Genomic DNA, 57,671 nt, shown 5'->3' with positions numbered 1-57,671 from the left:
TTTCGTTCCGCCAGGGAAGCTATCGCCCATCATGCTTTCTCCGTGCATATGTAAAGCTTCTTCGATCGTGTAACGAATGAAGTCAGCTGTACGAACAACTTCTTTCTTCGCATCTTTATAGCCTTTACCGACTTCTTTCATAATGATATCGGCAATTTCATCCTGCATATTTACGAGCTCATCAGCCCATTTATATAAGTATTTTGCGCGATCTTGTAGGGAAGCTTCAGCCCATGATTTTTGAGCTTCTTTTGCAGATGCAATTGCTTCATCTACTTCTCCGCGAGTAATTGCTTGTACTTGTCCAATTACTTCGTGTAAGTATGGAGATGGAATTTCGATTGTTTCTCCTGAAGAGCTTTCTCTCCATTCTCCGTTTAAATAAAATTTGTACGTATTGCTAGTTGTCATGATTAGTCCTCCTAAAATAGCAACTTGTAAGAGTGAGTATAAGGTGATTGTAGGGGGTTTGATAACATTTTTCAAACGAAATGTTTGTGAAAACGATTTCTTATTCTTTTTTTATTTTGTATGCCCTTTCTTACGGAATATTCTCTTATTTCAAAATGATGTAGCGTATATTTTTATTCAGTTTGTAAAAAAAATAATTGACAGAATACTCAATAAAGTTGTAAGATTATAAATGGAAAATAAATGAAAGGGGTGTGCGTAATGATTGTAATCGTAAATGTAATGGGCTTAGCTCTGTTAAATGGCAGAAAACATTCATATCATTACGCAACCCGTGCGGATATATAAGGCATTCTCTGTCTTATAAGAAGCGTACGTTGCGTATATCGTAACGTACGCTTTTTATGCATTTTTGTGCATATCGTCAAGCGGCGGTATGCTTTTTTTTGTTTATTTTTCCTTGTATGGTTACGATGAAAATTTTGGAAGGTGGAAAAATGTGATGAGATTGTATGGGTTACGAAATGTAAATGTGATGGGTCTGGATAGTGGATAAAGAAGTGAGAGTTAAACGAGAACGAGAAGGGAGAGGTTACATTGTTATCAGTATTACTAAAGCTAAAATGGTTTTTTAAAGAGCATTGGAAGAGATATAGTATCGCTATTGGAGCTCTTTTAATTGTAAATATAGTTGAAGTCATTCCCCCGAAAGTGTTAGGGGTTACGATAGATAATATAAAAACAGGAACGTTAACGAATGCGGAGATTATGCAATTTATTCTCATTTTAATAGGGGTTACGGTAATTGGATATGGTCTTACTTTCGTTTGGCAACACCAGCTGTTTGGGGGAGCATTCGTACTGGAGAAAACGATGCGCTCTAAATTTATGGGGCACTTACTTAAAATGACACCGACGTTTTATCATAAAAATCGTACGGGTGATTTAATGGCGAGAGCGACAAATGATTTAAAAGCAATTGCTATGACAGCTGGTTTCGGTATATTAACGCTCGTGGATTCGAGTTTATATATGCTTACGATTGTCTTTATGATGGGATTTACAATTAGTTGGGAGCTTACATTTGCGGCGCTTATACCGCTTCCGATTATGGCGTATGCGATGAACATATATGGAAAGAAATTGCATGAGAGATTTACAGTCGCGCAAGATGCGTTCGGAGATATGAATGATAAAGTACTTGAATCGATTGCTGGTGTGCGTGTTATTCGTGCATACGTACAAGAGAATGCAGACGAGGAAAGATTTCATCATTTAGGAGATGACGTCTACGAAAAAAATATGAAGGTAGCAAGAATTGATGCATTATTCCAACCAACTGTGAAAATGCTTGTCGGTCTTAGTTATTTAATCGGCTTAGTGTACGGTGCATACCTTGTGTTCCAGTCAAAGGTGACGCTTGGTGAACTCGTTTCTTTTAACGTGTATTTAGGGATGATGATTTGGCCGATGTTTGCAATTGGTGAATTAATCAATGTTATGCAAAGAGGAAATGCTTCGCTTGACCGTGTGAATGAAACGTTAGCGTATGAGCCAGATGTAAAGAATCCAAAACATCCAAAGCTTGTGCAAGATCCGGATTATATTCAGTTTGATGATGTGTCTTTCTCATACCCTTCATCAACTGAAGAAAATTTAAAGAAGGTTTCTTTCACATTAAAGCAAGGAGAAACGCTAGGGGTTGTCGGAAAAACAGGAAGCGGGAAAACGACGCTTGTACGTCAGCTTCTTCGTCAATATCCGCTTGGAGATGGAGATATTGCGGTCTCTGATGTGACATTAGATAAAATAACAAATGAAAATGTACTCGGATGGATTGGGTATGTACCTCAGGAACATATTTTGTTCTCAAAAACAGCGAGAGAAAATATTTTATTCGGAAATAGGGAAGCGACGGAAGAAGAACTTGAGAAAGCAATTGAAATTGCTGCGTTTAAAAAAGACTTAGAGTTTTTACCAGAAGGATTAGAAACGCTCGTTGGAGAGAAAGGTGTTTCTTTATCAGGAGGGCAAAAACAAAGGATCTCGATTGCGCGAGCTGTTATTCAAAATCCAGAAATTTTAATTTTGGACGATTCTTTATCAGCTGTAGATGCTCGTACGGAAGCAGCGATCATTGAAAATATAAGAACAGAAAGAAGCGGAAAGACGACGATTATTACGACGCACCGTTTATCTGCAGTGCAACATGCGGATTGGATTCTCGTTATGGATGAGGGGCAAGTAATGGAAGAAGGTACACATGCTCAGCTTATCCAGAGCGGAGGCTGGTATGCTGAGCAGTTTGAAAGACAACAAGGTGAAAGTGAAAGTGCGGATAGTGGGGTGAAAATATGAGCGTTTCAAAACGATTGTTTCAATATGCGATGAAAGTGAAGGGGACGATTTTTGCAGCGATGCTAATGTTATTTATTTTCGTCATTGCAGAGCTTGCTGGTCCTTTCGTCGCTAAAACGATGATTGATGATCATATCGTCGGGATAGAGAAACCTTGGTATGAAACAGAAAAGAGTGAAGAAGCTGTTTCATATAATGGCGCTTTTTATAAGCGAAGTGATCGCTTTGAACAAGGCGAGACAAAAGGTAAAGAAGTACGTGTGATGCAAGTCGGTTTTCAATATTATTTTGTACCGAATAAAGTGAATATTGAAGGGTCACGTACTGTAAAAGGTGATATGATTACCGTTCAAAATGGTAAGGCGGTGCAAGTGTATAAAGCGAAGGCATTAACGAAAGAAGAAGTGTTTGCATTTTATAAACCAGAAATAAACCGTCTATTATTACTTGGTGGTGGCTATTTCGCTTTATTAGTAGTCGTATCATTATTTGCATACGGAAAGCAGTTCTTCTTGCAGAAGGCAGCGAACAAAATTATTCAAATTATGAGGGAAGATGTGTTTTCTCATATTCAAACGTTGCCGATTCGTTATTTCGATCATTTACCGGCGGGGAAAATTGTTTCGCGTGTGACGAATGATACAGAGGCCATTCGTGATTTATATGTAACTGTACTTGCAACATTCGTTTCTAGTATTATTTATATTATTGGGATATTCGCTGCGCTATTTTTATTAGATGTGAAGCTCGCTTCATTATGTTTATTAATTATCCCAATTTTAATTGTTTGGGCGATTCTTTATAGAAAATATGCGTCTGTATATAATCATAAAATGCGTTCACGTTTATCCGATATTAACGGAACAGTGAATGAATCCATTCAAGGGATGCCAATTATTCAAGCGTTCCGTCAAGAGCGTGAAACGAAAAAAGAATTTGAAGAATTAAACGGCGATTATTTTAAGTATCAAAATAAAATTTTAAATTTAAATGCAGCAACTTCGCATAACTTAGTAGCTGTATTAAGAAATATCGCTTTCACAGGAGTGATTTGGTATTTCGGCGGTGCGTCATTAAGTGCTACAGGTATTATTTCACTTGGGGTACTGTATGCGTTCGTCGATTATTTAACACGATTATTCTCGCCAATTACGAATATGGTGAACCAGCTTGCAAACTTAGAGCAAGCGCGCGTTGCATCAGAACGTGTCTTTGAATTGTTAGAGGAAAAAGGAGAAGCGGTAGAAGAAGAACGTATGCCTCGTTTAAAAGGAAATGTAAAATTTGATAATGTATCATTTTCTTATAATGGAAAAGATGAAGTGTTAAAAAATATTTCTTTTGAAGCGAAACAAGGCGAGACAGTGGCACTTGTCGGTCATACTGGATCAGGAAAAAGTTCTATCATGAATGTACTCTTTCAATTTTATGAGTTTGAAAAAGGAAAGCTTACGATTGATGGTCATGATGTAAGAGAAATGCCGAAACAAGCAACTCGTGAGCATATGGGAATCGTATTGCAAGACCCGTTTTTATTTAGCGGGACGGTCGCTTACAACGTAAGCTTAGAAAACGAAAAAATTTCAAAAGAGCGCATTGTAAAGGCGCTACGTGATGTTGGTGCTGAAAGATTTGCAAACAATATAAATGAAGAAATTACAGAAAAGGGAAGTACGCTTTCCACTGGAGAACGTCAGCTTATTTCGTTTGCTAGGGCGCTTGCTTTTGATCCAGCTATCTTAATACTAGATGAAGCAACGTCTAGTATTGATACAGAAACAGAGGCGATGATTCAACAAGCACTAGAAGTTGTGAAAAAAGGAAGAACGACGTTTATTATCGCTCACCGCCTTTCAACAATTAAAAGCGCAGATCAAATTATTGTGCTCGATAGAGGGACGATTTTGGAAAAAGGGTCTCATGATGAACTCATGAAAAAGCGTGGGCGTTATTATGATATGTATAAAACGCAAATGGAAGGCAATCAGAGTGCTTAATAGGTATGGAGGAGAACTTGTGATTTTCACAAGTTCTTTTTTATTGATGAACATGTCGACTCTTTAGCGAATTACGACAGTTAAATAAGAAGTATTGTTTTACCTTTTTCTTTATAAATGCTATATTAAAAAATGTTACTTATTTTTTGTATGTGGCGTTATTTTTCCCCTTTGTTTGATTATGAAGAAAAAGGATAAACTAAATAAGAACATTTTCATTGAAAAATTGTTCAAGATTGCATACAATCAATATAGTTTTTAAATTCCTATCAGAATACTTGGAGGATTACAATCATGAAGAAATTATTTTCAGTGCTTGCAGTAACTACATTAGCGATCGGGATTGTAGCCGGCTGCGGTAAAGAAGAGAAAAAAGATACAGCTAGTCAAGACGCGTTACAAAAGATTAAACAAAGCGGTGAACTTGTAATTGGTACAGAAGGTACATACCCACCATTTACGTTCCACGATTCAAGCAATAAATTAACTGGATTTGATGTTGAATTAGCAGAAGAAGTTGCAAAACGTTTAGGTGTAAAACCTGTATTTAAAGAAACACAATGGGATAGCTTACTGGCTGGCCTAGATGCAAAACGTTTCGATATGGTTGCAAACGAAGTTGGTATTCGTGAAGATCGTCAAAAGAAATACGATTTCTCTAAGCCATACGTTTCATCTTCAGCGGCATTAGTTATTGCAAAAGATAAAGATAAGCCTGCTACATTTGCTGATGTAAAAGGACTAAAAGGAGCACAATCTTTAACGAGTAACTATGCAGATATCGCTAAGAAAAATGGTGCGGAAATTATTGGTGTAGAAGGATTTAGCCAAGCAGCAGAATTATTAGCTTCAGGACGCGTTGACTTCACAATCAATGATAAGTTATCAGTACTAAACTACTTAGAAACGAAAAAAGATGCGAAAATTAAAATTGTAGATACTGAAAAAGAAGCTTCAGAAAGTGGATTCTTATTCCGTAAAGGTAGCACTAAGCTTGTACAAGAAGTAGATAAAGCGTTAGAAGATATGAAAAAAGACGGTACGTATGACAAAATAACGAAAAAATGGTTCGGTGAAAATGTATCTAAGTAGTGCATTGGTTTCAGATCGATTGTCTACTTGGATAGATATTATGCAGTCTTCCTTCATGCCTATGCTGAAGGAAGCTGTTTTTACGACAATTCCATTAACGCTTATTACATTTATTATCGGGATTATACTGGCAACGTTAACAGCGCTCGCACGTATTTCTGGTAGCCGTATTTTACAATGGATTGCTCGTATCTATGTATCTATCATTCGCGGAACGCCACTTCTTGTACAGTTATTTATTATTTTCTATGGTCTTCCAACTCTTAATATTGAAGTTGAGCCATATACAGCAGCAGTTGTTGGATTTTCATTAAATGTCGGTGCATATGCATCTGAAATTATTCGTGCTTCTATCCTTTCCATTCCGAAAGGGCAGTGGGAAGCAGCTTACACAATTGGGATGACATATCCACAAGCATTAAAACGTGTTATTTTACCACAAGCAACGCGCGTATCAATTCCACCGCTTTCGAATACATTTATTAGCTTAGTGAAGGATACTTCATTAGCATCATTAATTTTAGTAACAGAAATGTTCCGAAAAGCGCAGGAGATTGCGGCGATGAACTACGAGTTTTTAATTGTTTATTTTGAAGCAGGTCTTATTTATTGGGTTATTTGTTTCTTATTATCAATCGTACAACAGATGTTAGAGAAGCGTTCAGAACGCTACACATTAAAATAATCCTTTTACAAAAGGAGTTTTTGTTTTTATGATTTCAATTCAGCACTTACAAAAAAGTTTCGGAGATAATACCGTACTAAAGCATATAGATTTAACAGTTGAGAAAGGCGAGGTTGTTGTTATTATTGGACCGTCTGGATCTGGTAAAACGACATTCTTACGTTGTCTTAACGTACTAGAAACACCAAACGCCGGTAGCATTCGCATCGGCAATAAAGAGCTTAATTTTGCTCAAAAAGTATCGAAGAAAGATATTGTAAATCTTCGTACGCAAACAGGTATGGTATTCCAGCACCATAACTTATTCCCTCATTTGACAGCACTTCAAAACGTAATGGAAGGACTCATTACAGTGAAAAAAGTAGGGAAAGAAGAAGCGAAGAAAAAAGCAAACTACTTCCTTGAAAAAGTTGGTTTAGCAGATAAAGTGGATTTATATCCATTTCAATTATCAGGCGGACAACAACAGCGTGTTGGAATTGCGCGCGCGCTTGCGATGGAGCCGGAAGTGTTACTATTTGATGAGCCGACGTCAGCACTTGATCCTGAACTTGTTCAAGAAGTTCTGAAAGTAATGAAAGAACTTGCTAAAGAAGGTATGACGATGGTCATTGTAACGCACGAAATGCGTTTTGCACATCAAATTGCGAACCGTGTTATTTTCATGGATGGCGGTGTCGTTGTTGAACAAGGTACACCAGAAGATGTATTTACAAATCCAAAAGAAGAACGTACGAAGAAGTTTTTACAAATGTTGCAATAAATTAAGGAAGGTCTCAAGGCATATGCCTTGAGACCTTTTTGCCATATATATTTATTTGTGGAATCCGCCAAGGCTTTGCTCAGCCATTGCAACTAGACGTTTTGTAATTTCTCCACCAACTGAACCGTTAGCACGAGCCGTAGAATCTGCTCCTAATTGTACACCAAATTCTTGAGCGATTTCGTACTTCATTTGATCGATTGCAGCTGTTGCACCTGGTACTACTAATTGATTTGAAGAATTTTGGTTTGCCATAGGAATATATCCTCCTTAGAGTTATAAAAGTTTTTTTGGTTGGACTAGCTGGAGTTGAACCAGATTATCGCCCCGGTTGGCGCTAATCCATCGGTAATTAAGTTTGTACTCATAGTATGGATGTTACCTAGAAAGATATACAAAATAATAATTTGTAAATTTTGTCAAAAAAACGTATTGATTTCGTAAATTATGAAATAAGAGTAATCGTTGTATTTTTAAGAAAACAGGCCAAACTAAGGAGGATATTAAATATAATTTTCTCATTGTAGCCTGCTACTTGTAGGCTAATCATTAGCTTCTTATTTATGATTTATTGAAATGAAATCGGTAGCAACTTCATAGTTCTATTTTTAAGTAGGGATGGAGTGACCGCTCCTATGCATGGGTAGGTGCTCTCTTCAATCTAAAAAAGAGAGGCTTTAAACGATAACGTATGGAGGAATCATGATGGGGATTTGCCCGCTTTGCAACGCATTAGAATCACAAACATATTCTTGTCAAAATTGCCAAAGTATACTCCAAGATTATGGGAAGTCTGTAGATTACATAGACGATTATAGTGCCTATATGGATCAAGAATTATTAAATGCAGTAGATGGTTTAACGCATAATAATTCAAATGAATATTGCAATCATATTTTTTATTGCGGAGTATGTAACGTGGAAACAGAGGTTGTAGTAAAACTTGTGTAAATAGAAAACTTCCACCTTATTATCTAGGTGGAAGTTTTTGTTTTTGTATTTGTGAGTGAATCATAGGGGAAGGGATATGTTCGGTATTTGATGAAGCCCCTGATTTTATTTGAGACATTTTTTCTTTTGTATCACGTAAAGAATGTTCAGTTAAGTAGACGGCATATTCGTAAAATAACTGGCGCGTCATTTCACTTTGCTCTTTTAATTTTTCATCTTGGAATACAGTTCGCCCAGGTTTAGAGTTGGCTTCAAAGAGCCACGGATTTTCCTTTGTGTCTAAACCGATATCAAAACCGATTTCTCCAATATTTCCGGTTACTTGTTCATCGAGCGCGTAACTTATTTGTAAGGCAGTATGTTTTAATTTGTTTTCAATTTGAACTTGTTTCGTTGAATCTGGAAAAAGCTCTTGTAGCAATTTTGTATCACCGCCGCTATTTACGTGCGTTGTTAAACTGCCTTTGCCGGCGATTTTGGCGACGATTGCACTAACTATCCAATTACCGAAATGATTTTTATTTGTATGAATGCGGAAATCAACAGGTTGCCCATCGAAGCGAAGTAACGAAATACCTTGCTGTACGATAAACTTTTTTAAATCATGTCCCTTTAATACGTGGTTTAGAAGAGTTTCTAATGATTGATACTTTCTCAGTTTATTTTCTTCATTTTCGCGATAACGACAGTAGTAGCAATTCTCTGTTTGAGAATAAAATATTTGATGAATATTTCTACCAAAGCTCCCGTGTATTGGTTTCATGTACACTGATTTATACGTGCCAAGAAACCGTTCTACTTGTTCAAAATGCTGAAATGCTTCTGTGTTTGGTAATAAGGGTCTAATTGATTCGTCTTTCATAAGAAGTTGATGAACTTCCCATTTATTGAAAAAACCTGGATTAAACCATGGAATGGAGTAGTCTTGTTCTAACTTTCTTTTTGCTCTGACGATTGGTTTGTAATTTTCTGCTTGTCGATTTGGTAATCGATCGTAAATGACATTTGGTAAAGGAACCTTTTTCTTTATCCATTGTTTCTCTTGAAAGAAATATCCTTCAATCGTTTCTTCTTCCCAGTTTATATGTTGAACGCCAAAGACGAATACGAACGGTCGTAATGAGAATGGTGGTGTTAACAACTCACTGAGGGCAATTGAACGATTTCCTAAAGGGATAGAAGAATCATCGTTAAAGCCAGTTGTGAAAATGCCGATTAATGGTCCGAAAATAATTGTTTGGTTTTGTGTGAATGCATGAATAGTGGTTGATTGAGGTAGTAAAAGTTTTTCAGCAATATGTTTTCCGATAATAATTTCGCGAGTAAAGGAATAATGAATTTTCACCTCTTCACTTGCAATGTGACGTATACCGAAGGAGAGGGATGTAATAGGTGGCGTAATAGAAAAAACGTAAGGTAAAGTAATACTATTTGGATGTTCATCTGAAATGTTTAATGTATATATATGTTCTTTCAAAATAGGTTTACCTCCTTTCATTATGGTGTAAAGCGACTGAATTTAAGTGGTCCGTGAAATATCTTTTCAGCTAATGAATCACTATGACGAATGTATTGTTCGTAAGGGGGAATCGTGTTGACATACATAAGCCAAATTGCGCCTTTTTGATCCATAATTGTGGAAAGTTCTAGTTCAAATAACGAAGAATAAGACTGATCTAGTGTTTGGAATACTTCATTTACAATGTCGTGTAAAGCATCTTGCAATAGTTGCACACCCGTACTAGATAGTACGTATTTAATTTTTGAAAATGAATGTAATGAATCATCGTCCGTTGTTGAGGGTAAAAGTTGATTAGGAAATGAGCTTTTTTGTATAAATTGACCGATAACATTCCAAGTTTGTTCTTTGTTTTTTTGCAAAATGGTTCGAATGTGGAGTGGATATGTTAATTGATTTGGTGGTTGTAGCATAGTGTGCGCTATGTAACGGGATGAACGTATGTTAGATTTACACCAAGATATAAATTCGTCTGTCCGTTTGATTGTAATAGAAGTATGGTATTTTTCATTTACTGTATCGATATGAAACGTTTTATTTTTGTAAGCAATTCGATATAAGTTATCCTTAGAATGTATATTAGTGGGGCGTATAATAATATCTTTAGTTTTTAACAACAGTTTGAAAATGTTTTGTATCGTTGCTATTTCAAATTTTGGTATATAAGGAGATAATTTTTTATTCGTGAGAAATAAATCATGTAGTTCGCTTAAGTCAATAAGTGTGTTATTTAAAAAGGTAGTGGTAGGACGATTGTGCAAAGAGTGAATAATTGATTTTGCTTTTTCAAAGTCTGTTTCCTCGTGAAAAGAATAACGATCATATATATAAGAAGGAATAGGGAATGTTTGCTCTTTCCATTTTCCTGTATCTGTATCGTAAATAAGACCAGAAACAAGGTCTGTTTTAGGATCAATACAAAATGGCGTAAACTGGGCAACGACATTATGATAAAGCCGAGCGCGTTTAGCGATTTCGGTGTAATATGTTTGCTCATAATGAAGTTTAGAAGCTAAAAGACCGAGAACCAACGAAATCACTCCTTTACTACTATTTGCATAATAGGCGAAGCTATATATTGCAAATACGTTTTTATACCATTATACTTTTGTCCGTATGATGATATGCTATAGTTTTGGAGAAGTGAAAGGTTGATTGTAATGAATATATGGTTAAATATGTTAACGACGACAGGACTCGGAGCAATTATTGGGGGATACACGAATCATTTAGCGATAAAAATGTTATTTCGTCCTCATCGCCCTATTTATATCGGAAAGTTTCAAGTTCCATTTACACCAGGATTAATTCCGAAACGTCGTGATGAACTTGCTGTTCAATTAGGGAAAATGGTCGTAGAACATTTGTTAACACCGGAAGGAATCGGAAAAAAGCTAACAAATGAAGAGTTTCAAAAAGGTTTAATCCACTGGGCGCAAGTGGAAGTGGATAAAGTAATTAAGAATGAACAATCACTGCGACATATGTTAGAAAAATGGAATGTAGCGCATGTAGAAGAAGAAGTGACTCAAAAAATTGAACATGTGATTACAGAAAAAATACAGGCATTTTTAGCTGAGTATTATACATATACATGGGAACAGGCTTTACCTCATTCTGTAAATGAAAAAGTAGAGAATGCGATTCCGAATGTCTCGGCGTTTATTTTAGAGCGAGGAATTAGCTTTTTTGAAAGTGAAGAAGGGAAAGGCCGTCTTTCAAAAATGATTGATGATTTCTTTGCTTCTCGCGGAACGCTACTTAACTTAGTCGGAATGTTTTTAGGAAATGTAAGTGTAGTGGATCGTGTGCAGCCAGAAGTTATTAAGTTTTTAGGGCAAGATGGTACAAAGCAGCTTTTAACTGACGTACTGCAAAAAGAGTGGGAAAAGTTAAAAGGAAGAGATGTAAAAGAATTAGAATCGTTTGTAGAGAAAGAAATGATTGTAAGCTCCGTGTTGTCAGCAGTTAAAGTAGAGGAAACAGTGAGTAAGTTTTTAAATCAATCTGTTCAGCAAGTATGTGAGCCAGTTCGAGAAACAATTATTGAAAAAGTGGTTCCAAGCACAGTAACGAAAGGCTTGAAGTGGGGAACAGAAAACGTAGAGAGTATACTAAACAATCTACATCTTGCGGAAATTGTCCAGCAAGAAGTGTCTACATTCTCAACAGAAAGATTAGAAGACTTAGTTCTGTCTATTACGAAAAATGAATTGAAAATGATTACGTATTTAGGAGCATTATTAGGTGGAATAATCGGACTCGTACAAGGATTGTTACTATTGTTTCTTAGATAATAAGGTGAGTACATAGAAATAAAAGTGAAATTTCTTCACATCTCTTGCATAGTTTGATATGGTAAGAAGAGGTGCGTATGTAAATGCACTGAAAAGGCAGTGCGTATGAAAAGCGCTAGCCTTCTAAGGAGGAAAAATAAAATGACAAAGAACATTCATGATGTTGCATATGAATTACAAAAAGCAATCGCTGAAAACGAAGACTTCAAAACTTTAAAAGAGAGCTACGCAGCAGTTCAAGCCGATGCGGCTTCAAAGAACTTATTTGATGAGTTCCGTACAATGCAACTTAGCCTACAACAAAAAATGATGCAAGGCCAAGAAATCACTGAAGAAGACAACCAACAAGCACAAGAAGTTGTAGCTCGCATTCAACAAGATGCTAAAATTACAAAATTAATGGAAACTGAGCAACGCCTAAACGTTGTAATCGGTGACGTTAACAAAATTATCATGAAGCCACTTGAAGAATTATATAGCGCGCAACAACAAGCGTAATAGTGGAAGACGCTCCTAGTTTAGGAGCGTCTTTTTTGTTTAGGGAATTTAATAGTTATACCACAAAAACTCCCTTTCAAAATAGCCATTTCTTATTGGTTATTTTGAAAGGGGTATGTAATACATCTAATTTTTTTTATTGCTGTTAATTGAAGTTTTAATGTTCTTTTCCTTCAAAAACTTTTCAATTTCTTTTTGCTTCCTACCATTAGCTTTCTCAAAGCGCTTTGTAAAAGAGAAATCAGTTTTGAATAAGTTACGATCTTGAGCGAGTTTGTCTAATTCTTGATCTAGTTCTACTGAAAGTGCTGTAGATGATGAAATAAATTCATATATTTCTTTTGAAGGCTTTTTGTAATCATCAGGGATTGTATTGTTACTAATAAAATTATGGAAGTTTGTATCATTTTGTTTCGCTAATTCTATTAGTTTTTGTAATTTTTCTCGGTCAGATTCAGTGATATTTTCATCGGATGTAGTGGATGAAAGTGGAACGATATTTTCGTCTAACTCTCCGCTATAATTTAAATAACTTTTTATATTTTGTTTCATTTCGTCTTCACTAATATTTTCATTTTTCTTTGAGGAACTAAATATATTTTCTGGAACTTTAATAGCAACATCTTTAATAGATTGGACATCGTTTTCTTCCTTAGGTTGTACACTGTTTGAACAAGCTGATAGAAATAACATTGTAAGTAACATGAGTGGATATAAAATATACTTTTTCATATTAATCTCCTTTTATATTCATTAGTATCTTTGTAAAATAGCTAAATTCCATTTTAAATACTTAACTAAAAGTGAGTATATATGTTTTATTAATTGATAAGATATGACGGATATTAGTAAGCCGATGCAAAAAGCTATAAATACATTATAAACATCGGAATAACTGATTTGATGAAACCCTTTAAAGAATCCTAATCCTATTAATAAGATAGGTGAAATAATTAATAATGGTGTAGCAATTATAAGTGCTAGAAGAAGCGGTAATAGAAAGAGTAATACGAAAAAGGCGATAATGATAAATATAAAGTTTAAAACACTTAAGCTCATAACAGAAAACAGTGCTGTCATAATATTTTTTAGGCTGCGTTTCTTGTCAGCTTTACTTATTACATATGAAATATTAAGTTCTTTAGCGATAGTTTTAGGGTTTCCTAGCTTTTTAGAAATTTCCTCTTCAGATATTCCATCTTGTTTACCACTAATAAAATGAGTTTCGTACTCCGAGATAATATCCTCCTTTTCTAAATTAGGCATATTCCGTAGGGAAGAACTAAGTTGCTCTAAAAATTCACTTTTGTTCATAACGATCACTTTCCTTTATAAAATGATGAATTATGGCTGAAAATCCTATCTTTTTTCTAAACAGCATACACAATCTATATCTACTTCTTGAAAGGAGATATACTAATTGCGAATAACATTCCAAATAATGGTTATTCCATTATTTACAAATATATCACTTACTATTGTTCTTTGCAAGGTACTATAAGATTGTTAATATTATAAATGGGTGAAAATATTTTTGCGTATTTTTAGAAGAGATATAAAAATGTTATTTTAAGATAAACAAAAGGTTGTAAGCGCATTCTTTAAAACTTGTCAAAATAATTTCAAATTCATATTGTTGGAAAAATAATGCATTTGTAATATAATGATAAAGATACTTCACCAGCTTAATTAACTAGGTGAAATTAAAATCTTTATTACACACATTATGAAATAAAGGGATGATTAGTTTGAGTACAGGTGTAAAAGCAAACGACGTGAAGACAAAAACAAAAGGAGCAGATCTTGTTGTTGATTGTTTAATTAAACAAGGTGTTACACATGTTTTCGGTATTCCAGGAGCAAAGATTGACTCTGTATTTGATGTATTGCAAGAAAGAGGACCAGAGTTAATCGTTTGTCGTCATGAACAAAATGCAGCATTTATGGCAGCTGCTATTGGTAGATTAACAGGGAAACCGGGCGTATGTCTTGTAACTTCAGGACCAGGGACATCAAATTTAGCGACAGGTCTTGTTACTGCGAATGCGGAGAGTGATCCCGTTGTTGCTTTAGCTGGTGCAGTACCGCGTACGGATCGATTAAAACGTACGCATCAATCTATGGATAATGCTGCACTATTCGAACCAATCACAAAATATAGCGTAGAAGTAGAGCATCCTGATAATGTGCCAGAAGCACTTAGTAATGCATTTCGAAGTGCGACTTCCACAAATCCGGGAGCTACTTTAGTAAGCCTTCCGCAAGACGTTATGACTGCGGAAACAACTGTAGAGTCTATCGGTGCGCTTTCTAAGCCACAGCTTGGAATCGCTCCCACACATGATATTACATATGTAGTAGAAAAAATAAAATCAGCGAAATTACCAGTTATTCTACTTGGTATGAGAGCGAGCACAAATGAAGTGACGAAAGCTGTTCGTAAATTAATTGCGGATACAGAACTTCCTGTTGTTGAAACATATCAAGCAGCTGGTGCGATTTCACGTGAGTTAGAAGATCATTTCTTCGGCCGCGTTGGCTTATTCCGTAACCAACCAGGTGATATTTTACTAGAAGAAGCAGACCTTGTGATTTCTATCGGTTATGATCCAATCGAGTATGATCCAAAATTCTGGAATAAACTTGGCGACAGAACGATTATTCATCTTGACGACCATCAAGCAGATATCGACCATGATTACCAACCAGAGCGTGAATTAATTGGAGATATTGCCTTAACGGTAAATAGCATCGCGGAGAAATTACCGAAACTTGTATTAAGTACGAAATCAGAAGCGGTATTAGAACGATTACGCGCGAAATTATCAGAACAAGCAGAAGTTCCGAACCGTGCTTCGGAGGGTGTTACGCATCCACTTCAAGTGATTCGTACACTTCGTTCTTTAATTAGTGACGATACAACTGTTACATGTGACATCGGTTCCCATTCTATTTGGATGGCGAGATGTTTCCGTTCTTATGAACCACGTAGATTATTATTTAGTAACGGTATGCAAACGTTAGGTGTTGCACTTCCTTGGGCAATCGCAGCTACTTTAGTAGAACCAGGTAAAAAAGTAGTTTCCGTATCAGGTGACGGTGGTTTCTTATTCTCAGCGATGGAGTTAGAAACGGCGGTACGTTTAAATTCTCCAATCGTCCATCTTGTTTGGAGAGACGGCACATATGATATGGTTGCATTCCAACAAATGATGAAATACGGTAGAACATCAGCTACAGAGTTTGGTGATGTTGATCTTGTGAAATATGCGGAAAGTTTCGGAGCGTTAGGTCTTCGTGTTAACACGCCTGATGAATTAGAAGAGGTATTAAAAGAAGCATTAGCAGCAGATGGTCCTGTCATTATTGATATTCCAATTGACTATCGTGACAATATTAAATTAAGCGAAAAATTATTACCAAACCAATTAAACTAATGGAGGCAGATTTGAGATGACTGTTGCGCAATTAATTGATATTGATGCAAAAAAAACGAAAACGAGTAATGAAGTATATCAAACATCTACAATGCTTGCGCTATTAGATGGTATATATGATGGTGTGATTAGCTTTGAAGATTTGAAAAAACATGGTGATTTTGGCATCGGCACATTTGATCAATTAGATGGTGAAATGATTGCATTTGATAATGAATTTTATCATTTACGTTCAGACGGTTCAGCAGAAAAAGTAGAACCAGAAGAAACAACACCATTTGCTACTGTAACGTTTTTTGAAAAAGAAATGAGTTATACGGTAGAGCATCCGATGAATCGTGAAGAAGTTGAAGCGTTATTACATGAATTAATGCCAAGTAAAAACTTATTTTACGGTATTCGAATGGACGGTACGTTCCGTGAAGTAAGAACGAGAACTGTTCCAAGACAAGAAAAACCGTATACACCGCTCGTTGAAGTGACGAAATCACAACCAATCTTTTCATTTGAAAATACAGAAGGTACGCTTGCTGGATTTTGGACACCAGATTATGCGCAAGGTATTGGTGTAGCTGGATTCCACTTACATTATATTGATGATGAAAGAAGCGGGGGTGGACATGTTTTCGACTATGTTATAGAAAACTGTACGATCCAAATTTGTCAAAAAGCTCATATGCATTTAGCACTTCCAGAAACAGCAGATTTTATGGCGGCTGAATTATCAAGAGAAAACTTAGAGGATAATATTGCAACTGCGGAAGGTGCAGAGTAAAAAGGGAAGCCAATTCGGCTTCTCTTTTATTTTGAGTTACTCCCGATATGCGGAATAATGCTCATCAGAAATAGAATAGTTCTCTTTACCAGTTAAGGCTGATACTTCTACTAATTGATGTCCAAGCCCATCCCATACTGTAACAGTATATAAGGATGACCATTTAATATTCCCACGAGCGAGTCGGAAAGAATAATAGTCGTTATCTGTTGTTACTAAAACTTTGTTATAAATAATATTTTTCGTTTTTTTATTTTGTAAAATAAGGACAAAGTCTAGTTTATCTTCTTGTTTCGGAATTTGTAGTATTCTTGCTATAAACATTCCATTTGGATTTTTCTTCGTTTTATATACTTTTTCTGATTCTATTTTTAGTTCAGGTTTGCCTCTCATAGTCTCTCCCTTTACATATGTTTATTTCTTTGAAACAAACGGATGCCCGTCATAATAAAAACGCCACGGATAATGTACAGCTTCTTCTGCATAGTCGATATTAATACGAGGTCCTGCTGCTATTTTATATTGTGATGATATATGTTCATCTTTTGGGACCAGTTCAATATGCAATGTGTCACTTTGTAATGATAAGCCTCGTTCTTTTAAAGTAATTCCGAGTGCACGGCATAGTTTGCCAGGACCGCTTGTTAAGTTTTTATATTGCGCTTTTGTAATGTCTGTTTTGTTGTAGCGCGCTAGTTTTATTTCTTCAATACCGTCTACTGGCTCAAGGGCTCGAATGAGAACACCTTGCGGGGTGCCCACTGGTGCTGTAATAACGTTAAAACAATGATACATACCGTAAATCAAATATACGTAAGCATGCCCTGGTGCGCCAAACATAACTTCTGTGCGATCTGTCCGTCTGCCGCCGTAACTATGTGCGGCCTTATCATCTGGGCCTTTATATGCTTCTACTTCTACAATGATTCCGCTTCGCTTTATTCCGTCTACAATATGAACAAGTTTTTGCCCGAGTAATTTTTTTGCGACTTCTAACGTATCGCCTTCATAAAAAGAAGGAGGTGCCTGCATTGTACTATCTCCTTTACTAAGTGTATATGTATATAGTAAACCAAATTTTCAGTAGTAATTCTAACTCGTTCTATTTGTTACATTTATTTCATAAATTATGGATAGAGTACAACAGCGAAGAGGGGGAGTGCGACATGATTTATCGCTTACTAGCTCTTAATATAGATGGGACACTACTATACAACAATGGAAAAATTGCAAAAGGATTAAGAGAAACAATTGAATTTGTGAAAAGAAAAGATGTATACGTTACGTTATTTACGAGCCGTAATTTTCAATCCGCTCATAAAGTAGCAAAGGCGTTAAAATTAGATTCTATATTAGTGACACATGGTGGTGCTTTCGTTTCAGCAACGTTAGATAAGCCGTACGTTCAAAGAAGATTATCTGAAGAGAAGACTTTTAACATTGTGCAAGTGTTAGAGCACTTTGATTGTAACGTACGTATTTCTCATGAACGGTTTTCGATAGGAAATCGTGAGAGAAATACACCAAACTTAATTGCGCGCACTGTATTATCAAGCGCAGATCCGTTATTTTATCCAGTTCAATTTGTAGATTCGTTAGGTGACGCGCTTCGTGACCATCCGGTAGCGGCGCCAAAAATTGATGTTCTTTTCCAAAGTAAAGGTGAAAAAGAACGCGGGCTAAATACATTAAGAAAAGCATTCCAAGATGTAGAGTATGTTGAATGTGATTCAAAACGAATAGAAATCTTACCGCAAAATGTATCAAAGTTACGCGGATTACAATTGCTTGGAGAGCATTTAAATATTTCGCTAAATGAAATGGTTGCGATTGGAGATAGTATGGAAGATTTAGAGGTTATTGAAAACGTGGGACTTGGTGTAGCGATGGGGAACGCACCTGTAGAGTTAAAGCAAGCAGCAGATTGGATTACACGTTCAAATAGTGAGAACGGTGTAGAATACATGATTAAAGAGCATTTCCGTAAGCAATTCCCGCTTCCGTTTTTGAAGAATCATAAAAATACACCGAAACGATGAAAGAAAAACGTAGCTTTTTGGCTACGTTTTTTTTTGTTGAGCTTATTAAAATGAATGAAAACGTTTTAAATTGTGAATTGTGTATGGGATTCATACAATTCACTTGAATCCTTTAGAAAACTAATGTAAAGTGGATGATGTTGCCAAAACAGTTACACCACATGAAATATTCTTCAGATTAATTTTATTGAGCTCCCGTACGTAAAAACATTTCCGCATGATAGTTTAGTTCACGTATTATTTCAAAAATGAATTGTAGTAATTTTATTAAGTAGTTGTAGCGTTCCTTTGTTTTATTTAAATGGATTATTTTAAGTTAATGTGAGTAAGACCTGGTACATATGAAATGTGCTTCTTTTTGTGATTTTAGGAAGTTTAAAAGGGGGAATGAATTTCTTGAGGAAATCATTTAATCAAAAAATTAAAAAGTTAAGTAGTAGTTTAATAGTTGTATTACTAATATGTATGAATTTTTTAATCCATTTACCATTTAAAGCGGAGGCAGCTACAACAGAGTTAAAAGGTTTAGGTGATGTATCTTATTACAACGCCATCATTTTTGGAGATCATAGTGCAACGAGTGCGGATATTGAAGGTGCGATGGCTGTTCAGAAAAATATGAACGCATCAAGTTATACAGTCGTAGCGGCTGCAACTGGAGCAAATAACTTAGCTGGAGCAACTTGGGTAGATGAAGGATATCCATCATTATTACTAGGCGGTCAATTTACGAAAGCGGGAGCAGGACAGGTAATTATTCAAGATGGAACAGTGGCGATGACAAAAGACGGTGACCCAGATGGCGCAATGAAAACGTCATATGACCGTATCTCTTATAAAGAGCAAGCGGAGATTGATGCTAAGTTTAAAGAATTTAGAAAAGACGTTGATGGTGTAATTGGGGATGCAAGTAAACTATACACTGATAAGCCAAAACCTAATATGAGCTTTGGAATCGGTGAAGATGTAAACAACCCTAATATTTATGTCTCTTCAGGCCAGACGGGAAAGAAAGCATTTGATGTAAAAGACGTTTTTCTTCCGAATGTAGAGAATAAAGACTTTATTGTTATTTATTCAGATGCAGAAGAAGTGAGTTTTGGTGGCGGTGCAATTTTGTATGATACAAGAAATACTGGGATGGCGACGGATTTAATTAATACATCTCAAGCATACGATCCTAATTCATCTTTTACTGAGTTAGCTAGTAAGGTAATTTGGGTATTTCCTAATGCTACAAAGATAACAACTAAAGGTTATGGTGTAGTAGGTAGTGTGTTTGCACCTAATGCAGTTGTAGAAACAAAAGGTGGTTCTATTAATGGACAAGCCTATGTTGGAGGATTACACCAAAGAGATGGTTTTGAGGTTCATAACTTTAAATTTAACTGGCCAAAGTGGAATAAACCAGCAGTTGAAAAAGGACATTTACAAATTAAAAAAGTTGATGAAAACGATGAAAACATTGTTTTAAAAGACGCAAAATTTGATGTTATAGACAAAGATAATAACGTTGTGGCTACTGTTACAACAAACGAAAAGGGTATTGCGGAAGTTAAAGATTTACCACTTGGTGACTATTTTGTAAAAGAAATAAATGCACCAGAAGGATATATAAAAGTTGATACACCAGTCAAAGTAACAATTGATAATACAAACGTAATTGAACTTGTTATGAAGAATACGAGAAAAGTAGAGAATGGCCAATTTAAATTATTGAAAAAAGATAGTGAATCTGGTCAACTTCTACCAGGTGCAAAATTTGATGTTATCGATAAAGATGGGAAAGTTGTGGAAACAATTGTTACAGATGATAAAGGTGAAGCCTTATCGAAACAACTTCCAGTTGGAAGCTATACATTAAAAGAAGTAGAAGCACCGAAAGGATATGAATTATCATCTAGTTCAGTTTCTGTTGATGTAGAGGCTAATAAAGTAGTGACTGTAGATGTGGTGAATAAAAAGATCTCCGAAAAAGTAACGGGTCAATTTGAAATCGTGAAAGTAGATGCGAAAGATAAAACGAAAGTATTATCAGATGCAGAATTCGAAGTGTATAAAGATGGTAAAAAGGTAGCAGAACTAAAAACAGATGAGAGTGGAAAAGTGATGTCACCGAAATTACCGCTAGGTGAATACACAGTGAAAGAAACGAAAGCACCAGCGGGCTACAAGCTTTCAAATAAAGAATGGAAAGTAACAATTCAAAACGAGAAAGAAGTAGTAAAAGTAGAGGCAGAAAACGAAAAAATCTTAGGTTCTCTACAAATTATTAAAATGGATGATAAAGATCAAACGAAACGCTTAGCAGGCGCAAAATTTACATTGAAAGATGCGAAAGGAAATGTTGTAAAAGAAGGAATTACAACAGATAAGTCTGGAACGGTTAAAGTAGACGGACTTGTGCCAGGTGAATATACGTTAGAAGAAACAAAAGCACCAGAAGGTTATGAGTTAACAAAACAAATAATTCATGTAACAGTTGACGGTGAAAAAGTTGTTGATGTAAAAGTAACGAACAGTAAGAGCCTTGGTCAATTCGAAATTGTAAAAGTAGATGCGGAAGATAAAACGAAAGTATTATCAGATGCAGAATTCGAAGTGTATAAAGATGGTAAAAAAGTAGATACGTTACGAACAGATAAAACTGGTAAAGTAGTTTCACAGAAATTAGAGCCAGGAAAGTACACATTAAAAGAAACGAAAGCACCACAAGGATATAAGTTGTTAAAAGAAGAAATTGAAGTCGTTGTGGAAGCAAACAAAGTAGTAGAAGTACAAGTAGAAAACGTAAAAGAACTAGGAAGCTTACAAGTAATCAAAAAGGATTCGGAGAGTGGAAAAGTTCTAGCAGGTGCAGAATTTAAATTAAAGAACGAAGCTGGTCAAGTAGTTGGAGAAGCGAAAACAACGAATAAAGACGGCGTTGTGAAATTCAAAAGCTTAGTGCCAGGAAAGTATACGTTAGAAGAAACGAAAGCACCAGAAGGTTATAAGGCGTTAGAAGTAACAGTAGAAGTAAACGTTGTAGCAAATGAAGTAGTAAAACAAGAAGTTATGAATGAAAAAGTGAAAGAAGAAATTACAGGTCAATTAGAAATTACAAAGGTAGATGCCAATAATACAAATAAAACTTTAGCAGGCGCAGTGTTTGAAATTTGGAAAGACGGAACAAAAATCGACACATTAACAACAAACAAGAGCGGTAAAGCGACTTCTAAGAAGTTAGAACCAGGAGATTACACTTTAAAAGAAATCCAAGCGCCAGAAGGATATACTTTATCCGATAAGGAAATGAAATTTACGATTTCTAATGAAAAAATTGAAGTTGTAAAGCTTCAAATTACAAATAAAAAAGATACAGAAAAAGGTCCGGAAAAACCAGGTGAAGGAACAGAAAAACCAGGTGAAGGAACAGAAAAGCCGGGTGAAGGAACAGAGAAGCCAGGTGAAGGAACAGAGAAGCCAGGTGAAGGAACAGAGAAGCCAGGTGAAGGAACAGAAAAGCCGGGTGAAGGAACAGAGAAGCCGGGTGAAGGAACAGAAAAACCAGGTGAGGGAGTAGAAAAACCTAATTTACCAGAAAAAGGACAAGGTTCTTCTAATAATCAACAACTTCCAGCTACAGGACACAATACGAATTACGTTCCATTCATCGGTTTTATGCTTCTGTTACTAGGAATACGTTTAAGATTCATGGCTAAAAATAGTTAAAAGATGTATAAAAGGCATCAGAGATTATACAATCTCTGATGCCTTTTAAATTAATACAGATAAATATTTTAAGCTTCAATTACGCTAAGCATTCTGTTTATAAATGCAGCTGCGTGAGCGCGTTGTGATGGTCCTTTTGGTACGAATTGATTAAATTCATTACCTTTTACAATTCCAAATCCATACACTCTTTGTACTTCTTGTTTAGCGTAAATTAAGTTTTGGTCTACAAATGGTAGTTCAACTTGTTTTGCAAAAATACCAGCGTGTTTTAGAGAACGATCAATCATAATAACAGCTTCTTCACGTGTAATTGTGGTATTTGGATCAAATGTATTATCACCACGTCCGCGGATTATGCCTGCGCTTGCTGCACGATTAATACCGTCTCTTAAAGATGGGTGTACTTGTTCTAAGTCTGTGAACTTAGCATTTCCACTTGGTAATTGTAAAGCACGAGTAATTAGTGTAGCGAATTCAGCACGCGTTACAAGACGTTCTGGGAAGTACTTGCCGTTCCCTTCTCCTTGCATAATGCCTCTAGCTGCTAATTGACGAATGTCTTGTTCATACCATCCACCTGTAATGTCATCAGTTACTGGATCTTTTTGGTTTTCCTTATAGTATGTTTCAGTTCCTTTTAAGAAAGCATTCCATTGTCCGCGTTGAATCATAAACGCAGGGCAGTTTTTCCCTGACCAAAATTGATGTTTTTGGACCTTATCTAGAGAAATATTTAAGTCGTTCATTAAATAAGCTGCCAATTTACGGGCATTTTCTACCGCTTTTTCATAGTTTCCATCTTGATTAACGGCAATTTCAATTCCGATAGATTCATAGTTTCCAGTTTTATTTCCAGCATGCCATCCAACTTCATTTACTGGAAGATGTTGATAAATTTCTTTATCATCTACTGTGAAATGCCAAGATGCGGCGCGATCAGCTGTTCCGCGTGCTTGATTATCTAAGAATTTTGCATGATTTAGAGCATTAGCACCTTTCGCTGTATTAGCCGTTTCGTGAATCGTAATATATTTAGGTACCATCGGGTAGCCAGGGCGAATATCGTCATTTCCTTTAGGGACAATCATTTCTTTAAATGTAACGCCATAAATATTGTTTGTTTGTAGAGCATCTGGAGCTCTTAATAAACTATTTTTAGCAGAACGAACGTTTTTTAGTAATGAAGCTTTTGTACCTTCAAATGTAGCAGAAGGTGCATAAATCCATTTTGCTGTTTCATTTATTTGGACTTTAAACCAATTTCCAGCTTGTTCAGTAGGAGTAATGACTTGTGGCTGTAGTTTCCCTTCTTCGTTAAACGATTGGAACGGAAGTGCATGTATGGAAGCTTCTTCTTTTACGATTAATTTTTGGTTAGATAGTTTATGAATCTCTTGAACTTCTAAGCTATTATCATTGTTATCTATCCATCCAGCGCCAGTTGACGTCGTTATGTAGTAAGCATTTCCTTTTTTCTTTGTCGCCGTTACGACTTGTTCTGTAATCTCGATATTCGATTTGTTTTTTAAATCATTCGCGGTATATAATGAATGTTTTTTTGAAGTGTATAGTAGGAATTGACCAGTAACCTCGATATCTTCTTCATGAGTACTATGCTCATTAACATGCTCTTTAATACTTTTAAAAACTTGATCCTCCGTATATACTTCGGCGGATTTTTCAGCACTCTCTGCAAATGAATAAGTAGGTGCAAGAACAGTTTGTAATGCAAGAGAGAGAGTTAATACACTATAAAATTTCTTTTTCATATTTTTTTTAACACATTAGATTATGGAATCTAGTGTTAACATTCCTCCTTTATATATTGTATTTTCGCTATGTAACGATTTTTTGTACTAATAAATTTTAACAAGAGAAAATCATGATGTCTATATACATGAGCGATATTCATAAAAAGAATTATTTGAAAAAATGTAAGAGAAACAGGTAAAACCTTCTGTATTGACCTGTAAACGCCCTTCAAGTAAACTAAAGAGAGTTTGCAAATGAAAAGGTGATAATGTGTTAATTTCAATTAAAACGTTACAAGATGATCGTTTTTTACGTCCGCTACAAAATATTGGCGGCTTATTTTTTGAAGATAGTACGATTGGATTTGAACAAGAGGAAGCGAATCTGATCGTTGATATACACATTGAGGATAATGTGAAAGCATCCGCTCGATTAACGGATGTTAGCACAGGAAATGTGTATGAAGAAACATTCTCGAAAGATTTATCTGCTTTCACAGATGAAAAAGAGCGTATGAAGCAAGTGAAGCACGTTGTTTCTTATGTATATCTTTCTGTTCTTCAGCAGTTAACTGGACTTGAACAAAGCTGGGGTATTTTAACGGGAGTACGTCCGACGAAACTTCTTCATAAAATGCTTCAAAATGGTATGTCAAAGGAAGAAGCGCATCAAGAACTTCGTGAAAGTTATTTAATTCATGAAGAGAAGATTGAACTTCTTCAGCGCATTGTTGATTGCCAATTAGCAGTTGTTCCGGATTTATACCGTTTGAAAGAAGAAGTAAGTATTTATATCGGTATTCCGTTCTGCCCAACGAAATGTGCATACTGTACATTCCCGGCTTATGCGATTAATGGACGCCAAGGGTCTGTTGATTCGTTCTTAGGTGGTTTACATTATGAAGTTCGTGAAATTGGTAAGTTTTTAAAAGAAAAAGGTGTGAAAGTTACGACGATTTATTATGGCGGCGGTACACCTACAAGTATTACAGCAGAAGAGATGGATATGCTGTATGAAGAAATGTACGAAGCGTTCCCAGACGTGAAAAATGTACGTGAAGTTACAGTTGAGGCAGGTCGTCCAGATACGATCACGCCAGCAAAGCTAGAAGTGTTAAATAAATGGAACATTGACCGTATTAGTATTAATCCGCAGTCATACCATCAAGAGACACTAAAAGCAATTGGACGTCACCATACTGTAGAAGAAACAATTGAGAAATACCATTTAGCTCGTGAAATGGGAATGAACAATATTAATATGGACTTAATTATTGGTCTTCCTGGTGAAGGGTTAGATATCTTCAAGCATACGTTAGATGAAACAGAAAAGTTAATGCCAGAATCATTAACAGTTCATACGTTATCATTTAAACGTGCTTCTGAAATGACGCAAAACAAACGTAAATATAAAGTAGCAGGTCGCGAAGAGATTACAGCGATGATGCACGAAGCAGAAGAGTGGACGCAAAAGCATAATTACGTACCATATTACCTATATCGTCAAAAGAATATTTTAGGTAACTTAGAGAACGTTGGTTATGCAATGCCGGCGCAAGAGAGTATTTACAACATTGTCATTATGGAAGAAGTACAATCAATTATCGGACTTGGTTGCGGTGCATCAAGTAAATTTGTTCATCCGAAGACGGGGGCAATTACGCACTTCGCAAATCCGAAAGATCCAAAATCATATAACGATGGCTTTGTAAAATATACAGAAGATAAACTGAAAATTTTAGAAGAGCTATTTGTATAAGAGGGAGAGTGTTCCAAATCGGAACACTCTCTTTTTTATATTGTCAGCTTTTGTCAGTAAGGCGATATATTCGAAAAATCGCTGCTATAAATTGAATTGCGGTCGATATATTTGAAAAATCGCCAATATAATTTCATGTATCAAAGGTTTGCACGTGTTGTAAAACTATGTCGATAATAATCAGAAAAATTAGTCAAAACATTGAAGGACAATGTCTACTTATGGACGAAATGATAGATTTATGAAAGAGAAAAGGGGGAAATTGTTGGCATGTACATGACGATAGGGAGAATTTTTGATTTATCTGTTGGTAAGTATCCGAATAAAGAGGCGTTAGTGGAACCTGAAAAAAATATTCGCTGGACATATAAACAGTGGGATGAACAAATAAATAAAACGGCACACGCTTTATTAGAAGACGGAGTAAGAAAGGGAGATACAGTATCTGTTTACTTATATAACTGTCATGAATTTGTAAACGTTTACTTAGCTTGTGCGAAAATTGGTGCAATTTTTAATCCGATTAACTTTCGCTTAAAGGCGAAAGAAGTATCTTATATTCTTCAGGACGCATCCTCGAAAGTCATTGTCTTTGAAAAAGCAGTTGAGTCAACTGTTGCTATCATTGAACGAGATTTTCCAAATACATCTTTTTGGTCTATAGAAAACGATAAACCTTCCTATGCAAGTTCCTACCATGAAAAAGTGAATGCAGCATCTCCTGAGAAAGTAAATATCGAAATTGATGAAATGGACTTTTGTTCTATGCTTTATACGAGCGGTACGACAGGTCATCCGAAAGGTGTGTTACATCGTCATCGTGAAATGGCTGAGCATAGTATGATTTGTACGTATTTCCTAAAATATAATAGAGATAGTGTGGGGCTTGTTGTTGCGCCTTTATATCACTGTGGTGAATTAAATGCCGGAATCATACCACGCATTCAAGTTGGCGGGAAGAATGTTATTTTGCATCATTTTGATACAGAAACAGTATTACATACGATTCAAGAAGAAAAGATTACGACGTTCTTTGCAGCACCGACGATGTGGAATATGTTGTTGCAAAAAGATTTAACTCAGTATGATTTAACTTCAATGAAAATTGGTATATATGGCGGAGCGGCAATGGCGCCGGCGTTAGTGAAGGAATGTAAAGAACGTCTTTATATTGACCTTGTTCAAATATACGGAATGACAGAAATGGGACCAGTTGTTGCGTTTCTCGTAGAGGAGGATCAAATTACGAAAGCTGGTTCAGCAGGCACGCCATGCTTTAGCCACGAAGTTCGTATTGTGAAACCGAACGAGGAGGCACCGGCAGAACCAGATGATGTATTACCTCCTTATGAGGTGGGAGAAATTATTTTACGTGGCCCAACTATGATGGCTGGCTATCATAATCGCGAAGAGGCAAATAAAAAATCGATGTATAAAGGATGGTATCATTCTGGTGATTTAGGATACTTCGATAAAGATGGTTATTTATTCGTTGCAGATCGCGTTGATGATATGGTAATTAGCGGTGGTGTAAATATTTACCCTCGTGAAATTGAAGATTTCCTTCATAGTCATCACGGTATATTAGATGTGGCGGTACTTGGTGAGCCAGATGAATTATGGGGAGAGCGTGTGGTGGCAGTTATTGTGAAGAAAGATGAAACAATAACAGAAGCTGATTTAGAAACGTATTGCAAAGAAAGTGACGAATTAGCAGATTATAAGCGTCCGCGTCATTATTTATTTGTAGATGAACTTCCGCGTAATGCGAGCGGGAAGTTGCAGAAGTTTGTGCTGAGGGAGTCATTGAAAGGGACAAAAAAATAGAAAGTGGGGGATACCCACTTTCTATTTTTATTTGCGTGAAAAACCTTCTTCATCAAGGTATTCCGCAGCTTCTGGATAAGAGTTGAATGTACCGTCTAAGTTTACACCAGCGTACACGTTCCACATGTCATCCTCTGAAATAAGAGTAAGAATATGACCATCTTCGTTCTGCCATTCTTCTTCTTTCGCAGGTTCTACAGGTGCTACTACTTCTTCTTGTGATAGAAGGTCAATTGATTTCTCAATTACTGAACGTAACTCTTCTGCTGAAAACTCGCGGATGTTAACCATACCTTTATCATCCGTTTTGTAACCTTTAATACCGCTTGCATACACAAATCCATTTCCATTTGGGTGTAAATGAAATACAACGTTCTTTTTATCTAAACGACTTTCTTCAAAGTGGAAGTTTACACGTTTTAATGATACGTTCTTTCTTTCTAGTTCTGGGAAAGATTCAATAATCGATAATTTTTCTTCAAAAGTTAGCATAGTGCCTCCAAGTATATAGTAAAAGATTTAATTTGTTCATTATAGCATAGTTGCAATTGTTTCCAAAGATAAGGGGGAAACTTTTCATTAAATCCGTTTACGTCACGAGAATGTAAAAAGTGAGCTAACGAATGTATCTTTTTAGGTGTACAATGGAACATGGACTTTATACAAAGGTGGTTTTTTTATGTTTCAAAAAATAGCAAAGGAATGTTTAGCAGGATTTACTGTTGCGATTGTTGCGTTACCACTTGCGATTGCATTTGGTATTGCCGCGACAGGAACGTCTGAGGGAGCGCTTGTTGGATTATATGGTGCGATTTTTGCAGGTTTATTCGCAGCGTTATTTGGCGGAACACCTGGGCAAGTAACGGGGCCAACTGGACCAATTACCGTTATCGCAACTGGAGTTATTGCGACGCACGGGTTAGAGGCAAGTTTTATTGCCTTTATGATGGCAGGATTATTTCAAATTTTATTCGGTGTATGTAAGCTCGGTTCTTACGTTCGATATATTCCGTATCCTGTCGTTTCAGGATTTATGAATGGTATTGCATTAATCATTATTTTAGGTGAAATAAAGCATGTACAAAATAGTTTTCTACTTGTTGTGTTAACGATTATTGTAATGATTGTTTCTGGCAAATGGATTAAGGTGATTCCGTCTAGTTTAGTAGCACTAGTCGGTGTGACAGCTTTGCTTCCTTTATTTTCTTCTCTACTCGAAGGACTTGCAGTAAAGTTACCGATTATCGGAAATCTTTCACTAAATAAAGTAATTGAAAAGATTGGAACCATTCCAGAAGCGATGCCTACGCTTCATATTCCATCTTTAAGTGGAACAGGAATAGCAGCACTTATTTTACCAGCGCTTAGTATTGCTTTATTAGGATCGATTGACTCGTTGTTAACATCGGTCGTAATGGATAATGTGACAGGTACGCGTCATAAAAGTAATAAAGAGCTTGTTGGACAAGGTATCGGTAATATGATGAGCGGATTGTTTGGCGGATTAGCAGGTGCAGGTGCGACTGTAAGATCTATCGTGAATATAAGAAGTGGTGGTAAAACGGCACTTTCGGCATGTATGCATAGTGTTATCTTATTTATTTTTATTATGGGTCTTGGTTCGGTCGTACAATATATTCCACTTGCTGTATTATCAGGTATTTTAATTTTAACTGGTATTGGAATGTTCGATTGGGAAAGCATGAAAAAGATGCATGTCGCTCCTAAAGGTGATGTCGTTGTTATGCTCGTAACGATGATTGTAACGGTGAAGTTCGATTTAATGATTGCCGTTGCATTCGGTATTATTCTTTCGTTCATCATATATATGGTGAAATGTAAAGAACGTAAAACTTCTATCGTAAAAGAAAGAGAAGAAACGTATACAATTCAAGGACCGCTCTCTTTCCTATCAGTAGATCGTATTTTCTCTACTTTACAAGATGTGAAGTCACCAGTTGTATTACGTATGAAAGATGTGCGTTATATGGATGTATCAGGAGCTATGGCATTATTAAATTTTGTTGAGCAATCAAATAAAGTAGGGGCAAGTGTAAAGCTTGAGCAAGTACATCCAAGTATTGAAAAAACAATTGTAGTAATGGCAAGCGATGAACAGAAAGAGCAATTGAAAATCTTAAGTGTTTAGATGGCAATTAGAATATCTCACAACTTTACATAAATTATAATGTAGAGTTGTGGGATATTCTTATAATGTTTTTAGTAATATGTATCGCAGTGATAGAGAGGAAGAGCTCTTTTTGCGTAACAGAAACGGTTATAATGTGTACATATATAATGGAAGGAATTAGAAAAAGATTGTGAAGAGATAGGTTTGAATTGGTTCTGTTTTCTATTTTGAAAAAAAAACCAAGTATTCAACCTATAATAAATTTGTTATGATAACCAATGGGATAAAGTGAATCCCTATCGTTTAAAACAATATGTTTGAGAGTATATGTATAAAAGAAAAGAGAAAAAATATGAATAAAACATTTGTAAAAGGAGCAGCAATTTTAACCATTACAACTTTTTTGTCGAAATTGCTTGGTAGTTTTTTTCAAATTCCATTACAAAATATTGCAGGAGATGAAGTGCTAGGTATTTTCCGCCTTGTTTTTCCTGTATATATGATTGCTCTTACATTATCGGTAGCCGGAGTTCCACTTGCAATTTCGAAACTAATTGCAGAGTTGAACGAAAAAAATAAGCAAAAGGAAATTGCGAAATTATTTAAATCAGCGTCAATTATAGGGATAGCATTTGGCGTTTTCGGCTGTTTAGTCATTGTATTATTTTCTATTGAAATTGCAAATATGCTCGGTGGACAAGAAACTAGAATGCCGTTGCTTATTACTTCATTAGCATTACTCATTGCGCCATACATGGCGGTGTATAGAGGGTATTTCCAAGGTTTCGGTGATATGAAACCAACAGGAGTATCACAAGTCATTGAGCAATTTGTCCGTGTGTTTTTTATGTTAATAATTGCTTACATACTAGTATCGTGGGATAAGAGTAATACTGTTATTACTAGTGGTGCGATGGTTGGCTCTTTTCTTGGAGTCATTAGTTCGCTTATATATTTGCGTATAAAATATAATAGAAGTCCATACTACAATAAAAGCAATTCCTATTCGCTCCGAGATTTAAGAGAAAACGGCAAAAAGATATTGCGGGTATCGATCCCAATCGCTATCGGAGCTTTATCAATGCCGCTTTTAAATTTAGTAGACTCGCTTACAATACCGCATGTATTACAAGGATCATCAACAGAAATTCAAGAACAATTTGGAATATACAGTCGCGGTTTTGCATTCACGCAAATAATTGTTATTTTTGCAAGTGCAATTGTATTTCCGTTAATACCACTCTTAACTTCCGCATTGGCCAAAAGAGATATAAATTTGGCGAAAATAACAATTCAAAATACAAATCGACTAGCGCATGTTTTGACAGCACCATTAACAGTATGGTTGATGGCATTAACAGTACCGTTAAATGTCGGATTGTTCACAGACGTAAAAGGCAGTAGTATGTTAACAGTTATGATTGGCAGTTCGTATTTTACTGCGGTTATGGTATTATCAATAGGTGTTTTACAGGGGATTAATCGTTCTGCACAAGCTGCATGGATTGTTATTGGCGCGAGTTGTGTGAAAGTCGTGTTAAACATTATGTTAGTGCAGAAGTTTGGCATAGATGGAGCGGCGTATAGTACATTAATTACTTACGTATTGATTTGTATTGTAAATCATTTGTATATTCGAAGCTATATTGCCTATTCTATTCATTTCAAAAACTTTTTCGGTGTGCTAGCAATAGCATGTATTTTCGGACTAGGATTGTATGAACTATGTAATGTGATAGATGTTACATCTTCAAGAATTATGACGTTATTATTCAGTGGTATAGCATTAAGTATTACAACCATTTTGTATGGTGTATGTGCTTTGAAATTAAAATGGATATCAATAAAAAAAATACCATTTTTGAAAAGATAAATATAGAAATTTAATTTTTTATTAAAATTCATATGAGCTGATAAAGAGGAAACTATGTAGGGTATTAAGTGTTTAGGTAAGGAATGGGTACCAGTTTATGTTAGATGAAATAAACGGTTACCTAGTTTTGGAGGAGATTTAGGGTGCGTTTAGTCTTATCAGGATATTATGGTTTTTATAATGTTGGAGACGAGGCGATTCTACAATCAATTATTGAATCGTTAAGTAAAGAGAACCCGGATATAGAACTAGTAGTACTATCAAATGATTCTAAATATACAAAGGAAAGGTATGGTGTAGAATCGGTAGATCGCTGGAATATAAAAGCTGTTTATCATGCAATCAAAAACAGTGATGGAGTTATTAGCGGTGGCGGGAGCCTTCTTCAAGATCAGACAAGTACGAAGAGTATTCTATATTATACGGGTATTATGGGACTCGCTCGATTATTAAAAAAGCCGTATTATATTTATTCACAAGGAATAGGTCCAATTACAAAAGGATATAATCGTCTATTAGTAAAATGGAACTTGTCAAAAGCTTCCTATGTATCAGTTCGAGATGAAGATTCGTTTTTATATTTAAAAGAACTTGGCATAAAAAACGATATTGAAATTGTTCCAGACCCTGTTTTAACATGGAAACGGACAAAACAATCGGATTGGTTGCAAAAGCATTCGATACATGGAAAAGTAATCGCGGTTAGTGTGCGTTATTGGAATTCAAAAGAAGATTATGTAAAAAAATTAGCTACGGCATTAAAAAAATTAAAGCAAGAAGGATACCAAATTCTATTTGTTCCAATGCATGAGCCATTTGATCAAAAAGCTTCGCGTGAAGTAGTAGACTTAATGGGAGAAGAGACGTATATGCTTCCATATAAAATGGATATCGACGAGAAAATATTCATTTTATCACAATGTTCATTACTAATTGGTATGCGTCTTCATGCACTTGTTTTTTCTGCTGTAGCCAAAACTCCAATGGTCGGGATTTCGTACGATCCGAAAATTGATTCGTTTTTAAGTCAAGTGAATCAGCCAGTTATAGGAAGTGTGGATGGCGAATGGAGTGCGGAGTATTTATATGAAATTGCGAAAAAGCAATTAATGCAACAAGGAACTGTGGAGCAAGAGTTACAATTAATAATAGATGAGCTTCGGTTGCAAGGCAAACAGGCAACAAAGAAACTCATTGATCATATGGAAAAAGACACTTTATTAAAAAAGTAAAGTGTCTTTTGTTTTGAATTTAATGAAAATTATAATTATAAAAACGTTTTATTTTAATTCCTATTTATTATGCTAAAATGATTGCGATTATTATATAATCAAATTTGTGATAATAAATTCGTAGATTACGAGGAGGATAACCTTGAAGACTTTTTCAAAAGGTATAACAGCAGTGGCATTAACGGGATCATTACTTTTAACTCCTATTTCAAGTTATGCGGCAAATGATGATATTACAGGACATATGTTTGAGACGCATATGCGCTCACTTATTACTAAAGGAGTTTTAATGGGGTATGGTGAGAATGTATATGCGCCTGATAAATTAGTAACAAGAGCAGAGTTTGCTACATTCATAGCAAGGTCTTTAAATTTACCGAAAGCTGATTCGAATTTCGAGGATGTGCCGAAGACTTACGGTTTATATGATGGTGTAAGTAGAGCATATGGAGCGAAAATTATTAATGGTCGTACGAACGAGACGTTCTCACCAAATGATGTGATTACACGTGAAGAAATGTCGATAATGGTAAAGCGAGCATTAGACTATAAAAATATTAAAGTAGCTGTAAGTCCGCTTACCTTTACTGATAAAGATAGTATTAACTATAAAGAGCATGTACAAGTTATGGTGGCTACTCAAATTATTAAAGGGTATCCAGAAGATAATACATTTAGACCACATTTATCAGCTACAAGAGGGATGGCTTCAGCTATGTTGGATCGTATGCTTCAGACGATTGAAAAAAACGGAAATAGCAATCCTGTAGAAACTAAGAAATATGTTGTGACAAATGTAAGAGAAAACGGAACAGAGCAAGAAGTAGAGCGCTATAATACGTATAAAGAGGCAGTTACGGCTGCTCAAAATAAAGGTATGAATGCGGTAAAATACGAGAACGAATTCTTATGGATTAAAGATGGTTTTGCAAGTGCGAAAAGAATAACTGGGCAAAACATCATTAATATTTATGATGAGAATTTGTCAACAGTATATACGTATATTCAGTATGGAACAGAATTGAAAGTGTTAGAAGTTGGCGAAGATCGTGTGAAAGTTCAACTTTCTGGTTTGACAGGTTATGTGAAGAAGAATGAAATCACTTTAATTCCTACAAATGAAATGAAACAGTCGTCTTATTATGTGAAATCAGATGGATATTTATACCATAAATATTATACATATAATACAAGTTCACCTGGATATACAGAATTTAGATATGGTGTGGCACCTTCTTTCATGAAGCAAGGACAGCAAATGTATAGTGTAGATGGAAAAACATTTGGAGATGAAACTTTCTATCAATATTTCAATTATTTATCATTACGTTCGAAAACAAATTATACAGCTGAACAACTAGATAGTTATGTGAAATCGATTAAGCCAGACTCTCCATTAATTGGTTTAGGAAAGAAATTTAAAGAAGTAGAAAGCAAGTATAATGTAAATGCATTATTCTTATATTCATTAGCAATCCATGAAAGTTATTATGGAACAAGCGCTCTTGCAAAAGATAAAAATAATTTATTTGGTTTAAAAGCAACAGACGATAGTCCATATGGTAACGGGGAAGCATTTAATTCAAAAGAAGATTGTATTGAACATGCAGCAAAATTATACATGAATGAAGGATATTTAAATCCAGGACATTGGCGTTATACAGCAACATATACAGGTGATAAAGCTGCTGGTTTAAATGCGAAATATGCATCTGATGCGAACTGGGGTAAAAAAGTAGCGGGGCATATGAACCGTTTTGATTCTTATTTAGGTAAAAAAGAATACAACAAGTATAAACTTGCACGTGTGATGAATAACGTAGAAGTGAAAAAGAATCCTAGTATATCAAATGAGCGACTGTATCGTTTAAATACAAATGTAGTTGTCACAGTTACTGGTGAAGAAATAATAAATGGAAAAGCGTGGATTAAAGTTATTTCAGATAATCCTACTGTAACTGAAGCCTATATCGCAAAAGAAAGCTTAGAGTACGTAAAACATTAATTAAATAAAAAAGAAGGTGCTACTGACATTTCGTAGCACCTTCTTTCTATTCAATTTCAAAATCAACAATGATGTAAGCTAGTATAACAACGAAGAAAATACTAACGGCTGGCGCTGTTAATACGTGGCCAGACATAAAACCAATGCCAAGTGATAGAACGAGTGTGCTCGCTAATAGCATATACTTTACTTTCATGATTTTCTTAAAGTTTGTGATCATGCTGATGAATAATTTAATACCAAAGTATAGAAGTGGTAGTAAGTAAATAAGGAAACCGACAATGCCAAAGGCGAAAAATAGGTCATGGAAGTCCATTTCAATTAATTTAATTTTATCTGTGTAGTTACCAGCGTAACCCATTCCGAATAGTTTTTGTGAAAGCGGTGCGTCTTTATAGTATTGTTTGTATGTTTTTAAGAATTTGTCGCGATCACTATAAATTAAACTTTTCACTTCAGAATCTGTAAGTTCACCTTTTGCATGTTTTTTTGCATCTTCTGGATCTTCTTTAATTACTTTTCCTTCTTTTCGATCTTTCTCTTCTTGTACTGATTTTTTGTATTCGTATATTTGCATGTGAATGCCCATATTTTTTGCGATAGGAGTATGCGGTGTAAGAGCAATTAAACCTCCTAGTATAACTGCGGCAATAATGGTATTTACAATATGTGTAAATCCCTTTCCTTCTTTTTTACGATTTATCATGTATTCAATGAATGAGAAGAAAAGTGCTACGCCTAATGTAATAACAATTGCGCCATATCCGACTTTCGTTCCGACCATAATACTTGCATACATCGCAAGTATTGTTGGAATCCAGTAATATATTTTCGAGAAAGAAGTTGTTTTATGTATCGAATATAAGACAATGATTGGGAACATAATGGCGAAAAGAGAACTTAAATCATTTCCAGCGAAGAACCAACCTCTTGAACCGATTTTTGAGTGAGGATAGCTTGGGAAATCTGTTCCAGTTTGCATTGCGACAATCATTGTAATGCTTAAAATTAAAGTTGCATATAAGAAATATGTAATGATTTTATGAAATACATACTCTTTATTTTTTAGCTCTTTAAAGGCGATAATATATCCAAACAGTAGCACAATTGGATATATGCTCTTTAAGATGAATTTAACTTCTTCTCCAAATGAAACTGGAGATTTAACCATCATATTATTTACAAGACCGATTGCGAGTGCGATTCCGAGTAAACATAAATAGAGGATGTACTTTTTCGCATCTTGTTGTTTGTGATGAAGAAGTAGGTATCCTAATGCAAGAAGCATAAAGGCGAAACGGACTACAACTCCAACTGTTGCGTTCATGTGTAATATATAGATTGAAAAAGATGTTAATAAATCTAAAATTGGTTGAAACACAATGAATAGCAATAGGAAATGTGGGAAGTAGTTATCCGTTTGTTTCAACTTAGTAACCATATGTTCCTCCAGTTCTTCATTCCTTTATTACAACACCCAAAAGATGGGTATAAAGCCTTTTTTACATAGTAAGGCGAATGAATTTCAATATTTGTTTTTTATCAAACTTAAGAATACACCATTTCATTGTAATGGTAAATAGATGAAAAGCATGGATAAACCGACTTTAATTTCTATATTTTTCAACGGAATTGTATGTTTTATACGATATATGTACAAATTGCGAGATTATTAGACAGAAAATTAAGAAAAAAGAAGGGTTTTTCAGTGGTTTTCTATAATTATATAAGTATAATCTTTATGGAGAAAAGAGGGGTATATATAATGGAAATAACAAGTAAAACAGAATCTGTCGTTGTGAAATATGAAGGCCACGTTGCAACGGTTATGGTCAATCGTCCAGAGGTGTTAAATGCGTTAGATGAGCCGACATTAAAAGAGTTATTACAAAAGTTGAAAGAAGTAGCGGAAAGTTCTGTGCATATCGTTGTGTTATGCGGGAACGGCCGTGGTTTTTCTGCGGGTGGGGATATTAAATCGATGCTTTCAAGTAATGATGAAAGTAAGTTCGATGGTATTATGAATACCATTTCTGAAGTTGTCGTGACATTATATACGATGCCGAAGCTTGTTATTAGTGCAATTCATGGACCAACTGCAGGTCTTGGATTAAGTATTGCGTTAACAGCTGATTATGTAATGGCGGATATATCATCTGTTATTGCAATGAACTTTATTGGAATCGCTTTAATTCCAGATGGAGGCGGTCATTTCTTCCTTCAAAAGCGCGTCGGTGAAAATATGACGAAGCAAATTATTTGGGAAGGTAAGAAATTATCAGCGACAGAAGCGCTTGATATCGGCTTAATTGATGAAGTAATCGGCGAAGATTTCCAAACGGCTGTGAAGCAAAAAATTAATGAATGGTCACAAAAACCGATTAAAGCAATGATTCAAACGAAGCAAATTTTATGTGAAGTAAATCGCTCTAATTTAGAGCAAACATTGCAATTAGAAAAGCGTGGTCAATATGCAATGAGACAAACAGCGGATCATAAAGAAGGAATTGCTGCGTTTTTAGAGAAACGTTTACCAGCATTTAAAGGGGAATAAAGTTTGTCCATTCCTCATGAGTAGCTCGTTAATTCGGGATAAAGGGGAGAAAGTGCTAACACATTTTAGTATAATTGTGTTAGCACTTTTTTTTAAGGAGTAATACATGAAGAGAATGATCGGTGTTATCACTATTATTTTGCTTACATATTCTGCTTTGCATAGTACACCATCTTTGGCAGTTCGGACTGCGTTATTTTTTGAGGGACATCCAAGTGTTGCGTTTTCTGGTGGGGTGACGAAAGAAAAAGATGTGAAAAAAGAAGCGATTCCAGATGAGTACCAAACTCTATATGGTAAGGAAGAAAACTCAGAGCACTATTTCTTTCCGCATGTAAGAGCACATGAATCAGGAATTGATATGTTAAGTGCATGCGTGAAGAAAAAATGGTTTTTCTATAAAGCAGAGCTCGGGTGTTATTAAATATAGGAGGATGAATGATGTCAGCATATAACAAGTTAGTAAGAGATCGTGTTCCAGAGAAGATTTTAATGTCTGGAAAAACGTATACCGCACAAAAATTAACAGGTCAAGCATACATACAAGCTTTAGCGAAAATTGGAACGGAAGAAATTCGAGAATTTGCTTCTATGAAAGAACGTGAACATGCGCTAGATTCTCTTGCGGATGCACTAGAAGTAATCATTTCATTAGCACGTGCGGAAGGTGCATCAATTGAAGATGTGGAACGCCTTCGTAAGAAAAAAGAAGTAGAGCGCGGTGGATTTGAAAGAGGGATTTATTTATTAGATGTCTCGGAAGAATAGTTTAATAGGAAAAGCATAGCGTTAATGAGTAACGCTATGCTTTTTTGTTGCAATGAAGCTAATAATGAAGAAAATAGCTGTTAATATCCAGCCGATTGTAATAGAAGTAGTAGTATGAACGGCATAAGAAACTTGTAAACAAAATAATGATGCTAAAAACCAAATGAGTGCAATGTGTATATATTTTTTTGATATATTCATATTTCAGGACTCCTTTTGTATACTAAAAAGAATTTTACTACAATTTAGAAAATTAAGCTATATAAGTAGAGGTTTTCTGGTGAATTTTGTATACTGAATAGTAGAGAAAATGAGGAGGAAACGACAATGGCACATCATGCGAGAGAAACGATGGAACTTATTAAGGAGCTTGTCTCTATTCCGAGTCCGTCTGGAAATACAGCAAAAATTATTGATTTTATTGAAAACTATGTCAGTGAGTGGAATGTAGAAACGAAACGTAACAATAAAGGCGCTCTTATTTTAACGGTAAAAGGGAAGAATGATGCGCAGCACCGCTTATTAACGGCACACGTTGATACGTTAGGTGCGATGGTGAAAGAAATTAAGCCTGATGGTCGCCTGAGTCTTTCTATGATTGGTGGATTTCGCTGGAACTCTGTAGAAGGAGAATATTGCGAAATTGAAACATCAAGTGGCAAGACGTATACAGGAACGATTTTAATGCATCAAACATCTGTACATGTATATAAAGATGCAGGTGAAGCAAAACGCGATGAGAAAAATATTGAAGTTCGTATTGATGAGCGCGTATTTTCAGCTGATGAAGTACGCGAATTAGGAATTGAAGTAGGAGACTTCGTTTCATTTGATCCGCGCGTTCAAATTACAGAGAGTGGATACATAAAATCACGTCATTTAGATGACAAAGTAAGTGTTGCGATTTTATTAAAATTAATTAAAAGATTACAAGATGAAAACGTAACATTACCATATACGACGCATTTCTTAATTTCTAATAATGAAGAGATTGGATACGGTGGTAATTCTAATATTCCAGAAGAAACTGTTGAATACTTAGCAGTTGATATGGGAGCGTTAGGTGATGGACAAACATCTGATGAATATACAGTATCTATTTGTGCAAAAGACTCTAGCGGCCCGTACCATTACGCTTTACGTAAACATTTAGTAGAGCTTGCGAAAACGAATCATATTGAATATAAAGTAGATATTTATCCGTACTACGCATCTGATGCATCAGCTGCGATTCGTGCGGGATTTGACGTGAAACATGCGTTAATTGGAGCGGGTATTGATTCTTCTCACGCATTTGAACGTACACATGAAAGTTCTATTGCGCATACAGAATCATTAGTGTATGCATATGTAATGTCTAATTTAATTGAAGAATAATTTCATAGATAATAGAGAGCTGATTAAAAATATTATTTTTAATCAGCTTTTTATTTGGCGAAGCGATTAGGAGACATGTTCTAATCGCTTTTTTAGCCCGCTATTTGTGGGCTGATTAAAGTTTTATTTTATATACATTCATTATAAGTTATATATATGCGATTTTTATTATACGGCGGGAAAACGTATTTACTATAGATATATAATGTTATACACTATGAAAGGAATTAATTAATAGTTAATATGTTTTAGTTAGCTTGATTAAAAAAATTGTATGAATATGAAGTTTTGAGAGGAGATTTATTTTTCATGAAGTACAAAGCAATAGCCGCAGGTTTATTAGCAGCAAATTTACTAGCACATCCAATTAGTAGTTTAGCAGAAACGAAGAAATTTCCTGATGTTTCAGATAGTGCGTGGTCGAAAGACGCAATTTATTATTTAGTAGAGAGAAATGTAATTAACGGTATGCCAGATGGTAACTTTATGCCATACGGAAATTTAACACGTGCCCAGGCAGCAAAGATTATCGCAACAGCAATTGGTGCTAAAGTAGATCCAAATGCAAAGCCGTCTTATAATGATGCAAAAAATAGTTGGGCAGCTTCATTTATTGCAGCCATGGAAAAAGAGAATATTATTAAAGGGCGAGAACCAGGAGTATTTGATCCTGAAGGAAAAGTAACTCGTGCTGAAATGGCAGCTATGCTTGTAAGAGCATATAATCTGAAGAGCAAAGTAACAGGACCAGTTCCTACAAAATTCGCTGATTTAGAGAATCATTGGGGTAAAGAAGAAGTTAATATTTTAGTAGAATTAAAACTTTCTTTAGGTACAGAGAATGGCTGGAAACCGAATGATTCTATTACGCGTGAACAAGCAGCTCAGCTTACTGCGCAAACAGATAAATTTAGCAAGAATAGTGATCGTCCAGTAGAAACAAAGAAAATGTACATAGATAGAAAATTCATTACATATCACGCACCATCATTAAGTTCTGGGATTAGTGCAAATCAGCATAATCCACAAATGGTTGAAATTAAAGAAGAACGAGATGGATGGATCAAAATTGCAACAAGTAAAGGTGATAAATGGACACCTTTAGTAGAGAAAACAGAAGTTATTAATGAAGGATTCACTACTTATGCAGAAGCTTCTTCTTCTTCAAAAGTAATGGGAACACATAGCGCACAACAAGTAACTGTTATTGAAGAGAACGGCAGCTGGATTCGTATCCGCATGGGCGCTGGTTTCCAATGGGTTAATAAAAATCAATTAAATCCAGTGAAGCAGGGTAACTTCTTAGAAGGAAAAGCGATTATCATTGACCCAGGTCATGGCGGAGTTGATTCAGGTAATCCAGGTTATTATGAGAAAGAAAGTGAAACTGTATTAGATGTATCATTGCGATTACAGAAGATATTTGAGAAAAAGACACCATTTACTGTGTTATTCACTCGTACAGATGATACACGTCCAGGAACAAGTGCTTCTGATTCTTTAAAGAAACGTGTAGAATTTGCTCAAAAAAATAATGGGGATATTTTTGTAAGCATTCATGGTAATGGCACGGAAGAGAAAAATGGACAAGGTACAGAAACGTTCTACTATGAATCAGCGACAGCAAGAGGAACAAATCCTAACGTATCAGAAAGTCGTTTACTAGCAGAAAAAATTCAAGAGCGTCTTGTAGATGCACTGGGAACAAAAGATCGTGGTGTGAAAAAAGGCGATTTATACGTAATTAGAGAAAATACAATGCCAGCTGTATTAGCAGAATTAGCATTTGTAGATAATAAAAGTGATGCAGATAAAATAGCTACACCAGCGCAAAGACAAAATGCAGCGGAAGCTATTTATCAAGGTATTTTAGATTACTATGAAGAAATGGGTAACAACGTGTCTTCTTTCCGTTAATAAATAATAAGAGATTGCCATTGGCAGTCTCTTTTATTTATTAACGTTTCTCTTTATTTCCGGCATATGATATCATTTAATTTTATATACAAAAGAAAAGTATTGAGTAATTGTAATCATAACAATTTTAAACGATAGAGGATGATAATAGATTGAATAATCATAGTAAAACACCTGCCTGTATATATACGTATGCATTTCGTGAGGAGGAGCGTGCTTTATGTTACTTGGAAATGCGCTCGTTCTTTGGAATGGAGTCGCACGTTAATATTTTAAAAAGTGATGTAAAAATTGACCCGAGTAGAAGTGCGTTTATGAAAGAGCGCGTTGAGGTTATGTATGAAGGGGACGACTTAGAAAGCATTTTAAAACAAGTGGAACAAATTGATTTGGCGGGAGCGACATTTAAAGTTATTTTCGTTAAAATCAATGACCTCGTTGGGGAGAATAAAATTGAATATGGAGAAAGACGTCTTATTGAACGAGACCTTGGCATGCATATCGAAGGAGAAGCGGATGTTCGTAATCCAGAGCGTGTATTCGGGATTGTTCCTCTTGGAGGACGCTGGTACTTCGGGCACTATGTAGAAAGCGAACCAGTTTGGTATCATCACATAAAAAAACCGCATAGCTATTCGACATCACTTAGCACACGTGTTGCGAGATCAGTTGCAAATATCGCTGTACCAAATCCAGAGGGAGTACGAGCAATTGACCCGTGCTGCGGTATTGGAACAGTAGTAGTAGAAGCACTTTCTATGGGGATTAATATCGTTGGTAGAGATATAAATCCACTTGTAGTTCTTGGAACGAGAAAAAACATCGCACATTTTGGATTTGAAGGAACAGTAACAAAAGGTCCAATTGAGGAAATTACTGAGAACTATGACGTTGCCATTATCGATATGCCATACGACTTATTTACGCATGCCACACCAGAAGACCAGCTCTCCATTCTTTCAAGTGCGCGCCGCATTGCTAAAAAGGTAGTCGTTGTCACGATGGAAACAATGGATGACATGATCCATGAAGCAGGATTTGAAATTACAGATCGCTGTATTACAAGAAAAGGATCATTTACTAGACAAATTCTTGTTTGTGAATAAGAAAGGAAGGTCACCCGTTTGGGTGACCTTTTTAGTGTAGTTTGATGTGTGATTGATTGGCAGTTTGCAGGTGGAGATAAGTTGATATTGTGATAGGAGTCTATTACTGTTCTTTTAATTTTTCTTGTTGTGCGATTAATAAATTGCGTAATATGTGTCCGCGGTAACTTTCTAGTTTTCGTCCTTCATGATAGCGCACACCTAATTTTTTTAGTTCAGCTACGTACCAGCCTTTTGTTCCGTAATACATGAGATCACTTCCTTTTGCTTTTGAACAGTATATGTTGGGGGGAGAAGTAACTTTACATTGAAAATAATAATGGTAAAAGGAATTTTGCATGTGTGTACGAGAGGAATCGCAAAGTTATCGAGGTGTTTTATAACGTAACGTCCAAGCCGTGTATAAAAAAGTAGACAGTTGTATATGAATTTGTTGAAAAAAGAATACACATTACTGAGGGGATTTGAAAAAAGTAATGCTATACGATTTGGCATGATACTTGCGTTGGAAATAGTATCAACGTATAGGGGAGAGATAGAAATGAAGGTTAGTAAAATATATACAACGATTGATGCACACGTAGCTGGGGAGCCGCTTCGAATTATTACGGGCGGAGTGCCAGAAATAAAAGGGGAAACGCAGCTGGAAAGACGCGCATACTGTATGGAACATTTGGATTACCTTCGTGAAATTCTGATGTATGAACCGAGAGGACATCACGGAATGTACGGTTGTATCATTACACCACCAGCAAGTGCCCACGCTGATTTTGGTGTTTTATTTATGCACAATGAAGGATGGAGTACGATGTGTGGTCATGGCATTATTGCTGTCATTACAGTTGGAATTGAAACAGGCATGTTTGAAGTAAAGGGTGAAAAACAAAATTTCATTATTGATAGCCCAGCCGGAGAAGTTATTGCGTATGCAAAATATAACGGGAGTGAAGTAGAATCTGTATCATTTGAAAATGTTCCTTCATTTGTATACAAAAAAGACGTTCCTATTAAAATAGATAACTATGAATTTCAAGTAGATATCGCGTTTGGAGGAGCATTTTACGCTGTTGTAGACTGTAAAGAATTTGGTTTGAAAGTTGATTTTAAAGACTTGCCCGCTATTCAAACGTGGGGCGGTAAAATTAAACATTATATAGAGAGCAAAATAGAAGTGAAACATCCACTTGAAGAAGGATTGAAAGGAATATACGGCGTTATCTTTTCAGATGAACCGAAAGACAAAGGTGCTACGCTACGAAATGTAACGATTTTTGCTGATGGGCAAGTAGACCGTTCTCCTTGCGGTACAGGAACTTCAGCGAGAATCGCAACTCTTTTTGAAAAAGATGCCTTACAAAAAGGAGAAATCTTCGTCCATGAATGCATTACTGATGGGAAATTCCAGGGAGAAGTATTATCCGTAACAGCGGTAGGTACATATGAAGCTGTCGTTCCGAAAGTAACGGGGCATGCATTTATTACAGGGTTTCATCAGTTCGTTGTAGATCCGAGAGATGATTTGAAACGGGGATTTTTGTTAGGGTAGAAGGAGGAGGTGGAAAGATATGCTAGTTATAAGCGCGAACGAACAAAGAAACTTAGTAAATATGAATGAAGTTATTGAATACGCGGCACTTGCTTTAAAAGAATTTTCCGCAGAAAGAACGATTACACCAATAAGGGGGTCATTACCATTTGCGAACGAGAAAAATACGGCATTAATTATGCCTTCAGTAGCGGAAAGGCTTGAGGCACTTGGAGTAAAAATAGTAACGGTAGTCCCGCAAAATAAACAGATAGGAAAGAAAACGATCAATGGGATTGTGATGCTATCAGACTTTCAAACGGGAGAACCACTCGCACTTTTAGAAGGATCGTACTTAACGATGATTCGAACAGGTGCCTTATCAGGAGTAGCGACAAAATATTTAGCTCGTCATAACGCAAAAACTTTATGCATTATCGGCACGGGTGAACAAGCAAAGGGGATTGCCGAAGCAATATTTGCAGTTAGAGATATCGAAAAGGTCATTTTATACAATCGAACAGAAGAAAAAGCGTATGCATTTGCGCAATATATACAAGAGAAATTAGGTAAACCAGCATACGTTTATAGAGATCCAAATGAAGCAATAAGCGAAGCAGACATCATCGTCACAACTACGAACGCATCCACACCAGTCTTCTCAGAAACACTACAAAAAGGCGTCCACGTAAACGCCGTCGGCTCATTCAGACCGAGCATGCAAGAACTACCATCTCACGCCATCACAAGCGCAAACAAAGTAGTAGTCGAATCAAAAGAAGCAGCACTAGACGAAACAGGCGATCTCCAAGTTCCGATAAAAGAAGGTCTATTCAAAGCGAACGCCATTCACGCTGAACTTGGTCAAATTATAAGCGAGGAAAAAGCAGGCCGCGAAAGCGATGAAGAGATTACTATTTTCAAATCAGTTGGTTTGGCAGTAGTGGATATTATCGTTGCGAAGTATTTGTATGAGAGAGCGGTGGAGCAAGGAGTAGGGAGTAAGATTGAGTTTTGAGACTGCCTTTTGGTGGTCTTTTTATTTTATCATCCTTATAAATATATTTTATGGCAAGAATGTATTAGTAGATTGCAAACTTTCCACATTTACAAAAAAGTTTGACTTTACATACAGGTAGTGGTAATTTAAAACTTATAAGAAAACTCGGGATTAATTCCGAGTTTTCTTATGGGTATAAACAGTTCGAGGGGGCCGAAAGATGAAACAGAAGTTATTTGCATTACCATTTGTTCTAATACTACTTATTGCATTAGCGGCTTGTTCTGGGGAAAAAGATTCTTCGAAGCAAGCGGGCACTAGTAAATCAGGGACTCCGAAAGACGGAGGGGCGTTAACGATTGGTGTTAGCGATAATCCAGATACGATGAATCCGCTTTATGCGAATGATCGTGTGTCATTAACTGTGCAGCAGGCTTTATATGCGCCGCTATATCATATGGAAGACGGTAAGAAAAAGTTTGTTCTTGCTGAGAGCTTTACGCCTTCAGAAGATCAATTAACGTGGACACTGAAATTAAAAGATAATTTGAAATGGCATGATGGTAAGAAAATTACATCAGACGATATAGCATTTACATTCCAATCTATTTTGGATGAGAAGCAAAATAGCTCAAGTCGTGAAAACTTTATTTTTAAAGGAAAGCCGCTTGAGGTGAAAAAGGTAGATGAGTTAACAACTCAATTCGTTTTACCACAAGTAAGTGCATCTTTTGAAGGTGTGATGAATGATTTCTTCCCAATTCCGAAACATGTATTTGAAGGGGAAGCAGATTTAGCGAAGAGTAAGAAAAACTTACAGCCTGTAGGATCAGGGCCGTTTAAATTTAAAGAGTATAAATCAGATGAGTACGTTGCATTAGATCGATTTGATGATTATGTAGGTGGGAAAGCTAAATTAGACTCTATCGTATACCGCGTTGTAAAAGACCGTAATACAGCAAATGTTTCACTGCAAAATGGTCAAATCAACATGAAGATGATTGAGCCGCAAGACTTTAAGAAACTAGATAGCACTGGGAACTTCTCAATGGTGACATTCCCTGAAGGTAGATTATTCTACTTATCTTATAACATGAATACTGATCTTATGAAGAAAAAAGAAGTGCGCCAAGCAATTGCACATGCGTTAGATAAGAAAGAAATGATTAACTCAGCATTCGTTTCGGGTGAATTTGCAGAACCAGCAAATTCAATCTTAACGCCAGACGCTATGTATTATGCGAAAGATATTAAAGACTATAAGTATGATAAAAAAGAAGCGAAAGATTTATTAGCAAAAGCTGGCGTGAAAGATAAGGAAAAAGTACGTGTGATGTATGTAACGAATAATAAAATTATGGAAAGCTTAGCGCTTTATACACAACAAAAATTAAAAGAAGTTGGCTTAGAAGTTGAACTAAATGCATTAGATGCTAGTGCGGCAAGTGAAAAAGGCTTAGATAAAGAGAATAAAGAATATGACATTACATTTGGTGGTTACATAATGGGACCTGAGCCAGATTCATATAAGAGCTTATTCTTAAGCAATGCTGAATACAATTATGCACGATATAAAAACGCTGATTTCGATAAGTTATGGGAAGAAGCTGCAGTTGAGACAGATAAAACAAAACGCGCAGAGCTATACCATAAAATTCAAGAGACAGCTAGAGAAGACGTACCTTATCTACCAATCGCGTATCCGAAAGCAGTTATTGCAGTAGATAAAAAGTTTGATGGATTAAAAGAAGCGAAAGCAATTCCTGTCACAATGTTTGAAGATCTATCTAAGATTTATGAAGTGAAATAAGAAACAATAAAGAAGCTGGTGGAAATCAGCTTCTTTAGCTTGAGGGGGGAAGTTTGTGTATAAAGTAATTGCGAAGAGGCTTTTAAATGCAATTCCGCTTTTATTTGTTATTTCTATTATTTCTTTTCTATTAATAAAACTAGCACCGGGGGATCCGGTTCGAAACTTTGTAACGCCAAATATGAGTCCAATTGATGTGGAGCGTATTCGCGAAAGTTTAGGACTAGATCAACCAATTTACGTGCAGTATTTTTTATGGTTAAAAAACATTTTAACAGGAAACTTTGGTTACTCACTTCAAAATCATCGTCCTGTTTTGGAACTTATCACAGAAAGATTACCTGCAACAATTGGATTAATGGGATCATCTTTACTCGTCTCATTCGTAATTGCAATACCACTTGGACTGTTTACAGGTGTGAAAAAGAATTCATTCTTTGACCGCATTGTAAACTTTATTTCATATGTTGGTATTTCTATGCCGGTTTTCTGGTTTGCACTACTATTAGTCTACTTATTCTCTTTAAAATTGAACCTACTTCCGAGTATGGGTATGCGCACCGTTGGTAAAGACTCTGTCTGGGATATTGTGCAACACGGCATTTTACCTTGCATGGTGCTTGCGTTCCAAAACGTATCTGTTTATATGAGATATATTCGTTCAAGTACGATTCAGCAATTAGAAGAAGAATATGTACAAATTCAATATGCATACGGCGCTTCGAAGAAAACAGTGTTATTTAATCACGTACTTCGAAATGTATTAATACCAATCATTACAATTTTCGGATTATCGATTCCAAGTTTAGTATGCGGAGCATTTATTACGGAAACAGTATTCTCATGGCCAGGACTTGGTTCACTTGGGGTAAATGCTATTTTTAGATTTGATTATCCGATTATCATGGCAATTACATTACTATCATCATTCATGTTAATTCTCGGTAACTTAATTGCTGATATTTTATATGGCGTAGTAGATCCGCGCATTCGAATGAGGGGGTGATTTGGAATGAATAATAGGAGATTTCAAACGATAAAACATAGCTTTACGAAAAATAAGTTTGTTGCAATGGGAGTTATTATACTTGCGGTTTTAACGGTCGCATCAATTTTCGCATTCGTATCGCCGTACGATCCTAGTAAAATGTCAATTCCAGATCGCTTACAAGAACCAAGTATGAGTCATCCTTTCGGAACGGATGATTACGGAAGGGATTACTTAACGAGAGCGTTATATGGCGGACGAGTTTCACTTGCGGTCGGTTTCCTTGCGATGGTTGTTTCTATTACAATCGGGACCGCAGTCGGAACAATTAGCGGATATTTTGGAGGAAAGTTAGACAACTTTTTAATGCGAGTTGTTGAAGTACTTATGTCAATTCCATCATTCTTTTTAATGCTACTATTAAATGCGTATTTAAAACCAGGAATTACGACGTTAGTTCTTATTATCGGATTACTAACATGGATGGACACCGCCCGTATTGTAAGGGCAGAAACGTTATCTGTAAAAGAGCGTGAGTACGTTTTATACGCAAAAGTATCAGGACAAAAATCATTTATGATTATTGTAAGACATATCATTCCTAACATTTTATCAACCATTATTATCGCCGCGACATTAACGATTGCGACATCGATTTTAATGGAATCATCACTTAGTTTCTTAGGTTTAGGTATTAGAGAACCAGATTCTTCTTGGGGCAGCATGCTAAACAATGCGCAAGGATATATAGGTGAAGCTTGGTATTTAACGCTCTTCCCAGGATTCCTTATCCTTTTAAAGGTACTGAGTTTTAACGTAATTGGTGAAGCATTGAAGAAAGCTTTCGCACCAAAAGGAGCCGGACATGAAAACTAAAGTGTTAAGTGAAAGGAGTGAGAAGCGTGTCTGAAAAACTACTAGAAGTGAAAAATTTGAAGACTTCTTTTTTCATAGAAAGTGGCGAAGTTGAAGCGGTTCGCGGCGTTACATTTCGCTTAAATAAAGGAGAAGTAGTCGGTATCGTTGGGGAATCTGGAAGCGGAAAGAGTGTAATGGCGAAGTCTGTTATGTCTCTCGTTACGTCACCAGGAAAAGTGAAAGAAGGGGAAATCCTTTTTCATAATGAAAACATACTTTCTAAATCTGAAAAAGAATTGCGCTCTATTAGAGGAAATCAAATTTCACTTATCTCTCAAGACCCAATGTCAGCGCTAAATCCAGTCGTAAAAATTGGGAAACAAATGACGGAAGTAATTATAAGGCATCAAAAAGTGAAAAAGAAAGAAGCTGAGCAAATCGCAGTTAACTTGTTAAAACAAGTCGGTCTTTCTTCACCAGAAGAAAGGGTGAAACAATATCCGCATGAACTAAGCGGCGGTATGAAGCAGCGAGTTATGATCGCAATGGCGATGTCTTGTAACCCAGACCTTCTCATTGCGGATGAACCGACGACAGCACTTGATGTAACGATACAAGCACAAATACTAGATTTAATGAAAAACTTAAAAAATGAAACGAACATGGCGTTACTTCTTATTACGCATGATTTAGGAATAGTAGCGCAAAACTGTACACGCGTTATCGTTATGTATGGCGGGCTGATTATGGAAGAAGGACCTGTACTTGATATTTTCCAATCGCCGAATCATCCATATACGAAAGGGCTATTAAATTCTCTGCCGAAAATATCGAACGGCGTAAAAGAAAGACTCGCGCCAATTCAAGGTGTAACGCCAAACTTATTAAACCCGCCACAAGGTTGCCCATTCGCAGAGCGTTGCCCGCATGCGATGGACATTTGTGAAAAAGAACGTCCGCCATATTTTGAAGTGGGAAACGAAAGACGTTCCATGTGCTGGTTAAACGATAAGACAGTGGGTGAATCACATGCATGAAGAAAACTTAATTGAAGTTCGGAACTTAAAAAAGTATTTTCCTATTAAAAAGGGACTATTCGGCAGAAAAACAGAGCAATTAAAAGCAGTCGACGACTTAAGCTTCACAATTAAAAAGGGTGAAACATTCGGATTAGTAGGCGAATCTGGCTGCGGAAAATCAACGACAGGAAGAAGTATTATTCGTTTACACGATGTCACTTCAGGTAACGTTTTATTCGACGGCACAGACATCGCAAGTTTAAAGGAAAGTGAACTAAAAGAATATAGAAAACGAATGCAAATCATTTTCCAAGATCCATACGCATCATTAAACCCGTCGATGAACGTATTCCAAATTATTAGCGAACCAATGAACATTCATGGATCTTATGAAAAAGAAGAACAAAAAGAAATCATTTTAGACCTACTAAAAAAGGTAGGTTTAAAAGAAGAACACTTATACCGCTACCCGCACGAATTTAGCGGAGGTCAGCGCCAGCGCATCAGCATCGCGCGCGCACTATCTGTAAAACCAGATTTCATTCTATGCGACGAACCAATCTCAGCACTAGATGTCTCAGTCCAAGCACAAGTCGTAAACATGCTGCAAGACATCCAAGAAGAAACAGGCGTCACATACTTATTCATCGCACATGACCTATCCATGGTAAGACACATATCAGACCGAATCGGAGTCATGTACTTAGGAAATATAGTAGAAATTGCCGACAGCGAAGACCTATACACAAAACCGGCACATCCATACACACAAGCACTACTCTCATCCATGCCAGAACCAGATCCAACAAAAACAGGGGGAAATCGGATCATTCTAGAGGGAGAAGTACCAAGCCCACTCAACTCACCATCCGGCTGCAAATTCAGAACACGCTGCAAATTCGCCACTGAAAAATGCGCACAGGAAGTACCGAAGATGGTAGAGATTGCGAAGGGGCATGAGGTGGCTTGTCATTTGTTTTAGAGGGAGAGCACTAGGGGGACCTGGTGCTTTTTTTCTTTGTAGGTGAACGTGATGTGGGATTGGTTGTTAGTTTAGGAGATAGCGCGCTCGAAATTTGTCGGTAAATCGATATGTTGTGTCGAAACGTTGATATATTCGGAGTTACGATTGATATAATTGAATAAACGTTGATATATTTTTGTAAAGAGTGGGATTGGTTGTAACTTAATGTAGAAATTTAATGTTTTCGAAAAAAAGAATTGACTTCTATATTAGTTGTAACTAAAATAGTTACATAAAGATGTAATCAATTTAGTTGCAACTAATATCTGCTAAAAATATGATTTATATATTTAATTAAGGATGGTGGTCCATACGTTGCCACCCGGTGTAGAAAGTTACTAACACATTCAAATCAATGCATATTCCAAGCTTTAGTATTTTCTGTTACGGGGCAATAAGGTGCAACGTTATCTTTTGTTAAAAACCTTGGTGGATCTTTCTTTGGAAATATTAGTTTTGGGGAAATATAGTAAGGTATCTAAAAAAGAACAAGGTATAAAAAGATGTACTTATATAAACCAAAAATTTAGTTGAGCTGGATAATAAAAAAAAGGTAGGAGATTTAAATGGAGACGAAACAAGATAACCTTATTTACGTATGGGATGCATATTGTGGATGGTGCTATGGTTTTTCAGAAAGTATTAAAGGATTTTACAAAAACCACACTGAAGTGCCATTAACAGTTTTATGTGGAGGGTTATTTTTAGATAATTTACCAATGAAAAACTTCTCATATATAGAAGAGGGAAATAAAAGAATTAATCAACTTACAGGTGCTGAATTTGGTCCTTCCTATCAAAAATTGGTGGAGGAAGGGACTTTTAAAATGAATTCGAAAGATGCTGCAATTGGTTTTTCAGCTTTACGCTCATTAGCGCCAGACCGTTTATTAGAATTCACTTCGGCTATGCAAAAAGCGTTTTATTATGAGGGCCAAAGTCTGAGTGATCCTGAAACATATCGCAAAATTGCAATCGAGCATGGTTTGGACCCTGAACAAGTATTAGAACGTTTAAACGCTCAAGAAACAATATTAGATGTCCAAAATGATTTCAATAAAGTTCGACAGCTTGGTGTTAATAGCTATCCTTCATTACTTTTACAAAAGGATAATCAAATTATTCCTATTGGTGGTGGCGTAATGACGCCAGGTAAAATTGAAGCGCGTTTTAAAAATTTATATTAAGAAAATTTAGGATATAGTAGCAAACATGTTATCTTAGGCCACCTGACATTCATCTCCGGAATATTCGCCAGTACTATTACACTTTCAGATAAATGGGAGTGGGAGATTTTATCCCGCTTTAACGGGCAGTAAGACCCCCACCTCAAAATTCAGTGGAAGCAAAGAAGTTAGGTGGGGGATCAACTGTCCGTAAAAGTCCGATTGGTTCAACTAATAATCAGTGGGGGATGAACAAAACCCCCACTGATTAAAGTTTCACTTTATCGGAACAAGATAAAAATATGATGATTAGTTAATAACTTTAATAAAAGGAGAATAACATACTATGTTTAAAACAATCGATACAAATCAAAAAGATGTGAAATTAACGGTGTTTAGTTCGGACGAAAAAAGCTTTATGGTCACGGCAACATTAGTTGAGAAAGCAGGACATGCATTTTTAATAAACTCAAAATTTACTCAATCTGATTCGAAAGAAATTGTTGAGTATCTGAAAAAAAACAACTTATCTCTAGATAAAATCTTTATTATTCATGGGGATCCAGACTACTACTTTGGATTAGAGAGCATTAAAGCCGTTTACCCAGAAGCTATAGCGTATGCAACAGAGTCTACTGTTGAACATATCGTTCATTCTGTCTTAGGGAAATTAAAAGTTTGGAAAGACGCCCTTGGAGAAAATGCACCGAATAACGTGGTATTACCTCAAGTGTTTAAAGAAAAAACAATTGATTTTCAGGGGTTAACATTTGAACTAGTAGGCTTAGATCATTACAGAACTAGCTTATTTAATAAAGAGCTGAAAGTATTAATTGGTGGTATTGATGTATTTAACGAAATCCATGTATTCTTAGCTGATACTAGCTCAAAAGCGGCAATGGAGGCTTGGATTGAAAACTTGAAAGTGTTACAAGCATTACATGCTGACATCATTGTACCTAGCCATGGATCAATTGAAAAATCCTTAAATAATCAAGCACTTACTGCGACAATGGATTATCTAAGAACTGCGATTCAAGCTTCTGAGGAAAGTAAAACTTCAAAAGATTTTGTAGCAAGACTTGATGCAGCATATCCAGGCTATGCAAATAAAGGTGTATTAGAATTAAGTGCAAAAGTTGTAACAAAAGAAATGCCTTGGGGTTAATGATATGAATAAATATCAAAAGCTATTACATGAAACGTATGTGTTAACTGGCGAAGGGAAATTGGATGCGTTCAAAACGTATTTAAGTGAAAATGTATCTTGGACAGAAGCTGCTGGGTTTCCATACGCGGGTACTTATATTGGTCCAGATGAAGTAGTGAAGAACGTACATGAACGTCTTGGTACGGAATGGGATAACTATAGTGCAAAAGATGAAATTTATGCTTTTAATAACAATACTGTTATTGTGTATGGAAAATATAGTGGAACATATAAAGCTACAGGGAAGTCATTTGTAGCAGATTTTTGTCATCTTTATAAGTTTGATGAGAACGATAAGGTTAAGAAGTTTATACAAATTGTGGACAGTGCAACTGTTAATGAGGTATTAAGTTAGAGTTAATCGTTTCTAATATGCCTTGTATAGGGGGAGGATAAATGAAATTCCTAACATTACCCCTGACATTACATTTTTGGGAAGGTTTCTCCTTCTTCAAACTTTTTATAGAAGAAAACTTATTTAAGTAGAAGAGGTAGGTATATATGAAATTAGAGAAAAGTTTAATCATAACAATTATTTCTGTATTTATTTTAGGAGTAGTTTCGACTTTGGTATATCAAGCTTCCACCGGTAATAACAAAGGGAACTCAATTAAGAGCGAAAATGTTGCTTCTGTATCAAAAGAAGTAAAAGAAAATGAAAAGAATAAAAAGATGGTAGTTGATTTCTATAATGAAGTTTTTAACAAACATAATATCGATATTATCCCTAAATATGTAGGTGAAGAGTATAAGCAACATAATCCTTTTGTTGCTGATGGACGAAAAGCCTTCATGGATTTCTTTAAGGAGGATTTTGTTAAAAATCCTAATTCCTCTGCAGAGATTAAACGTGTAGTAGCTGAAGGGGATACGGTTGCTCTTCATGTACATTCTCGTACTAATTCTCAAGATAAGGGAGTTGCTATAGTGGATATATTTCGTATCAAGGATGGAAAGATTGTCGAACACTGGGATGTAATTCAAGAGATTCCAAGTGAAGCAGCTAATGATAATACGATGTTTTAGATAGAAGATATATTTAATAATTGTTTAATTGATAGTGCTGTATAGAATTTAGAAATTTAGATAATTAGTTATCAAATTTGGAAATCATTTAAAAATAGCATATTAAATGATGGCACAAATTAATACGAAATAGCTCTTTAATAAAAAATCCTACTCAGTAAAAAATGAGTAGGATTTTTTATTAAAGAATAGTGCTAATTTTGTGGTTCGGCACCATCTAAATTTGGAAACCATGAAAGTATAGGTACTCTATATCCACGTAAAGTAAAATTGTAATTTTTTCCTTCTTTTATGTTTGCTTGCAGATCCACTGAATTAAACTTCATCATAAGAAGGCTATCCTCATTAGAAATAACTTTTTCGGTTCCATTTTTTTGCTCAACCTAGTACAATCTCACCAATTTAAAAAGACCACCATTACTGGCAGTCTTTCTGTGGTATCGAGTGTAGAGATGTTAGCTACTTATCTGTTTAGGCATAATCTAGGATCTTTAGAATTCTTAATTTGAACAATCTATTTTTATATTATTTAAATAGTAATCTTTTATAGACCCACTCATTTTAGTTAACCTTTGTTCAAATATAAATGAAGTCGCAATTGTAACTAGATGCACAATTAATCAAAATAGAAAAAAGTACCTATAAGAGTAGGTACTTTTTTCTTTGTTATATATAAATTATACATTAATTTATATTTGGAACACTTTAAAAAGAAAAGATGATGATGGATTTATTAATAGATGCGTATAACTATATGTATATATTTAATGCATATATTATTTTTAGATAAATATATATATCTTTCAGTAAGAATGCAATATTCTTCGCTATTTACTTATATTTATAATTTAACTAATTCATTATAATATCAATGTTGATTTAAAGTTTTTTGTACAAAATGAACAGATGGGATTTTTTTAGGGATGCAAATACAATGAATCATTCTGTTTTCTTAATTGACTAAATTTTTAAAATTTAAATCTTCAAATGTTAATACTTGTTATATAATTGACTTATTAAGGCATTGCCCCTAAAAGTTAATATGCCTAATGAGATTGTTTACGTTTTCCTTATGGGGTAGCACCAACATTTCATAGATTCTGTACGCTAAGGCTATAATCTTTATAATTCCTGAGCGTACGAAATTCGCGCTTTGTTGTTGGGGCCGCTATGAGTACTGTTAAATATAATATTCAAGGAGTGATATAATGAATACTAATCTTAAATTATCAAACAGACCAGAACACACTGTTCAAAAATTATTTGAACAGCAAGTAATTCAGAATCCAGATTCTGTTGCGTTGGTATATAAAGATCAACAGTTAACTTATAAGGAATTAAATGAAAAAGTAAATCANTTATTTGAACAGCAAGTAATTCAGAATCCAGATTCTGTTGCGTTGGTATATAAAGATCAACAGTTAACTTATAAGGAATTAAATGAAAAAGTAAATCAATTAGCTTTTTATCTACAAAAACGAAACATAGGCCCTGAAAGTATGGTAGGGGTTTATATAGAACGTTCTTTAGAGATGATTGTAAGTATATTAGGAATAATAAAAGCTGGTGGCGCATATGTCCCACTAGATCCCGCATATCCAACAAAGAGGCTTGAATATATCTTGAAAGATGCCAACATACAAGTATTGCTNATAATAAAAGCTGGTGGCGCATATGTCCCACTAGATCCCGCATATCCAACAAAGAGGCTTGAATATATCTTGAAAGATGCCAACATACAAGTATTGCTAACCCAAAACCATCCAACACAGTGGATACCTAAAGAAATAGACTGTATTAATATAAAAGAACATGAAATGAATATTTCGAGAGAAAAAAATATAAATCCTACAATTGAAGTTAAACCAGATAATTTGGCATATGTAATCTATACATCTGGATCTACAGGAAAACCCAAAGGGGTATTAATTGAACAAAAAAGCTTATGTAACTTTATTATTTCTAGTATTAATTTAACAAAAATGAATTCAGACAGTAGAAATATTCAATTTGCCTCATTATCATTTGATGCTTCAGTATTTGAGATATTTACTAACCTAGTTTCAGGTGGAACTTTATATGTATGTAGTCAACACGATATTATGCCAGTTGAACCACTTACTCAGTTCTTGCAAAAAAATAAAATTACACATGCACTTTTACCCCCTACGGTACTTAATTTGTTAGATGAATCTGTATTTAAAGATTTACAGGTTGTTATTTCTGCGGGATCAGCCTGTAGTGAACAAGTGGCAAAACGATGGATGCAAAATCACCTTTTTATTAATGCGTATGGTCCAACAGAAACTACAGTTTATACCGTTGCGGGAATATACAAAGGAGATGGAGCACCTCCTATTGGTCGGTCCATTCCCAATGTAGAGGTATATGTATTAAATGAAGCTAAAAAACTTGTCCCTATTGGGACAGTAGGTGAACTTTATATAGGAGGTATCGCATTAGCACGNATTCCCAATGTAGAGGTATATGTATTAAATGAAGCTAAAAAACTTGTCCCTATTGGGACAGTAGGTGAACTTTATATAGGAGGTATCGCATTAGCACGAGGATATTTGAATCAACCTGAATTAACAAAGGCCTCATTTATCCCACACCCATTCAAGAATAGCTCTAATGATAGATTATATCGGACTGGTGATTTAGTTAAATATTTACCTGATGGAAATATAGAATATATAGGAAGAGCTGATAAACAAGTTAAGATTAGAGGATTTCGAATTGAGTTAGGTGAAATTGAAACAATATTAGGAAATCATCCAGACATTAAAGAAGTTACTGTGGTAGCGCAAGAAGATTCATTTGGAGATAACATCTTAGTAGCCTATATTGTGGGCGAAGGAGATACACAAGAGTGGAGAAAACATGTAGGGGTACATCTTCCAAATTATATGGTCCCGGCTCATTTTATCAAGATAGAATCATTGCCATTAACTGTTAATGGGAAGGTAGATAAAGATGCTTTACCTGCATGGGCCTCTATTATACAAACGAACGATGGATATATAGCACCTCGGAATAGAGTAGAGCAAAAAATGGTAGAAATTTGGTCAGAGGTATTAGGGATTGACTCCTCTGTCATTGGGATAAATGATAATTTTTTGATCTAGGTGGGCACTCTTTAAAAATTATGAGTACTTTAGTAAAAACATTTTCTGAAGGTTGGAATGTAACTATTAAAGATTACT

General features: G+C 35.6%; 47 protein-coding genes and 4 pseudogenes (1 of these 51 running past the window's edge). 38 read left to right on the top strand and 13 right to left on the bottom strand.

Annotation, left to right across the window (positions count from 1 at the left end; genetic code table 11):
- Positions 1-411: the 5' end (the start) of an NADP-dependent glyceraldehyde-3-phosphate dehydrogenase gene (gene gapN, locus ASE54_RS32625; RefSeq protein ID WP_000213618.1), read on the bottom strand. The gene continues 1,029 nt to the left of window position 1, outside the view; the window shows 411 of its 1,440 coding nt (coding positions 1-411); it begins with the start codon at positions 409-411; the stop codon falls past the left edge of the window.
- A 597-nt stretch (positions 412-1,008) separates the two neighbouring features.
- On the opposite strand from gapN, the gene ASE54_RS32620 reads away from it, so the two are divergent.
- The 5 genes from ASE54_RS32620 to ASE54_RS32600 all read left to right on the top strand — a co-directional run bounded on the left by ASE54_RS32620 (position 1,009) and on the right by ASE54_RS32600 (position 7,306).
- Positions 1,009-2,769, top strand: a complete 1,761-nt coding sequence (locus tag ASE54_RS32620; RefSeq protein WP_000953777.1) for an ABC transporter transmembrane domain-containing protein — start codon at positions 1,009-1,011, stop codon at positions 2,767-2,769.
- Positions 2,766-4,766, top strand: coding sequence for an ABC transporter ATP-binding protein (locus ASE54_RS32615; RefSeq protein WP_000116623.1), 2,001 nt, complete (start codon positions 2,766-2,768; stop codon positions 4,764-4,766). Before ASE54_RS32620 ends, ASE54_RS32615 begins: the two co-directional genes overlap by 4 nt.
- Positions 4,767-5,060: 294 nt before the next feature.
- A complete protein-coding gene (locus ASE54_RS32610; protein WP_000732844.1) occupies positions 5,061-5,858 on the top strand; it encodes an amino acid ABC transporter substrate-binding protein in 798 nt (265 codons plus the stop codon).
- Complete coding sequence (locus tag ASE54_RS32605) at positions 5,845-6,543, top strand: amino acid ABC transporter permease (protein ID WP_000281496.1); 699 nt, start codon at positions 5,845-5,847, stop codon at positions 6,541-6,543. The genes ASE54_RS32610 and ASE54_RS32605 overlap by 14 nt, the downstream gene beginning before the upstream one ends.
- Positions 6,544-6,571: 28 nt before the next feature.
- Positions 6,572-7,306 carry an amino acid ABC transporter ATP-binding protein gene (locus ASE54_RS32600; RefSeq protein ID WP_000623613.1) on the top strand — a complete coding sequence of 245 codons (735 nt, stop codon included), beginning with the start codon at positions 6,572-6,574 and terminating at the stop codon, positions 7,304-7,306.
- Between the two features lie 51 nt (positions 7,307-7,357).
- Here the strand turns inward: ASE54_RS32600 and sasP are convergent, their stop codons facing one another.
- Complete coding sequence (gene sasP, locus ASE54_RS32595) at positions 7,358-7,561, bottom strand: small acid-soluble spore protein, SasP family (RefSeq protein WP_000013338.1); 204 nt, start codon at positions 7,559-7,561, stop codon at positions 7,358-7,360.
- Between the two features lie 450 nt (positions 7,562-8,011).
- On the opposite strand from sasP, the gene ASE54_RS32590 reads away from it, so the two are divergent.
- Complete coding sequence (locus tag ASE54_RS32590; protein WP_000510472.1) at positions 8,012-8,257, top strand: hypothetical protein; 246 nt, start codon at positions 8,012-8,014, stop codon at positions 8,255-8,257.
- 19 nt (positions 8,258-8,276) lie between these two features.
- Here ASE54_RS32590 and ASE54_RS32585 read toward each other — a convergent pair whose 3' ends face one another.
- Together ASE54_RS32585 and ASE54_RS32580 are read right to left on the bottom strand one after the other, a co-directional pair.
- On the bottom strand, positions 8,277-9,734 hold the full coding sequence (locus ASE54_RS32585; protein WP_000658095.1) for a YheC/YheD family protein: 1,458 nt from the start codon (positions 9,732-9,734) through the stop codon (positions 8,277-8,279).
- Positions 9,735-9,754: 20 nt separating this feature from the next.
- A complete protein-coding gene (locus tag ASE54_RS32580) occupies positions 9,755-10,807 on the bottom strand; it encodes a YheC/YheD family protein (protein ID WP_000242802.1) in 1,053 nt (350 codons plus the stop codon).
- 129 nt (positions 10,808-10,936) lie between these two features.
- Here ASE54_RS32580 and ASE54_RS32575 point away from each other — a divergent pair, with 129 nt between their 5' ends.
- On the top strand, positions 10,937-12,073 hold the full coding sequence (locus ASE54_RS32575) for a DUF445 family protein (protein WP_003281617.1): 1,137 nt from the start codon (positions 10,937-10,939) through the stop codon (positions 12,071-12,073).
- 141 nt (positions 12,074-12,214) lie between these two features.
- Positions 12,215-12,571, top strand: coding sequence for a YlbF/YmcA family competence regulator (locus ASE54_RS32570; protein ID WP_000164612.1), 357 nt, complete (start codon positions 12,215-12,217; stop codon positions 12,569-12,571).
- Positions 12,572-12,697: 126 nt separating this feature from the next.
- On the opposite strand, the gene ASE54_RS32565 is transcribed toward ASE54_RS32570, so the two are convergent.
- The gene (locus tag ASE54_RS32565; protein WP_000760031.1) at positions 12,698-13,303 is read right to left on the bottom strand and encodes an NDxxF motif lipoprotein; all 606 of its coding nucleotides are present in this window, start codon (positions 13,301-13,303) and stop codon (positions 12,698-12,700) included.
- A 21-nt stretch (positions 13,304-13,324) separates the two neighbouring features.
- Positions 13,325-13,885, bottom strand: coding sequence for a DUF1700 domain-containing protein (locus ASE54_RS32560; protein ID WP_001042963.1), 561 nt, complete (start codon positions 13,883-13,885; stop codon positions 13,325-13,327).
- 434 nt (positions 13,886-14,319) lie between these two features.
- Here ASE54_RS32560 and alsS point away from each other — a divergent pair, with 434 nt between their 5' ends.
- Together alsS and alsD are read left to right on the top strand one after the other, a co-directional pair.
- Positions 14,320-16,008 (top strand): acetolactate synthase AlsS, encoded by a 1,689-nt coding sequence (gene alsS / locus ASE54_RS32555; RefSeq protein WP_000103522.1) that lies wholly within the window; start codon positions 14,320-14,322, stop codon positions 16,006-16,008.
- Between the two features lie 16 nt (positions 16,009-16,024).
- The gene (gene alsD / locus ASE54_RS32550) at positions 16,025-16,783 is read left to right on the top strand and encodes an alpha-acetolactate decarboxylase (protein ID WP_000215018.1); all 759 of its coding nucleotides are present in this window, start codon (positions 16,025-16,027) and stop codon (positions 16,781-16,783) included.
- Between the two features lie 36 nt (positions 16,784-16,819).
- On the opposite strand, the gene ASE54_RS32545 is transcribed toward alsD, so the two are convergent.
- Positions 16,820-17,176 carry a hypothetical protein gene (locus ASE54_RS32545; protein ID WP_001214381.1) on the bottom strand — a complete coding sequence of 119 codons (357 nt, stop codon included), beginning with the start codon at positions 17,174-17,176 and terminating at the stop codon, positions 16,820-16,822.
- 21 nt (positions 17,177-17,197) lie between these two features.
- The gene (locus ASE54_RS32540; protein ID WP_001148792.1) at positions 17,198-17,815 is read right to left on the bottom strand and encodes a DNA-3-methyladenine glycosylase; all 618 of its coding nucleotides are present in this window, start codon (positions 17,813-17,815) and stop codon (positions 17,198-17,200) included.
- A 134-nt stretch (positions 17,816-17,949) separates the two neighbouring features.
- Here ASE54_RS32540 and ASE54_RS32535 point away from each other — a divergent pair, with 134 nt between their 5' ends.
- Together ASE54_RS32535 and ASE54_RS32530 are read left to right on the top strand one after the other, a co-directional pair.
- Positions 17,950-18,822 (top strand): Cof-type HAD-IIB family hydrolase, encoded by an 873-nt coding sequence (locus ASE54_RS32535; protein ID WP_000640419.1) that lies wholly within the window; start codon positions 17,950-17,952, stop codon positions 18,820-18,822.
- 387 nt (positions 18,823-19,209) lie between these two features.
- The gene (locus tag ASE54_RS32530; RefSeq protein WP_043333443.1) at positions 19,210-22,536 is read left to right on the top strand and encodes a SpaA isopeptide-forming pilin-related protein; all 3,327 of its coding nucleotides are present in this window, start codon (positions 19,210-19,212) and stop codon (positions 22,534-22,536) included.
- 68 nt (positions 22,537-22,604) lie between these two features.
- Here ASE54_RS32530 and ASE54_RS36080 read toward each other — a convergent pair whose 3' ends face one another.
- Positions 22,605-24,308, bottom strand: coding sequence for an S-layer homology domain-containing protein (locus tag ASE54_RS36080; RefSeq protein ID WP_000726533.1), 1,704 nt, complete (start codon positions 24,306-24,308; stop codon positions 22,605-22,607).
- 253 nt (positions 24,309-24,561) lie between these two features.
- On the opposite strand from ASE54_RS36080, the gene ASE54_RS32520 reads away from it, so the two are divergent.
- Both ASE54_RS32520 and ASE54_RS32515 read left to right on the top strand, forming a co-directional pair.
- The gene (locus ASE54_RS32520; protein ID WP_000908775.1) at positions 24,562-26,049 is read left to right on the top strand and encodes a coproporphyrinogen III oxidase; all 1,488 of its coding nucleotides are present in this window, start codon (positions 24,562-24,564) and stop codon (positions 26,047-26,049) included.
- 270 nt (positions 26,050-26,319) lie between these two features.
- Positions 26,320-27,876 (top strand): fatty acid--CoA ligase, encoded by a 1,557-nt coding sequence (locus tag ASE54_RS32515; protein WP_000281974.1) that lies wholly within the window; start codon positions 26,320-26,322, stop codon positions 27,874-27,876.
- 27 nt (positions 27,877-27,903) lie between these two features.
- On the opposite strand, the gene ASE54_RS32510 is transcribed toward ASE54_RS32515, so the two are convergent.
- Positions 27,904-28,368 carry a hypothetical protein gene (locus ASE54_RS32510; protein ID WP_000954998.1) on the bottom strand — a complete coding sequence of 155 codons (465 nt, stop codon included), beginning with the start codon at positions 28,366-28,368 and terminating at the stop codon, positions 27,904-27,906.
- 187 nt (positions 28,369-28,555) lie between these two features.
- On the opposite strand from ASE54_RS32510, the gene ASE54_RS32505 reads away from it, so the two are divergent.
- The 4 genes from ASE54_RS32505 to ASE54_RS32490 all read left to right on the top strand — a co-directional run bounded on the left by ASE54_RS32505 (position 28,556) and on the right by ASE54_RS32490 (position 35,117).
- Positions 28,556-30,025, top strand: a complete 1,470-nt coding sequence (locus ASE54_RS32505) for a SulP family inorganic anion transporter (RefSeq protein WP_000486670.1) — start codon at positions 28,556-28,558, stop codon at positions 30,023-30,025.
- Positions 30,026-30,359: 334 nt separating this feature from the next.
- Positions 30,360-31,880 carry a polysaccharide biosynthesis protein gene (locus ASE54_RS32500; RefSeq protein WP_001044004.1) on the top strand — a complete coding sequence of 507 codons (1,521 nt, stop codon included), beginning with the start codon at positions 30,360-30,362 and terminating at the stop codon, positions 31,878-31,880.
- 143 nt (positions 31,881-32,023) lie between these two features.
- Complete coding sequence (csaB, locus tag ASE54_RS32495) at positions 32,024-33,112, top strand: polysaccharide pyruvyl transferase CsaB (protein WP_001241599.1); 1,089 nt, start codon at positions 32,024-32,026, stop codon at positions 33,110-33,112.
- 142 nt (positions 33,113-33,254) lie between these two features.
- Positions 33,255-35,117, top strand: a complete 1,863-nt coding sequence (locus ASE54_RS32490; protein WP_000847500.1) for an S-layer homology domain-containing protein — start codon at positions 33,255-33,257, stop codon at positions 35,115-35,117.
- Positions 35,118-35,163: 46 nt separating this feature from the next.
- On the opposite strand, the gene ASE54_RS32485 is transcribed toward ASE54_RS32490, so the two are convergent.
- A complete protein-coding gene (locus ASE54_RS32485) occupies positions 35,164-36,558 on the bottom strand; it encodes an O-antigen ligase family protein (RefSeq protein WP_000256697.1) in 1,395 nt (464 codons plus the stop codon).
- 300 nt (positions 36,559-36,858) lie between these two features.
- Between ASE54_RS32485 and ASE54_RS32480 the strand changes: the two genes are divergently transcribed.
- The 3 genes from ASE54_RS32480 (at position 36,859) to ASE54_RS32470 (ending at position 38,439) form a co-directional block, all read left to right on the top strand.
- Positions 36,859-37,671, top strand: coding sequence for an enoyl-CoA hydratase (locus tag ASE54_RS32480; RefSeq protein WP_003276890.1), 813 nt, complete (start codon positions 36,859-36,861; stop codon positions 37,669-37,671).
- A gap of 106 nt (positions 37,672-37,777) precedes the next feature.
- Positions 37,778-38,095 (top strand): hypothetical protein, encoded by a 318-nt coding sequence (locus ASE54_RS32475; protein WP_000827125.1) that lies wholly within the window; start codon positions 37,778-37,780, stop codon positions 38,093-38,095.
- Positions 38,096-38,112: 17 nt separating this feature from the next.
- Positions 38,113-38,439: a nucleoside triphosphate pyrophosphohydrolase gene (locus tag ASE54_RS32470; RefSeq protein ID WP_001277348.1), complete on the top strand. Its 327-nt coding sequence runs from the start codon at positions 38,113-38,115 to the stop codon at positions 38,437-38,439.
- Between the two features lie 21 nt (positions 38,440-38,460).
- On the opposite strand, the gene ASE54_RS32465 is transcribed toward ASE54_RS32470, so the two are convergent.
- Positions 38,461-38,640: a hypothetical protein gene (locus ASE54_RS32465; RefSeq protein WP_001027087.1), complete on the bottom strand. Its 180-nt coding sequence runs from the start codon at positions 38,638-38,640 to the stop codon at positions 38,461-38,463.
- 126 nt (positions 38,641-38,766) lie between these two features.
- Between ASE54_RS32465 and ASE54_RS32460 the strand changes: the two genes are divergently transcribed.
- The 3 genes from ASE54_RS32460 to ASE54_RS32450 all read left to right on the top strand — a co-directional run bounded on the left by ASE54_RS32460 (position 38,767) and on the right by ASE54_RS32450 (position 42,839).
- Positions 38,767-39,816, top strand: coding sequence for a M42 family metallopeptidase (locus ASE54_RS32460; RefSeq protein WP_000930043.1), 1,050 nt, complete (start codon positions 38,767-38,769; stop codon positions 39,814-39,816).
- Between the two features lie 309 nt (positions 39,817-40,125).
- Positions 40,126-41,733 (top strand): N-acetylmuramoyl-L-alanine amidase, encoded by a 1,608-nt coding sequence (locus ASE54_RS32455; protein WP_000875337.1) that lies wholly within the window; start codon positions 40,126-40,128, stop codon positions 41,731-41,733.
- A gap of 152 nt (positions 41,734-41,885) precedes the next feature.
- Positions 41,886-42,839, top strand: a complete 954-nt coding sequence (locus ASE54_RS32450) for a methyltransferase domain-containing protein (protein WP_001059321.1) — start codon at positions 41,886-41,888, stop codon at positions 42,837-42,839.
- A gap of 103 nt (positions 42,840-42,942) precedes the next feature.
- Here the strand turns inward: ASE54_RS32450 and ASE54_RS36075 are convergent.
- Positions 42,943-43,172 (bottom strand): annotated as a pseudogene (locus tag ASE54_RS36075) (YflJ family protein).
- Positions 43,173-43,380: 208 nt separating this feature from the next.
- Between ASE54_RS36075 and ASE54_RS32445 the strand changes: the two are divergent.
- The 14 genes and pseudogenes from ASE54_RS32445 to ASE54_RS37325 all read left to right on the top strand — a co-directional run.
- The gene (locus ASE54_RS32445; RefSeq protein ID WP_000868677.1) at positions 43,381-44,385 is read left to right on the top strand and encodes a proline racemase family protein; all 1,005 of its coding nucleotides are present in this window, start codon (positions 43,381-43,383) and stop codon (positions 44,383-44,385) included.
- Between the two features lie 19 nt (positions 44,386-44,404).
- Positions 44,405-45,382 carry an ornithine cyclodeaminase family protein gene (locus ASE54_RS32440; protein WP_000960312.1) on the top strand — a complete coding sequence of 326 codons (978 nt, stop codon included), beginning with the start codon at positions 44,405-44,407 and terminating at the stop codon, positions 45,380-45,382.
- Between the two features lie 202 nt (positions 45,383-45,584).
- A complete protein-coding gene (locus tag ASE54_RS32435; protein WP_000810659.1) occupies positions 45,585-47,174 on the top strand; it encodes an ABC transporter substrate-binding protein in 1,590 nt (529 codons plus the stop codon).
- 55 nt (positions 47,175-47,229) lie between these two features.
- Positions 47,230-48,180 (top strand): ABC transporter permease, encoded by a 951-nt coding sequence (locus ASE54_RS32430; protein WP_000278755.1) that lies wholly within the window; start codon positions 47,230-47,232, stop codon positions 48,178-48,180.
- 6 nt (positions 48,181-48,186) lie between these two features.
- Positions 48,187-49,038, top strand: coding sequence for an ABC transporter permease (locus ASE54_RS32425; protein ID WP_001065284.1), 852 nt, complete (start codon positions 48,187-48,189; stop codon positions 49,036-49,038).
- Positions 49,039-49,064: 26 nt separating this feature from the next.
- Positions 49,065-50,057: an ABC transporter ATP-binding protein gene (locus ASE54_RS32420; RefSeq protein ID WP_001291171.1), complete on the top strand. Its 993-nt coding sequence runs from the start codon at positions 49,065-49,067 to the stop codon at positions 50,055-50,057.
- Complete coding sequence (locus ASE54_RS32415; RefSeq protein WP_000544153.1) at positions 50,050-51,021, top strand: ABC transporter ATP-binding protein; 972 nt, start codon at positions 50,050-50,052, stop codon at positions 51,019-51,021. Before ASE54_RS32420 ends, ASE54_RS32415 begins: the two co-directional genes overlap by 8 nt.
- A gap of 608 nt (positions 51,022-51,629) precedes the next feature.
- Positions 51,630-52,250 carry a DsbA family protein gene (locus tag ASE54_RS32410; protein ID WP_000448624.1) on the top strand — a complete coding sequence of 207 codons (621 nt, stop codon included), beginning with the start codon at positions 51,630-51,632 and terminating at the stop codon, positions 52,248-52,250.
- 325 nt (positions 52,251-52,575) lie between these two features.
- The gene (locus ASE54_RS32405) at positions 52,576-53,397 is read left to right on the top strand and encodes a hypothetical protein (RefSeq protein WP_000477270.1); all 822 of its coding nucleotides are present in this window, start codon (positions 52,576-52,578) and stop codon (positions 53,395-53,397) included.
- Positions 53,398-53,401: 4 nt separating this feature from the next.
- Positions 53,402-53,794 (top strand): nuclear transport factor 2 family protein, encoded by a 393-nt coding sequence (locus ASE54_RS32400; protein WP_001046370.1) that lies wholly within the window; start codon positions 53,402-53,404, stop codon positions 53,792-53,794.
- Between the two features lie 146 nt (positions 53,795-53,940).
- Positions 53,941-54,465 (top strand): ester cyclase, encoded by a 525-nt coding sequence (locus ASE54_RS32395; protein WP_000764209.1) that lies wholly within the window; start codon positions 53,941-53,943, stop codon positions 54,463-54,465.
- A gap of 1,400 nt (positions 54,466-55,865) precedes the next feature.
- Positions 55,866-56,116 (top strand): annotated as a pseudogene (locus ASE54_RS37335) (AMP-binding protein); the annotation flags it as partial.
- Between the two features lies 1 nt (position 56,117).
- Positions 56,118-56,932: pseudogene (locus tag ASE54_RS37330) on the top strand (AMP-binding protein); the annotation flags it as partial.
- Between the two features lies 1 nt (position 56,933).
- Positions 56,934-57,593, top strand: a pseudogene (locus tag ASE54_RS37325) (AMP-binding protein); the annotation flags it as partial.
- Between the last annotated feature and the right edge of the window lie 78 nt (positions 57,594-57,671).

It is taken from the genome of Bacillus sp. Root131, from assembly GCF_001429475.1.
Lineage (GTDB): Bacteria > Bacillota > Bacilli > Bacillales > Bacillaceae_G > Bacillus_A > Bacillus_A thuringiensis_S.
The sequence above is the reverse complement of the archived record's forward strand: the minus strand, read 5'-3'. Positions and strand labels throughout refer to the sequence as shown.

Excerpts from the sequence above, each read along its gene's own strand:
- ASE54_RS32515 (WP_000281974.1), top strand. The coding sequence starts at position 26,320 with ATGTACATGACGATAGGGAGAATTTTTGATTTATCTGTTGGTAAGTAT.
- ASE54_RS32575 (WP_003281617.1), top strand. The coding sequence starts at position 10,937 with ATGAATATATGGTTAAATATGTTAACGACGACAGGACTCGGAGCAATT.
- ASE54_RS32480 (WP_003276890.1), top strand. The coding sequence starts at position 36,859 with ATGGAGAAAAGAGGGGTATATATAATGGAAATAACAAGTAAAACAGAA.
- ASE54_RS32425 (WP_001065284.1), top strand. The coding sequence starts at position 48,187 with ATGAATAATAGGAGATTTCAAACGATAAAACATAGCTTTACGAAAAAT.
- ASE54_RS32440 (WP_000960312.1), top strand. The coding sequence starts at position 44,405 with ATGCTAGTTATAAGCGCGAACGAACAAAGAAACTTAGTAAATATGAAT.
- ASE54_RS32415 (WP_000544153.1), top strand. The coding sequence starts at position 50,050 with ATGCATGAAGAAAACTTAATTGAAGTTCGGAACTTAAAAAAGTATTTT.
- ASE54_RS32510 (WP_000954998.1), bottom strand. The coding sequence starts at position 28,368 with ATGCTAACTTTTGAAGAAAAATTATCGATTATTGAATCTTTCCCAGAA.
- ASE54_RS32400 (WP_001046370.1), top strand. The coding sequence starts at position 53,402 with ATGAATAAATATCAAAAGCTATTACATGAAACGTATGTGTTAACTGGC.
- ASE54_RS32565 (WP_000760031.1), bottom strand. The coding sequence starts at position 13,303 with ATGAAAAAGTATATTTTATATCCACTCATGTTACTTACAATGTTATTT.
- ASE54_RS32485 (WP_000256697.1), bottom strand. The coding sequence starts at position 36,558 with ATGGTTACTAAGTTGAAACAAACGGATAACTACTTCCCACATTTCCTA.
- ASE54_RS32600 (WP_000623613.1), top strand. The coding sequence starts at position 6,572 with ATGATTTCAATTCAGCACTTACAAAAAAGTTTCGGAGATAATACCGTA.
- ASE54_RS32540 (WP_001148792.1), bottom strand. The coding sequence starts at position 17,815 with ATGCAGGCACCTCCTTCTTTTTATGAAGGCGATACGTTAGAAGTCGCA.
- ASE54_RS32475 (WP_000827125.1), top strand. The coding sequence starts at position 37,778 with ATGAAGAGAATGATCGGTGTTATCACTATTATTTTGCTTACATATTCT.
- ASE54_RS32455 (WP_000875337.1), top strand. The coding sequence starts at position 40,126 with ATGAAGTACAAAGCAATAGCCGCAGGTTTATTAGCAGCAAATTTACTA.
- ASE54_RS36080 (WP_000726533.1), bottom strand. The coding sequence starts at position 24,308 with ATGAAAAAGAAATTTTATAGTGTATTAACTCTCTCTCTTGCATTACAA.
- ASE54_RS32535 (WP_000640419.1), top strand. The coding sequence starts at position 17,950 with ATGATTTATCGCTTACTAGCTCTTAATATAGATGGGACACTACTATAC.
- ASE54_RS32445 (WP_000868677.1), top strand. The coding sequence starts at position 43,381 with ATGAAGGTTAGTAAAATATATACAACGATTGATGCACACGTAGCTGGG.
- alsD (WP_000215018.1), top strand. The coding sequence starts at position 16,025 with ATGACTGTTGCGCAATTAATTGATATTGATGCAAAAAAAACGAAAACG.
- ASE54_RS32410 (WP_000448624.1), top strand. The coding sequence starts at position 51,630 with ATGGAGACGAAACAAGATAACCTTATTTACGTATGGGATGCATATTGT.
- ASE54_RS32560 (WP_001042963.1), bottom strand. The coding sequence starts at position 13,885 with ATGAACAAAAGTGAATTTTTAGAGCAACTTAGTTCTTCCCTACGGAAT.
- ASE54_RS32570 (WP_000164612.1), top strand. The coding sequence starts at position 12,215 with ATGACAAAGAACATTCATGATGTTGCATATGAATTACAAAAAGCAATC.
- ASE54_RS32505 (WP_000486670.1), top strand. The coding sequence starts at position 28,556 with ATGTTTCAAAAAATAGCAAAGGAATGTTTAGCAGGATTTACTGTTGCG.
- ASE54_RS32545 (WP_001214381.1), bottom strand. The coding sequence starts at position 17,176 with ATGAGAGGCAAACCTGAACTAAAAATAGAATCAGAAAAAGTATATAAA.
- ASE54_RS32530 (WP_043333443.1), top strand. The coding sequence starts at position 19,210 with ATGAATTTCTTGAGGAAATCATTTAATCAAAAAATTAAAAAGTTAAGT.
- ASE54_RS32590 (WP_000510472.1), top strand. The coding sequence starts at position 8,012 with ATGGGGATTTGCCCGCTTTGCAACGCATTAGAATCACAAACATATTCT.
- ASE54_RS32405 (WP_000477270.1), top strand. The coding sequence starts at position 52,576 with ATGTTTAAAACAATCGATACAAATCAAAAAGATGTGAAATTAACGGTG.
- ASE54_RS32605 (WP_000281496.1), top strand. The coding sequence starts at position 5,845 with ATGTATCTAAGTAGTGCATTGGTTTCAGATCGATTGTCTACTTGGATA.
- ASE54_RS32615 (WP_000116623.1), top strand. The coding sequence starts at position 2,766 with ATGAGCGTTTCAAAACGATTGTTTCAATATGCGATGAAAGTGAAGGGG.
- sasP (WP_000013338.1), bottom strand. The coding sequence starts at position 7,561 with ATGGCAAACCAAAATTCTTCAAATCAATTAGTAGTACCAGGTGCAACA.
- ASE54_RS32610 (WP_000732844.1), top strand. The coding sequence starts at position 5,061 with ATGAAGAAATTATTTTCAGTGCTTGCAGTAACTACATTAGCGATCGGG.
- ASE54_RS32460 (WP_000930043.1), top strand. The coding sequence starts at position 38,767 with ATGGCACATCATGCGAGAGAAACGATGGAACTTATTAAGGAGCTTGTC.
- ASE54_RS32465 (WP_001027087.1), bottom strand. The coding sequence starts at position 38,640 with ATGAATATATCAAAAAAATATATACACATTGCACTCATTTGGTTTTTA.
- ASE54_RS32435 (WP_000810659.1), top strand. The coding sequence starts at position 45,585 with ATGAAACAGAAGTTATTTGCATTACCATTTGTTCTAATACTACTTATT.
- ASE54_RS32500 (WP_001044004.1), top strand. The coding sequence starts at position 30,360 with ATGAATAAAACATTTGTAAAAGGAGCAGCAATTTTAACCATTACAACT.
- ASE54_RS32470 (WP_001277348.1), top strand. The coding sequence starts at position 38,113 with ATGTCAGCATATAACAAGTTAGTAAGAGATCGTGTTCCAGAGAAGATT.
- ASE54_RS32395 (WP_000764209.1), top strand. The coding sequence starts at position 53,941 with ATGAAATTAGAGAAAAGTTTAATCATAACAATTATTTCTGTATTTATT.